This is a genomic window from Fundidesulfovibrio terrae, from assembly GCF_022808915.1.
GTDB lineage: Bacteria > Desulfobacterota > Desulfovibrionia > Desulfovibrionales > Desulfovibrionaceae > Fundidesulfovibrio > Fundidesulfovibrio terrae.
Genome location: NZ_JAKZFS010000004.1, coordinates 1 through 57,671 on the forward strand (window position 1 = coordinate 1; position 57,671 = coordinate 57,671).

The 57,671-nt window shown below is 65.9% G+C and carries 40 protein-coding genes and 2 pseudogenes; 21 read left to right on the forward strand and 21 right to left on the reverse strand.

Features of this window, described 5'->3' with window-relative positions; translation table 11 throughout:
- Window positions 1-164: 164 nt before the first annotated feature.
- Window positions 165-1,190, reverse strand: a pseudogene (locus ML540_RS12895) (IS3 family transposase); the annotation flags it as partial.
- 50 nt (window positions 1,191-1,240) lie between these two features.
- On the opposite strand from ML540_RS12895, the pseudogene ML540_RS12900 reads away from it, so the two are divergent.
- Window positions 1,241-1,987, forward strand: a pseudogene (locus tag ML540_RS12900) (IS3 family transposase); the annotation flags it as partial.
- Between the two features lie 239 nt (window positions 1,988-2,226).
- Here ML540_RS12900 and ML540_RS12905 read toward each other — a convergent pair.
- The 5 genes from ML540_RS12905 to ML540_RS12925 all read right to left on the reverse strand — a co-directional run bounded on the left by ML540_RS12905 (window position 2,227) and on the right by ML540_RS12925 (window position 10,994).
- Window positions 2,227-3,768 (reverse strand): DUF1254 domain-containing protein, encoded by a 1,542-nt coding sequence (locus ML540_RS12905; RefSeq protein ID WP_243361758.1) that lies wholly within the window; start codon window positions 3,766-3,768, stop codon window positions 2,227-2,229.
- Between the two features lie 132 nt (window positions 3,769-3,900).
- Complete coding sequence (locus tag ML540_RS12910) at window positions 3,901-6,171, reverse strand: tetratricopeptide repeat protein (RefSeq protein WP_243361760.1); 2,271 nt, start codon at window positions 6,169-6,171, stop codon at window positions 3,901-3,903.
- Window positions 6,172-6,217: 46 nt separating this feature from the next.
- Window positions 6,218-7,144 carry a hypothetical protein gene (locus ML540_RS12915; protein ID WP_243361762.1) on the reverse strand — a complete coding sequence of 309 codons (927 nt, stop codon included), beginning with the start codon at window positions 7,142-7,144 and terminating at the stop codon, window positions 6,218-6,220.
- A 357-nt stretch (window positions 7,145-7,501) separates the two neighbouring features.
- Window positions 7,502-8,299 (reverse strand): hypothetical protein, encoded by a 798-nt coding sequence (locus ML540_RS12920; RefSeq protein WP_243361764.1) that lies wholly within the window; start codon window positions 8,297-8,299, stop codon window positions 7,502-7,504.
- Between the two features lie 196 nt (window positions 8,300-8,495).
- Window positions 8,496-10,994, reverse strand: coding sequence for an arylsulfatase (locus ML540_RS12925; RefSeq protein ID WP_243361765.1), 2,499 nt, complete (start codon window positions 10,992-10,994; stop codon window positions 8,496-8,498).
- Between the two features lie 339 nt (window positions 10,995-11,333).
- Between ML540_RS12925 and ML540_RS12930 the strand changes: the two genes are divergently transcribed.
- The 10 genes from ML540_RS12930 to ML540_RS12975 all read left to right on the forward strand — a co-directional run bounded on the left by ML540_RS12930 (window position 11,334) and on the right by ML540_RS12975 (window position 26,235).
- Entirely contained in the window at window positions 11,334-12,017 is a 684-nt protein-coding gene (locus tag ML540_RS12930; protein ID WP_243361767.1) for a DUF134 domain-containing protein, read from the forward strand.
- 47 nt (window positions 12,018-12,064) lie between these two features.
- Window positions 12,065-12,442 carry a NifB/NifX family molybdenum-iron cluster-binding protein gene (locus tag ML540_RS12935; RefSeq protein WP_243361769.1) on the forward strand — a complete coding sequence of 126 codons (378 nt, stop codon included), beginning with the start codon at window positions 12,065-12,067 and terminating at the stop codon, window positions 12,440-12,442.
- Window positions 12,443-12,739: 297 nt separating this feature from the next.
- Window positions 12,740-13,600, forward strand: coding sequence for an Mrp/NBP35 family ATP-binding protein (locus ML540_RS12940; protein WP_243361771.1), 861 nt, complete (start codon window positions 12,740-12,742; stop codon window positions 13,598-13,600).
- A gap of 274 nt (window positions 13,601-13,874) precedes the next feature.
- Complete coding sequence (locus tag ML540_RS12945; protein WP_243361774.1) at window positions 13,875-14,183, forward strand: PaaI family thioesterase; 309 nt, start codon at window positions 13,875-13,877, stop codon at window positions 14,181-14,183.
- 56 nt (window positions 14,184-14,239) lie between these two features.
- The gene (locus ML540_RS12950) at window positions 14,240-15,931 is read left to right on the forward strand and encodes an FAD-dependent oxidoreductase (RefSeq protein ID WP_243361776.1); all 1,692 of its coding nucleotides are present in this window, start codon (window positions 14,240-14,242) and stop codon (window positions 15,929-15,931) included.
- A gap of 105 nt (window positions 15,932-16,036) precedes the next feature.
- Window positions 16,037-17,236, forward strand: coding sequence for an efflux RND transporter periplasmic adaptor subunit (locus tag ML540_RS12955; RefSeq protein WP_243361778.1), 1,200 nt, complete (start codon window positions 16,037-16,039; stop codon window positions 17,234-17,236).
- Window positions 17,233-20,478 (forward strand): efflux RND transporter permease subunit, encoded by a 3,246-nt coding sequence (locus ML540_RS12960; RefSeq protein ID WP_243361780.1) that lies wholly within the window; start codon window positions 17,233-17,235, stop codon window positions 20,476-20,478. The genes ML540_RS12955 and ML540_RS12960 overlap by 4 nt, the downstream gene beginning before the upstream one ends.
- 118 nt (window positions 20,479-20,596) lie before the next feature.
- The gene (locus ML540_RS12965; protein WP_243361782.1) at window positions 20,597-22,774 is read left to right on the forward strand and encodes a PAS domain S-box protein; all 2,178 of its coding nucleotides are present in this window, start codon (window positions 20,597-20,599) and stop codon (window positions 22,772-22,774) included.
- 174 nt (window positions 22,775-22,948) lie between these two features.
- The gene (locus tag ML540_RS12970) at window positions 22,949-24,592 is read left to right on the forward strand and encodes a PAS domain-containing sensor histidine kinase (RefSeq protein ID WP_243361784.1); all 1,644 of its coding nucleotides are present in this window, start codon (window positions 22,949-22,951) and stop codon (window positions 24,590-24,592) included.
- A gap of 29 nt (window positions 24,593-24,621) precedes the next feature.
- Window positions 24,622-26,235, forward strand: a complete 1,614-nt coding sequence (locus ML540_RS12975; protein ID WP_243361787.1) for a sensor histidine kinase — start codon at window positions 24,622-24,624, stop codon at window positions 26,233-26,235.
- A 10-nt stretch (window positions 26,236-26,245) separates the two neighbouring features.
- Here the strand turns inward: ML540_RS12975 and ML540_RS12980 are convergent, their stop codons facing one another.
- The 7 genes from ML540_RS12980 to ML540_RS13010 form a co-directional block, all read right to left on the reverse strand.
- On the reverse strand, window positions 26,246-26,902 hold the full coding sequence (locus tag ML540_RS12980; protein WP_243361789.1) for a carbonic anhydrase: 657 nt from the start codon (window positions 26,900-26,902) through the stop codon (window positions 26,246-26,248).
- Between the two features lie 147 nt (window positions 26,903-27,049).
- Window positions 27,050-27,874 (reverse strand): enoyl-CoA hydratase-related protein, encoded by an 825-nt coding sequence (locus ML540_RS12985; protein ID WP_243361791.1) that lies wholly within the window; start codon window positions 27,872-27,874, stop codon window positions 27,050-27,052.
- Between the two features lie 59 nt (window positions 27,875-27,933).
- Window positions 27,934-28,413, reverse strand: a complete 480-nt coding sequence (locus tag ML540_RS12990) for a universal stress protein (RefSeq protein WP_243361794.1) — start codon at window positions 28,411-28,413, stop codon at window positions 27,934-27,936.
- A 67-nt stretch (window positions 28,414-28,480) separates the two neighbouring features.
- Window positions 28,481-28,810 carry a hypothetical protein gene (locus ML540_RS12995; protein ID WP_243361796.1) on the reverse strand — a complete coding sequence of 110 codons (330 nt, stop codon included), beginning with the start codon at window positions 28,808-28,810 and terminating at the stop codon, window positions 28,481-28,483.
- A 67-nt stretch (window positions 28,811-28,877) separates the two neighbouring features.
- A complete protein-coding gene (locus ML540_RS13000; protein WP_243361797.1) occupies window positions 28,878-30,356 on the reverse strand; it encodes an efflux transporter outer membrane subunit in 1,479 nt (492 codons plus the stop codon).
- A 109-nt stretch (window positions 30,357-30,465) separates the two neighbouring features.
- Window positions 30,466-31,509, reverse strand: coding sequence for an HlyD family secretion protein (locus ML540_RS13005; protein ID WP_243361799.1), 1,044 nt, complete (start codon window positions 31,507-31,509; stop codon window positions 30,466-30,468).
- Between the two features lie 50 nt (window positions 31,510-31,559).
- The gene (locus ML540_RS13010) at window positions 31,560-32,048 is read right to left on the reverse strand and encodes a MarR family winged helix-turn-helix transcriptional regulator (RefSeq protein WP_243361801.1); all 489 of its coding nucleotides are present in this window, start codon (window positions 32,046-32,048) and stop codon (window positions 31,560-31,562) included.
- Between the two features lie 394 nt (window positions 32,049-32,442).
- Here ML540_RS13010 and kdpF point away from each other — a divergent pair, with 394 nt between their 5' ends.
- The 6 genes from kdpF to ML540_RS13035 are packed head-to-tail and all read left to right on the forward strand — an operon-like array spanning window position 32,443 to window position 40,341.
- The gene (gene kdpF / locus ML540_RS18015; protein ID WP_423747896.1) at window positions 32,443-32,520 is read left to right on the forward strand and encodes a K(+)-transporting ATPase subunit F; all 78 of its coding nucleotides are present in this window, start codon (window positions 32,443-32,445) and stop codon (window positions 32,518-32,520) included.
- The gene (gene kdpA, locus ML540_RS13015; protein ID WP_243361803.1) at window positions 32,517-34,301 is read left to right on the forward strand and encodes a potassium-transporting ATPase subunit KdpA; all 1,785 of its coding nucleotides are present in this window, start codon (window positions 32,517-32,519) and stop codon (window positions 34,299-34,301) included. Before kdpF ends, kdpA begins: the two co-directional genes overlap by 4 nt.
- Window positions 34,302-34,314: 13 nt before the next feature.
- On the forward strand, window positions 34,315-36,387 hold the full coding sequence (kdpB, locus tag ML540_RS13020; RefSeq protein WP_243361805.1) for a potassium-transporting ATPase subunit KdpB: 2,073 nt from the start codon (window positions 34,315-34,317) through the stop codon (window positions 36,385-36,387).
- 10 nt (window positions 36,388-36,397) lie between these two features.
- Window positions 36,398-36,985 (forward strand): potassium-transporting ATPase subunit KdpC, encoded by a 588-nt coding sequence (gene kdpC, locus ML540_RS13025; protein WP_243361807.1) that lies wholly within the window; start codon window positions 36,398-36,400, stop codon window positions 36,983-36,985.
- A gap of 10 nt (window positions 36,986-36,995) precedes the next feature.
- On the forward strand, window positions 36,996-39,659 hold the full coding sequence (locus ML540_RS13030) for a sensor histidine kinase (RefSeq protein ID WP_243361809.1): 2,664 nt from the start codon (window positions 36,996-36,998) through the stop codon (window positions 39,657-39,659).
- Complete coding sequence (locus ML540_RS13035) at window positions 39,649-40,341, forward strand: response regulator (protein ID WP_243361811.1); 693 nt, start codon at window positions 39,649-39,651, stop codon at window positions 40,339-40,341. The genes ML540_RS13030 and ML540_RS13035 overlap by 11 nt, the downstream gene beginning before the upstream one ends.
- Before the next feature lie 105 nt (window positions 40,342-40,446).
- Here ML540_RS13035 and ML540_RS13040 read toward each other — a convergent pair whose 3' ends face one another.
- From ML540_RS13040 to ML540_RS13075, 8 genes are all read right to left on the reverse strand, one after another.
- Window positions 40,447-42,069 (reverse strand): sensor histidine kinase, encoded by a 1,623-nt coding sequence (locus tag ML540_RS13040; RefSeq protein ID WP_243361812.1) that lies wholly within the window; start codon window positions 42,067-42,069, stop codon window positions 40,447-40,449.
- Window positions 42,070-42,094: 25 nt separating this feature from the next.
- Window positions 42,095-42,934: a transporter substrate-binding domain-containing protein gene (locus tag ML540_RS13045; protein WP_243361814.1), complete on the reverse strand. Its 840-nt coding sequence runs from the start codon at window positions 42,932-42,934 to the stop codon at window positions 42,095-42,097.
- Between the two features lie 104 nt (window positions 42,935-43,038).
- On the reverse strand, window positions 43,039-46,230 hold the full coding sequence (locus ML540_RS13050) for an efflux RND transporter permease subunit (RefSeq protein WP_279343436.1): 3,192 nt from the start codon (window positions 46,228-46,230) through the stop codon (window positions 43,039-43,041).
- Window positions 46,231-46,243: 13 nt separating this feature from the next.
- On the reverse strand, window positions 46,244-47,752 hold the full coding sequence (locus tag ML540_RS13055; RefSeq protein ID WP_243361816.1) for an efflux RND transporter periplasmic adaptor subunit: 1,509 nt from the start codon (window positions 47,750-47,752) through the stop codon (window positions 46,244-46,246).
- 45 nt (window positions 47,753-47,797) lie between these two features.
- Window positions 47,798-48,253, reverse strand: a complete 456-nt coding sequence (locus ML540_RS13060) for a hypothetical protein (RefSeq protein WP_243361818.1) — start codon at window positions 48,251-48,253, stop codon at window positions 47,798-47,800.
- 8 nt (window positions 48,254-48,261) lie between these two features.
- Window positions 48,262-49,716 carry a TolC family protein gene (locus ML540_RS13065; RefSeq protein ID WP_243361820.1) on the reverse strand — a complete coding sequence of 485 codons (1,455 nt, stop codon included), beginning with the start codon at window positions 49,714-49,716 and terminating at the stop codon, window positions 48,262-48,264.
- Window positions 49,717-49,935: 219 nt separating this feature from the next.
- The gene (locus ML540_RS13070) at window positions 49,936-50,334 is read right to left on the reverse strand and encodes a hypothetical protein (RefSeq protein ID WP_243361822.1); all 399 of its coding nucleotides are present in this window, start codon (window positions 50,332-50,334) and stop codon (window positions 49,936-49,938) included.
- Window positions 50,335-50,408: 74 nt separating this feature from the next.
- Complete coding sequence (locus ML540_RS13075) at window positions 50,409-50,663, reverse strand: hypothetical protein (RefSeq protein ID WP_243361824.1); 255 nt, start codon at window positions 50,661-50,663, stop codon at window positions 50,409-50,411.
- Between the two features lie 288 nt (window positions 50,664-50,951).
- On the opposite strand from ML540_RS13075, the gene ML540_RS13080 reads away from it, so the two are divergent.
- The 4 genes from ML540_RS13080 (at window position 50,952) to ML540_RS13095 (ending at window position 57,622) form a co-directional block, all read left to right on the forward strand.
- Window positions 50,952-52,676, forward strand: coding sequence for a sigma 54-interacting transcriptional regulator (locus ML540_RS13080; protein ID WP_243361826.1), 1,725 nt, complete (start codon window positions 50,952-50,954; stop codon window positions 52,674-52,676).
- 469 nt (window positions 52,677-53,145) lie between these two features.
- The gene (locus ML540_RS13085) at window positions 53,146-54,537 is read left to right on the forward strand and encodes a hypothetical protein (RefSeq protein ID WP_243361828.1); all 1,392 of its coding nucleotides are present in this window, start codon (window positions 53,146-53,148) and stop codon (window positions 54,535-54,537) included.
- 48 nt (window positions 54,538-54,585) lie between these two features.
- Entirely contained in the window at window positions 54,586-55,743 is a 1,158-nt protein-coding gene (locus ML540_RS13090; protein WP_243361830.1) for an iron-containing alcohol dehydrogenase, read from the forward strand.
- A gap of 115 nt (window positions 55,744-55,858) precedes the next feature.
- Window positions 55,859-57,622 (forward strand): aldehyde ferredoxin oxidoreductase family protein, encoded by a 1,764-nt coding sequence (locus ML540_RS13095; protein WP_243361832.1) that lies wholly within the window; start codon window positions 55,859-55,861, stop codon window positions 57,620-57,622.
- Window positions 57,623-57,671 lie beyond the last annotated feature (49 nt).

The window sequence follows — 57,671 nt, forward strand, 5'->3', positions numbered from 1 at the left end:
CCGTGTCGCTTGGCCACCTGCGCTACCGGATCACGATCGGCTTCCCGCAGGATGTTCACCATCTGCTCTTCTGAAAAACGTGTCTTCCGCATGGCTCCCTCTTCGTCGTCGGGAGCCACCCTCTCAAATTTCAGCTGGTCCGAAAAATACCGAGCAGGTCACTCAAGCGCACGTCGCGCCTGGCTGCCGGTTTCAAGCTCTCTCAGGTAGAGGCATTCCCATTTCACCGAGCGCCACAAGCGTTCGATGAAGACATTGTCCATCCAGCGCCCTTTGCCGTCCATGGAAATGGCCACTCCGGCGTTTTGAGGGCCTGAGTGAATTCCTGGCTGGTAAACTGCGCCCCCTGGTCGGTGTTGAAGATCTCCGGACCCCGTATCGATTCAAGGCCTCTTCCAAGGCCGCAACACAGAAGTCCGCGTCCATGGTGTTGGACTGCCGCCAGGACAGCACCTCTCGACTGTGCCAGTCCATGATCGCCACCAGGTACAAGAATCCCCGCTTCATCGGCAGATACGTGATGTCCGCACACCACACGCGATTGGGTCGATCAATCCGCAGCCCTCGCAAGAGATATGGGTAGACCCAGTGTTCGGGGTGCGGGGCGCTGGTCCTGGGCTTCTGGTAAATCGCCGTCAGGCCCATCTTGCGCATCAAACGTCGAACTCGGCCACGCCCCACCTGGATGCCCTGATTCCTGAAATGGAGCCGCATCTGCCGCGAGCCGTAAAAGGGCGTCTCCAGAAACTGGGCATCAATGAGACGCATCAGCCCCAGATTCATGGCGGTCTCTCCCTTGGGGCGATGATACCATGTCGACCGGGGCAAACCGAGCATCCGACATTGCCGGGAAATACTGAGCCTTGGATGACCTGTTTCGACCATCCCACGCCTTCGCTCCCGACTCACCGTCGAGCGAAGGCTCTCTCCAAAAAATCCTTTTCCACGGTCAGCTGGCCGATCTTCGCGTGCAAATCGCGAATCTCGGCATCACCATCCTTCTTCACGGCAGCGGCCTTTCCGGAGAATGTCGACACCATGCCGTCCTTGGCCTGGCGCTTCCAGGAGGCGATCATCGTGGGATGCACGTCGTACTTGCTCGCCAGTTCAGACAAGGTCAATTCGCCGATCAAAGCCTCCAGAGCCACCTTGGCTTTGAACTCCGCAGAAAACTTCCTTCGCTTGGACATCGTAGACCGTCCTCCTCGCTTGAGGACTCCAGCTTAGCGAACTGTCCAATTTTCCGCATCCACCTCAGGACTCCGATGACGGCTTGGTGATTGAAACGCTTGTCAGCCTGGCCGAGAAGTTCCCGCGATATGTTTTCGGCAAGCTGTTCGCCCTGATGCGAAGGCAGCAGCCGACTTGGAACCTCAAGCGGGTGTATCGGGTGTATTGCGCCTTGAAACTGAACCTGCGCCGCAAGGGAAAGAAGCGGTTGCCGTCGAGGCTCCCTGAGAAACTCGTTGTGCCCGCTGCCGCCAACGTGTGCTGGTCCGTGGATTTCATGAGCGACGTGCTGATGAACGGACAACGCTGCTTTCGCACATTCAACGTGCTCGACGATTTCAACCGTGAGGTGCTGGCCATCGAAGTGGACACGACTCTGCTCGCCGCCAGGGTCGTCCGCGTGCTGGACCGGGTGGTGGCCTGGAGAGGATGCCCTGAGAAGCTTCGCATGGACAACGGCCCGGAATTCGTGTCCGTGGCGCTGGCGGATTGGGCCGAGAAGCACGGCGTGAAATTGGAGTTCATCCAGCCAGGCAAGCCCACACAGAACTCGTATGTCGAGAGGTTCAACCGCACCTTCCGCCACGAGGCGTAGGATTTCTATGTTTTCAGCCGGTTAAGCGAAGTCAGGGAAATCGTGGAAGACTGGTTGAAGCAGTACAATGAGCAGAGGCCCCATGAGTCGCTCGGAGATCTCACCCCCTCCGAGTACCTCGCCATTAACTCACCCGAGGTCTCAACTTTCGACTGGCACTAACGATGGGAGGTTTACACTCCAACTTCAGGGGCTTTTCCTTTTGTCCGAGTCTGAGCAAGATGTTCTGCCAAAGACGCCATCCAGGGGCGCCGTGGTGCCGCGCAGGTCGAACAGGGCTTCATGGAGCGGCTTGGCCATCAGGAGCCAGTCCGGTTCGGGGTAGACGTGATTTTGCCCCGCATTTTTGAGTGGGCCGCTCGCACGAGCGGCCCGCAATTGTTTAAGTCCAGACCGGCAGGCTAACGTACCTCCTCAATCTCTCCCGGCCGCCAGGTCTTGCTGAACCAGGGCTCCAGCGGGCTGTAGAGTCGCAGTATCGTGTTCCAGCCTTTGCCGGGAACGGTCTGCACCCAGTTCTTCTCCTTGCCGGAGGGCGGCTTGGGCCCAAAGTACACGTCGACGGAACCGTCGGGGTTCACAAGCAGCCCCTTGGTCTGGCTGCCCACGCTGGGGAAGCGCTGATCCGTCTGGATCATGGAGCGGGTCTGGTTGCTGTAGAGAACCACGGACCAGAACTCCTGCACCGGAATATTCGGCGGCAGGTGCAGCGTGTAGTTCTTGGCCCCGTCGAGCAGGTTGCCCTTGGAGTCGCGCGCGGTCCAGGCGTACTGCGATCCCTTGCCGACCATCTTCTCCTCCATGGCGGGCGTGACCCCGGTGGCCATGAAGTAATAGAAGCTGTAGGCGTCGAGGTTCAGCACGCCGGGTTGCAACTGGAACTTGTAGCCGCCCATGAACGGGAGCTGCCAGTTGCTGTCGGGGTAATAATAGTCGTCCTTGTCGCGCATGTGGAACGCGGTCGCGCGCGCGGTCGCGTCACCCACCGCTGCGGCTTCGGCCAGGATCTTTTTCATGCGCTCGTCCGGAGCGAAGGGTTTGCCCTTCTGGATGCCGATCGAGGCGTAATAACCCAGGCGGATCTGGTCCAGGGACTCGCTCGGTTCCTCCTGCACGGCCTGGTTGAGCAACTCCCAGAACGAGTAATCGGCGGGCGCCACCGTATTGAAGGGCTTCTCGGACAGATTGACGTAGTTCAAAGCGGGCGCAGGCTTATTGGCGGCGCTCAACGGATAGATCTTGGTAAACTTCTTGACTAATTCGATCCCTGGATTGGGGTCGCCGTTCACGAGAAAACTTCGCCAGGGAGCCCAAATGCTGAAGGTGGGCGACTGAACGACGTAGTAGCCCTTCGGCACCGCGCCCTTATAGCCGGGCGGGAGGATCAGGTACTTCCCGCCACGCCCTTTGTCCGGTCCGGTAATGCCGAGATCGACGACCCAGCGGAACCATATATCGTTGATCGCGCCGAGCACCTTGGGCGGCACCTCCAAAACCAGCGGGCCATTGCGGAGATCAAGCCAGGCCCAACTGTAGACCGTGTTGTCGTTCGCCGTGAGGAATATCGAACGCGAGTCCACAAGCTGCTCGAAGAGAGGGATGGTCTGGTTGACCGGACCCAGCGTAAGGACGGCTTTCCGGTTGGCCACCTGGCTGACCGCCGGGAGTGCGAACAAATAGGCCTGCACGGCGCGCTGGAAGTCGAGGTTGTCGAAGAGCTTCCCGGCGGAGGCCTTGTCCGGGAAGCCGTCGAAGAAGTTCAGCGTGCCCAGCCGCGTCTCGACCTTGTCGGGCGAGACCACGCCTGGCGGCATCGGCGTGGAGTACTTGTATTGGGAGTCCGCCGGCGGACCGTTGAGAGCTTGCGCGCTGCTTGCGCCAGGCATGCTCGCGAGCATGGCGGCCAAAGCTATGCAAAAGAAGAGTAGGCAAGGTGGTTTCATTGTTCTCCGCCTGATTTTGTTTGTTGACGAAAAGTATTACGCCTCCCATTTCCCGGCTCGGCTCCACCACACCCGGCGCACTGCCGCCAGGGCCGTCGCGATTCCTTCGGAAGCCGCAGAGTGTCCTCGCGTCTACTTCGAGGGTATCCTCTTCTGGATCACGCCGAGCAAGTCGGCGGCGTCCCGATATCCCGGGAATCGATCCACGACTTGCCGCAGGACCTGGGCCGCGCTGTTCCAGTCTCCCGACCGGTCCAGGAAGAACGCGTACGTATAGGCGTACTTCGGGATGTCCGGGCGGAGCTCGGCGGCCTTGCGGGAATAGGCGAGGGCCTCGCCCAGGCGGTTCCCCGCCAGGAGTATTCCCAGGTTGAAGGCGGCTTCGGCCATATCCGGGTTATGCTGCAGAGCCGTCCGGAGATGCCGCTCCGCGGCGGCAGAGTCCTTTTGTTCGGCCTTGAGAAGCCCCAGGTTGAAGTTGGCGGGAGCATCGTTCGGGTCGAGCCGCAAGGCTGCCTGGAGGGCTTTCTCGGCCTTGGAGGCATCGCCCTGCCTGGAATAGGCGATGGAGGCGTTCACCAGGGGAGGGATGCTCGCGGGGTCGAAGCGGGAGGCGGCTTCGAAACTCGCTGCGGCCTGTTTGAGGTCGCCCTGGCCGAGATAATAGTTCCCCATGTTGTATTGCGAGGTCCACAGGTCGGGCCGGGCCGTCAAGGAGGCCAGGTACTCGCCGGTAGCCTTGTCCACCGCCGGATGGTCCGCCGGGGCGATGGCCTTGCGGGGAACGCCCGAGAGTGCCGCCGCAGCCCGGACGCGCACCAGCCGAAAATCGTCCGAGGCCGAGCGGATCAGGGCGTCCAGCGCCTGCCTGGACGGCACATCGGACAGGGCTTCGGCCGCGGCCGCGCGCACCAGGGGCGAGGACGACTTGGTCGCCTGGGCAATGGCATCCCATTTGCGCTGGTCCGGACAGCTGCGCAGCAGCCGGACCAGGGACGCCGCGTAGATTTCGTCGGGGTTCTCCATGCCGATGTACTCCAGCATGGCCTGCAGGCTGGTCCAGTCCCTGCGCCGGGCTGCGTCCACGAGTCCGGCCAGGGCGAGGACCGGAGCCTGGTGATCGCGCGCGTGCCAGCTCCGGACGGCCTTGTCCGCCCAGTCCGCGTCCTTGTCCGCGTGGCAGATGTTGCAGGCGTTGGGAGACTTGAAGGCCATGGTGGCGGCCGGGGTGGGCGGCAGCATGGAGTGGTCGCTGCGGCGCATGCGGGCGAACTCGGTCATGGGCATGTGGCAGGAGACGCACCTGTTGCCCGCGCTTCCCGCCGGATGGCGCGTGTGGGCCGGGGCGTCGGCCACGCGCAGCGCGTGGCAGGGCAGGCAGGCGTCGTTGGCCTTGGCCTCGTCCTTGAATTTGTATCGTCCGCTGGAGGTGTGGCAGTGCATGCACTCGAGCTTGCCGGACCTGGCGCACGGGCTTCTGGACCACGAGGTGAAGGTGTAGTTTTCCCCGAGATCGCGGCCGTCCGGGTAGAAGTCCGGGCTCTCGTAGCCGATGAGGTCGTAGTGGTCGAAATAGCGGTCCCCGGGCGTGAATCCGGTGGTCAGCGGCACGGTCTTGGCGTGGCAGGTGGCGCACAGGGCGTTTTTCTGCTCGTTGGTGAAGTCCTGGCCGCCCCGGATGATCTTCAAGTCCTTGGGCGGTTTCCCCTTGGGGGCCGCCTCGCACGCCCGGACGTGCTCCAGGCCGGGGCCGTGGCAGGTCTCGCAGTTGATGCCGGGCTCGACCCAGGTGGTGCGGTAGGTGTCGGACTTGGGGTCGTAATTGGTCGAAAGCTGGCTCACATGGCAGCCATAGCAGCCGGTGTTGAAAGTGTAGGGCCAGTCCTTCCAGCCGATGGCGGGGCTCGTCTCGTTGGGGAAGTGGCGCACGCCGCTTGCGGCCATGTCGAACCATTCCCTCTTGCGTACGTCATAGGCCACCGGGAGGGTCTGGAGGCGCCCCTTGTCCATGGGGGTGAGGAAGTAAAAGACGTTCTTTCCGCCGAGAACGTGGGTGATGCGGTATTGTTTCTCGTCCTTGCCGGTGGCTTCCTTCACCCACCCCTGGCCTGCGCCGGTTTCGGCGCGGAAGCGCGACTGGCCGATGACGATGTCGGCTTCCTGGGGCGTCAGGTCGGCCTTGGCGAACGAGTCCGAGTAGGGGCGCATGGCCAGGCCGTGGAAAGAGGTGGACCAGAGCCCGTGGAACTTCTTGTGGCAGCTGTGGCAGCCGGAGGAGCCCGTGATCTCACGCGTGGCGGACGGGGCGGAGCCTGTTTTCGCGGAGGCGGCAATCGTGGGGCCGGCAAGCACCCACAGGACCGAGACGACGGTGAGGCAGGCCAGGTACGTCGATCGTTTCATGGATCCTTCCGTGTTGGAGGAAAACATGCATATACGTCGCGCTTCGTCACTTCGGGAAGAGCAGCTGCAGTTGGAATCGCAGTTGCCAATCCGCTGCTTCCCTGGGGCGGGCCACGTTGTAGTACGCCGTGAGCTGCGTGTTCACGGGCAGCTTTCCGGCGTGGAAGAGCTTGCCCAGCCCCCCGCCCAGCGGGAGCACCCAGACGTCCTGCGCCTTGGAGGCGTTCCAGTTGGCGGTAATGAGCGGAGAGGAGCAGAGATACCAGCCGTCCTTGAAATTGTAATTGAAGAAGGGTTGCAGGGTCATCTGGCTCACGTTCTTCCTGTCCGGGTCCCCGGCGACGGACCAGACATTGTTGAACAGCGCCCCGGCCACGACCTTCTTGCCCGAGTACAAGGCCACGGCTGCCGGGCCGAGGCTCCATTTGCCCGTACCCAGCAGCCTGGGGTCGGTGGCCGAGGGCAGCACCACCGCCGGTCCCACGCCCCAGAGGAATCCTTCGGACTTGGCCGGCGAGAAAAAGGCCGTGAAAGTGATGTCGCCCAGGCCGAATTCGTCGCCGGCCGGGGGAGTGGACCTGAAGAGCGCGTGCCCCGGGTTGATTCCCAGGGCCTCCAGCCTGCGCGGCGAGATGCGCTGCGTTTTCCCGTTGTACAGCTTGGGCATGTAGATGAACGGGGCGATGGTGCGGGTGATCAGGTTCCAGTCGTCGGTGATCGAGAAGGGAATGACCGGTTGGAGGTTCAGGACGTACTGGGTTTGCCGCAACGGGCCGGTGTTGAAGTTGAAATTGTTCTGAAACGGCACGCTGATCAGCTTGGCCACAGGATTCTGCGCCTCCTTGGCCAACTTTTCGGTCTCGCCCGCGACGTTGGGTTTCAGGGTGGGTGCGGCCGGATTTTCCCCCTTCTCTGCGGCCTGGAGCGTGGCCGACAGGCCGAGCACCATCACGAACACAACGGATATCAGCATGATCCAAGGATTTCGTGACATGAACCACCCGCTCTAATGTTGAACTTTAAGATGCAACTTGGTGCGTGCCATGCCTCTGCGCAATCAGTATGCAGTCACTTGCCGTATTTCCTGTGGCAGTATTGTTCGCAAAGATCAGCCGCTCCACCAATGGTTGCACAGCAACCTCGTGGTTCGTGTTGGCTGTATTCCTGCAGCTGCAAACTGTTACATGCCTTGGTGCTTCGGTCGCATTGGCGTATTTACCCGTCAAAGTGCTCTGGATATCGCTGCAAATGCTCTGGTCATTGCCGCAGTTGCGCCGCCCGCTCACAGGGGGAGCATCACGTCGCACCCAGCAGCAAGGATCAACCCGGTTCAGAACGTGAACGCCACACCGAGGATCGGCCCGTTCAGCGTGGCGTCGAACTTGAAGTAGTCCCTGCCGCTCCCCTCCGAATGGTTCACGCCCACGGCCCGGTATCCCAGAAGGGCGGTGCCGTGCTCCCAGAACGAGTAGCCCAGCATGGCCATGGCGTCCCAGGTGATGGCGGAGCTTATGCCGAAACCGCCGACGCCGCCGCGTACGTCGAAGGTCCACTTGTCGGTCATGTGAAACAGCACCCGCGCGCCGACGGTGGGGTCCACCCACCCTTTCTGCTTGAACTCGGAGCGGCTGTTCAGGAAGGATTCGGTCTTGATTTTCACGCCAAGGTTCCAGATGCGCGCCCCGGCCAGCAGGTCGAGGCTGGTGGGGCAACCGCCGTCCTTGCCGAGGGAGGCGGTTCCGACCCGGTAGAACGCCGCGACGTCCGAAAGGAACAGTCCCATCTGCCCGTCGAGGGACGTCTTCTTGCCCGACGCCTGGTCGCCCAGCAGGGCGTAGTTGATTTCGCCCAGGATGCCGAAGGTGTCCCGGTAGACCATGTCCGCGTGGAGCATGGCGCCTATATTCAGGTATTTCGACAGGTCGGCGAAGCTTGCGTCGACGTGCACCTGCGCGCCGCGAACGCCCACGGTGCCGGACATGCCGATCAGCCAGGCGTAGGGAGCCAGCGTGAACTTGAAGTCCCCTTCGGAGGATGCGGTCTGGGCGGACGCCGGGCCTGCCATAAGCAGAACGAACAGGGTTAATGCGGCGGTGGATGCCGTGAGCGTATGAAACAGCGACCTCATCGAAAACCATACGCCGCATTTGCGGATTGATGCGCAGGACATCGAGAGCAGGCCCTGTGCGGGAGGAGTCCTCATGGTTTGCCTCGCGGATTGCAGTGTGGCTGTTGAACGGCTTTAGGGCCGGGGTATGCGAAACGCCGATAGGGGCCGCGCCCCGGCCGGTCCCCGTGGGAGCCGGCCGGAAGCGTGGGGCATCCTACTCGCTGGCCTTGTTGTTGCGCTGTGCCGCAGCGAGTTTCTTTTTGTCCTCCGGCGACAGCTTGGGCCTGTCGATGGTCAGGGTGATCTTGTTGATCGTGCCGGTGAACGGGAACGGCGGCTGGTAGTCCGCGTCGTTCACCCCGGTCAGGGTGTCCGAGCCGACATCCAGAGACTCGTCCCATTGCAGGATGAACGGCAGCGTGCGCTCCATCTGCTGCGTGGCCACGGCAGTGCCGTCCACCTTGAGCACGCCCGTGCCGCCGCGCCCGATGCCGGAGAAGTTGTTGAAGGCCAGAGTGCCCATGCCGAGCCCGTCATACTTGAAGTCGAATTCGAGCACGTGCTTGCCGGGCGTGAGTTCCGGGCCTTCCCACTTCACGCGCTTGAGATCGACCAGGTTCCACAGGAACACCGGCTTGTTCTTGAGCAGATAGAAGCCGTACCCCGCGAAGCGGCCGCCCTGGGTGATCAGCATGCCCTCGGCCCCGCCCTGGGGGATGTCCACCTCGGCCTTGAAGTTGTAGGAGGCGTTGAGAATGGACGGGGCGTCACCGTTGGGCGTGCCGGTCAGCGGCCTCGTCCAGGTGAACACGCTGCGTCCTTCGGTGATGCTCGGCCTAGGGGTGATCGCCCGGGTCACCATCGATGTATCCAGCGGCAGCACCTGGTACTTCTTGGCCTCCTGCATGAACAAGGCCTGCATCTGCTTCAACTTCTCGGGATACTTGGCGGCAACGTCGGTACATTGCGTCCAGTCGGTATTGAGATTGTAGAGTTCCCAGGGGAAGGTCATCGGGTCCGTCGGGACAGCGGCCACGTCCCAGGGTGGGCGCATGACCTTGGTGCTGGCCATCCAGCCCTCATGATAGAGGGCACGGTCGCCCATCATCTCGAAATACTGTGTCTTATGAGTCGAGGGGGCCTTGGCGTTCCTGGCGTCGAAGGTGTAGGCCATGCTCACGCCTTCGATGGGGCTTTGCTTGATGCCGTCCACCATCTTGGGCTGTTTGATCCGCGTCGCTTCGAGGATGGTCGGCACGATATCGATCACGTGGTGGAACTGATGGCGCAGGCCGCCCTTGTCCTTGATCACCTTGGGCCAGGAGATGGCCATGCCTTGCCGGACGCCGCCAAGGTGGGAGGCGATCTGCTTGGTCCAGGGGAAGGGCGTGTCGAAGGCCCAGGCCCAGGGCACCGCCATATGGTTGTAGGTTTTGTCAGTGCCCCAGGCCTCGTAGAAGTACTTGAGCTGGTCCGCGACCGGGACATCGACCCCGTTGAACATGGCCACTTCGTTGGGCGTTCCGCTCAGTGTGCCTTCGGAACTGGTGCCGTTGTCGCCGTTTATGTAGATGATCAGGGTGTTGTCGAGCTTGCCCAGATCCTCCACCGCCTGGATCACCCGGCCGATTTCGTGGTCGGTGTAGGCCACGTACGCGGCGAAGACATCCACCTGGCGGATGAACAGCTTCTTCTCATCGTCGGAGAGGGCGTCCCACTTCTTGAGCAGGTCGTCCGGCCAGGGCGACAGCTTGGCATTGGCCGGGATGACTCCGAGCTTCTTCTGATTCTCGAATATCTGCTCGCGCAGGGCGTTCCAGCCCTTGTCGAACAGGTGCAGCTTGCTGATCTTGTCGATCCATTCCGGGGTGGGGTGGTGCGGGGCGTGGGTGCCGCCGGGCACGTAGTAGATGAAGAAGGGCTGGTCCGGGGCCAGGGCGTTGATGCGGTTCATGTAGTCGATGGCGTCGTCGGCCATGGCCGTGGTCAGGTTCCAGCCCGGTTTGCCCTGGAACGGATAGATCTGGGTGGTGTTGCGGAACAGGTTGGGCTCCCACTGGTTGGCGTCGCCGCCCACGAACCCGTAGAAATACTCGAAGCCCATGCCGATGGGCCACTGGTCGAAGGGGCCGTCCTGGCTGGCCTGGAAGGCCGGGGTGTTGTGGTCCTTGCCGAACCAGGATGTGCGGTAGCCGTTGTCCTTGAGAATGCGGCCGATGGTGGCCTTGTCGCGCTCGATGATGCTGTCATAGCCGGGAAAGCCGGTGGCCTGCTCGGCAACCACGCCGAAACCGACCGAGTGGTGGTTGCGTCCGGTGATCAGCGCGGCGCGCGTCGGGGAGCACAGGGCCGTGGAGTGGAAATTGGTGTAGCGCAGGCCCTGGGAGGCGATGCGGTCCAGGGCGGGCGTCGGGATCACGCCGCCGAAGGTGCTGGGCACGCCGAAGCCCGAGTCGTCGGTCATGATCAGCAGCACGTTGGGCGCGCCCTTGGGGGGGACGACGCGCGGCGACCAATACGGCTTGGATTTGGGCGCGGTTTCAGCAATTTTTCCGCCGAATTTCTGCGGCGGGGCCGGAAGCTGGTCCCCCTGGATGGTCATGGTGCCGCTGGGCGATCCCGGCGTGCCGTAGACCACCTGGCCCAGCGCGGTTTTTCCGAGCGTTGGAGCAACGAGGAAAAGAGCCAGAGCGAATGCCATAAGCCGGTGCATGACGACCTCCTTTGGCGCAAACTTGGCACTACGATCGAAAAATCAGGGAGAAGGGGCGGTGAGAATATCCGGAATGAGAATTGAAGAATGCCGGAAATCCGCCTGGTTGAACGAGCCGTGCGTCAATATATGGCGCGCATTATGCGTATGCAGAATAAATAGGGCAAAGGCCAGCTAAAAATGAAAGCAGGTCGGACAGCAAATCTGACATATTGTGATCACGGGTAAAAACGTGTCCTCGCGCCGATGTTGCAGGCCTGCGCCCACGGTTGTTTCAAACCCCGTTGACAGTCCCTTGTATCGTGAATAATGCTCATTTGAGCAAAACAAGGAGCGACGATGCCCCGGCCAAGACTCTGCCGCAAGGTCTCGGCAACCCCGAAGTCCACCTACTTCAAGCCCCGTGGCGTTCCCTTGGGCGACCTGGGCGAGACGCGCCTCAGCGTGGAAGGGCTCGAAGCCCTGAAGCTTTCCGACCTGGAGAGCCTGACCACCTCCGAGGCTGCGCAGCGCATGGGCGTCTCCCGCCACACCTTCGGGCGCATCCTGGCCGAGGCCAGGCGGGCCGTGGCCGACGCCCTGGTGAACGCCCAGGCCCTGCGGATCGAGGGCGGGGAGTATGCCGTGGCCGAGCAAAGCAGGGCTCCCGAAAGGCAGAGGACGGTGAGCATGAACATCGTCGCCGTAAGCGCCGAAGGCCCCATGCTCACGGACACGGTGGACAGCCGTTTCGGGCGCGCTGCCGGGTTCGTGGTGGTGGATCTGGACACCACGGACACCCGCTACATCGACAACGGCCAGTCCCAGGCAATGGCGCACGGGGCGGGCATCCAGACGGCGGAGCGCATCGCGGACGCGGGCGCGGGGGTTCTGCTCACCGGCATCGTCGGCCCCAAGGCGTTCCGGGCCCTCGAGGCCGCCGGGATCAAGGTGGGCCTCAACCTGGAAGGCCTCACAGTGGGCGAGGCCGTGGAACGCTACAAGTCAGGCCGGGTCCCTTTCGCGGACGGCCCCAACAAGTAGGCCGGGCAGAGGCTTCCCCGTCATCAGCAACTCAAGGAGACATTCACATGGAAACGACAATCGTGGCGGTGCCTTCGGTCATGCCCGGCGGCCTGGATTCCCAGGTCGGCGAGCATTTCGGGCACTGCGAAATCTACACCCTGGTCGAGGTCGGCGTATCAGAGGTGGTGTCGGTCGCCACCTTGCCCAACGTCCCCCACGAGCACGGCGGCTGCATGGCCCCGGTGCAGCACCTGGCGGGCCGGGGCGTCAAGGCGCTCATCGCCGGGGGCATGGGCATGCGCCCGCTCATGGGGTTCAAGCAGTTGGGCATCGACGTCTACCACGGCGGCAACGCGGCCAGCGTGGCCCAGGCGGTCCAGGCCTTTCTCGACGGGAAGCTCCAGCGGTTCTCCACCGAGTTCACCTGCCGCGGCTGCTCCTGATAGCCGGCCGACCAGGACGATTCACCGGACCAACCAACCCGGCCTAAGGCGGGCGTCCGCGCGGCTCCCCACACCAGTCCGCGCGGACGTCCCGCCACCCAGGGGGCTTCATGCCGGTCCTCGAGATAAAATGCCGCGATTGCGGCTTCACGGGCGTGGTCATCACCCTCGCGACGGCGACGGCCGCCCCATCCCGGCGGAGTGGACGCCAGGGCGGCCATGGACAGGCTTCGCGGCGGGCCCTCGGCGTCCGGAAACCCTCAAACGCGCACCGGTGCGCGCGAAAAGCGTAGAGACATGAACCAATCCCCATCCGGCGACGGAGCGAACGAATCCTTGCAACCCCTGGAAATCCCCGGCGCCATCGCCCGCATCAAGAGCAAGATCGTGGTCTTGTCCGGCAAGGGCGGTGTGGGCAAGAGCACCGTGGCGGCGAACCTCGCCGCCGGGCTGGCCCTGGAAGGGCTCAGGACCGGGCTTCTCGACGTGGACGTCCACGGCCCGAGCATCCCCCGGATCATGGGCCTTGCGGGGGTGAAACCGGAGATGGCCGGGGACGCCATCCTGCCTGTGGAATGGAACTGGAACCTGAAGGTGGTCTCCATGGGCTTTTTCCTGGCGAACCCCGACGAGGCGGTGATCTGGCGCGGGCCGGTGAAGGGCGGCGTCATCAAGCAGTTCCTCACCCAGGTGGCCTGGGGCGACCTGGACTGCCTGGTGGTGGACTGCCCCCCGGGGACCGGCGACGAGCCGCTTTCCGTGCTGCAGATGCTCGGCGAGGACGCCACCGCCCTGGTGGTCACCTCTCCCCAGGACGTGGCCATCGACGACGTGCGCCGCTCCATCGGCTTCTGCAGGGAGCTGGGCAACCCCGTGCTCGGCATCGTGGAGAACCTGAGCGGATTCCACTGCCCCCAGTGCGGCACGGTGCACGACATCTTCAAATCCGGCGGAGGAGAACGGCTGGCCGAATCGGCCGGGGTGCCCTTCCTGGGGCGTATTCCCATCGATGGGGAAGTCGGCCGGGCCGCCGACCAGGGCGAAGCGTACCTGGCGGTCAAGGGGACTTCCCCGGCAGCCTCGGCGTTCAAGCGGGTGGTCGCGGCGGCGGTTCGCCATGCCGCCGGTCGCGGCCGGGAGGCCAGCGGCGACGCATGAACGCCTCCGCCAGGGGCTCGGCCCGCCCGGCAGGCGCCGAAACGGGGTGCGCCTTTGGGCGGGCCGGGTTCTCGCTACGCAAACAAACCGGCCGTCCGGAAAGAGGAGCCGCAAGCCATGCATGAGCCGCGAGCCACGGACACAACCGCGCCGAATACCTCGGTCAGTTCGGCATTCGGCCATTCGCAATGCATTATGTGCGGAGAAAACAACCCCTGGTCCCTGAAGCTGGCGTTCCCCCCTCGGCGGCGACGGGGCGGTCACGACGCGCTTTGTGGCGCGGCCCGAACTTCAGGGCTACCCGGGGCTGCTCCACGGAGGCGTCACCGCGTCCCTTCTGGACGCGGCCATGACCCATTGCCTGTTCCATCACGGGATAAAGGCTCTCACGGCCGATCTTCACGTCCGGTACACCCACGCCATACCCTGCGACGCGAGCCTGGACATCCGTGCGGCCATAACCAGAAGCAGGCGGCCCCTCTACCACCTGCGCGCCGAACTCACGCAGGACGGCCGGCGCTTGGCCTGGGCCGAAGCCAAATTTCTTGCCCGAAACGAAGGCGCGCCCTTGCCGGGCGCGTGACGACCCAACCCGACAGAACCGCCAGAACCGTGCGATAACCGACAGGGAGGCCCCATATGCCGAACATGCGAATAGTCGTCGTCGGAGGAACCGCCGCCGGACCCAAGGCCGCCGCCCGGGCCAAGAGGCTCAACCAGGGCGCCGAGGTGATCCTGATCCAGAAGGCTCCGGAGCTCTCCATGGCCTCGTGCGGATACCCGTATTACGTCTCCGGCGACGTGGCCGCCCGCGACCAGCTCTTGAGCACGCCCGCCGGCGTGGTGCGCGACCCGCTGTTCTTCGCCGGGGCCAAGGGCGTCAAGGCGTTGGTGAACGCCGAGGTGACGGGCGTGGACCCGAAGGCCAAGACAGTGACCTTCCGCAAGGCGGCGGGAGGGCCGGAAACCCTGGAATACGACAAGCTCATCCTGTGCACCGGGTCCACGCCGCGCGTCCCTCCCTTCCCCGGCGTGGGCCTGGAGGGCATATTCACACTTCATTCCATGTCGGATGCGGACGTTCTGCGCGCCGTGGGGGCAGGCGCCGCCGGGAAAAACGCGGTGGTCGCGGGCGGCGGGCTCATCGGCATGGAGACCTGCGAGGCCCTGGCCGCCTGCGGGATGAACGTAACGGTGGTGGAGAAGCTGCCCAACATCCTGGCCTTCCTCGATCCGGAGCTCTCCATGCTGGTGGAGAACCATGCCCGCGCCAAGGGCGTGCGGGTGGTCACCGGCATGGGCGTGGCCGGGTTCGAAGGCGCGGACGGCCGGGTGAGCGCCGTCCGCCTGGAGGACGGCAGCTCCCTGCCGTGCGACCTGGCCGTGGTGGCCCTGGGCGTCGCGCCCAACGTGGGGCTGGCCCGCGACGCCGGGCTGGCCATCGGGGCCACCGGGGGCATCGCCGTGGACGAGCACATGCGTACCTCCGACCCGGACATCTACGCCGCCGGCGACTGCGTGGAGGTGACCTGCCGCTTAACCGGGGGGAAGACTCTGGCCCCGTACGGCGACCTCGCCAACCTGGAGGGCCGGGTGGCGGGGGAAAACGCCGCCCTCGGGGACAAGGCCGTGTTCCCGGGCACCATCCACAGCGGCATCTGCAAGGTGTTCGACCTCGCGGCGGGGGCCACCGGGCTGTCCGAACGCAGGGCCAGGCAGGCCGGATACGACGTCGTGACCGCCGTGAACGCGAGCCCGGACAAGCCCGGGTTCATGGGAGCGAAGCTCCTGGTGTCGAAGATGATCGCCGATGCCGGAACGGGACGGATTCTCGGCTTCCAGTGCGTCGGAGCGGGCGAGGTGAACCGGCAGGTGGCCGAGGCCGCCGTGGCCGTCATGGCGGGCCTGACCGTGGAGGAAGCGGGCATGGCCGACCTGCCCTACGCCCCCCCGTTCTCGCTGGCCATCGACCATTTCATCGCCACCGCGCATGTCCTGGACAACAAGATGCGCGGGCTGTTCGCGGGCGAATCCTGCATCGAGGTCCGGCGCGGGCTGGACGAGGGCAGGGAGCAGTACTTCCTGGACGTGCGCGGCCCCAAGGAGTTCGAGGAGATGCGCCTGGGGGTGGGGGAGACGCTCATTCCCCTGGGACAGCTCCGCAACCGCCTGGACGAGCTCCCGGCGGACAAGGGCGCGCGCATCGTGGCCTACTGTAAGGTGTCCATGCGCGGCTACGAGGCCCAGCGCATCCTGGAGGGCAGGGGCTACGACAACGTGGTGGTCATGGAGGGCGGCATCATGGCCTGGCCGTTCGGACGGGAGAAATAGCGCCCGGATCGCGGATGCCGGTTGGCCAGATGCCTCGCTTTCGGCTATGTTGCCGATGATGCCCGGTCCTGGACCGGGCATCATCGGCCTGATGGAGGTTTTAGAATGCCCTCGTCCCGACTGATGCCCATGGTGCGGCTTGCCGCGCTGGCCGTGTTCGCGCTGCTGCTCGCCTGCGGTAAGGAGCCGCCCGAGGTTCCCGCCCCGCGGACCGTGCAGGCCCCGACCCGCGTGGTCCACACGGAAGAGGCGGTGGAGTGCCGCTCCTTTCCGGCCCAGGTGGAGTCGCGCAACAGCGTCACCCTGGCCAGCAAGCTCTCCGGAGCGGTGGTCGAGGTCATGGCCCAGGAGGGCGCGGCGCTGAAGGCCGGAAACCCCATCCTGCGCATCGACGACAAGGACCTGCAGAGCCGGGAGCAGGGGCTCGCCGCGTCCATGGCCCAGGCCGCCTCGGAGCGCCAGGCCCTGGAGGCCCGGGCGTCCCACGCCAAGGCCAATCTGGACCGGCTTTCGCGCCTGCTGACGCAGAAGGTCATCAGCCAGGACGACTTCGAGAAGGCCCGCACCGAATACCTGGCCCTGGCCAGGGAGGTGGAGGCCAACGCCGCCCGCGAGAACGCCGTGGCCGCCCAGAAGGCGGAACTCAAGTCCCTGAACGCCTACACGCGCATCAACGCCCCCTTCGACGGCGTGCTCACCAGGCGGTATGTCGACCAGGGGGCCTTCGTCGGCGCCGGGCAGCCCCTGGCCATGCTGGACGACGTGGCCAGCGGATTCGACCTGGTGGCCCAGGTGGACGAGAGCCTGTTGCCCGGGCTCAAGGTCGGGCAGCAGGTGGTGGGCGTCGTTCCCTCCCTGGTGCCGGACCCCGTGCCGGTCAGGGTGAGCGCCGTGGTGGGCCGGGTCGACCCCGCCACCCGGACCTTCAAGCTCAAGGCGGAACTGCCTCCCCTCGGGGCGGTCCAGCCCAAGGGCGGCATGTACGGCCGCGTGTTCCTGCCCGCCCGGATTTCCAAAAAGCTCCTGTTGCCCCTTGAATGCCTGCGCATGCGCGGCGACCTCCCGGCCGTGTTCGTGGTGGACGCCTCGGGCGCGGTGGGCTTCCGGGTGGTCAAGCCCGGCGGGCGGTTCATCAAGGTGATGCTGGAGGGAAAACCCTTCCTCACCGATTCCGAAGCCTTCGAATCCCCGGGCGCGCCGGGCTTCGTGGAGATCCTCTCCGGGCTCGGCGACGGCGACAGGGTGGTCTGCGCCAAGACGGAGACCCTGCGGGAGGGCGACCGCATCGCCGAGGCCGTTCAGTGAGCGCCCTCGATCCGCAGGGGCCGCACGGGCACGACACGCTCTCGCGCATCACCTCGTTCTTCGTGGACTCCAAGCTGGTGCCGCTGGTGGTCCTGGCGGCGCTGCTGCTCGGCGTGTTCGCCGTGACGGGTACCCCCAGCGAGGAGGAGCCTCAGATCGTGGTGCCCATGATCGACATCCACGTCTCCATGCCCGGGGCCACGCCCAAGGAGGTGGAGAACCGCGTGGTGGCCCCCATGGAAAAGCTGCTCTGGGAGATTCCCGGGGTGGAGTACGTCTACTCCACGGCCCAGGACGGCGCGGCCTTGACCGTGGTGCGTTTCAAGGTGGGCGACGACGCGGAAAAGAGCATGGTGAAGACCTACGCCAAGCTCTACCAGCATCTGGACTGGATTCCCCCGGGCTGCTCCCAGCCCATCCTCAAGCCCCGCTCCATCGACGACGTGCCGGTTGCGGCCCTGACCTTCCACGGCGGCGGCCTCAATTCGCGCCAGCTGCGCACGGTGGCCCTGCAGGTCAACGAGGACGTCCGGCGCATCCCGGGCGTGGCCGAGACCTCGGTCATCGGCGGCCGCAGGCGCGCCGTGATGGTGGAACTGGACCAGGAGCGCCTGCGCGCCAACGGCCTGGACGCTGTGGACGTGCTGACCGCCCTGCGCGGCCAGAACCAGGGCGAGACCATGGGCGAGACCGTGCAGGAGGGCCAGGCCGTCAGCATCCGCCTGGACAACTTCTTCCGCACCCCCAAGGAGCTGTCCCGGGCGGTGCTGGCCGTGCAGGGCGGCAGGCCCGTGTACCTGGGCGACGTGGCGAAGATCACCGACGGTTTCGACGAACCCGGGGACTACGTGTTTTTCCTGCGCGGACGCGCGTCGGAGGACGCGCCGGGCGGGGCCTCGGAGATGGAGCCCGCGGTCACGCTCACCGTGGCCAAGCGGGCCGGAGTGAACGCCACCCGGTTGGCCGACGCTGTGCTCGCCAAGGTGGCCGGGCTCAAGGGCTTCGTGATCCCCACAGGCGTCGCGGTGGATACCACCCGCAACTACGGCGAGACCGCCAAGGCCAAGGTGCACGAACTGCTCGAACACCTGCTGCTGGCGGCGGTCTCGGTGGGCGTCATCGTGGCCCTGTTCCTGGGCGGGCGGGCCAGCCTGGTGGTGATGGTGGCCGTACCCGTGACCCTGGCGGTGACCCTGGCCACGTACTGGCTGCTGGGCTACACGCTGAACCGGGTCACGCTCTTCGCGCTCATCTTCTGCATCGGCATCCTGGTGGACGATCCCATCGTGGACGTGGAGAACATCGTGCGCCACCTGGACCTGCCGGGAAGCTCCAGGCGCCCCTTCTCCCAGGTGATCCTCGAGGCCGTGAACGAGGTGCGCGCCCCTCTGGTGCTGGCCACCTTCACGGTCATCGCGGCCATCATGCCCATGGCCTTCGTGGGCGGGCTCATGGGCCCCTACATGCGCCCCATGCCCATCGGCGCCTCCCTGGCCATGCTGCTGTCCATGTGCGTGGCTTTCGTGATCACCCCCTGGACCTCCAAGCGCGTGCTCAAGCACGGGGCCGCGTCCGGGCACGCCCACGGGGACGACGCCGGGACGAGGCTCTACAAGCGCCTCATGGCCGGGCTCATCCGCGTGCCCAGCAAGCGCTGGGCCTTCCTGGCCCTGGTGGGCGTCCTGCTGGCGCTGGCCTGCTCCCTGTTCCCGCTCAAGATGGTGCTGGTGAAGATGCTGCCCTTCGACAACAAGAGCGAGTTCCAGGTGGTGGTGGACATGCCCCTGGGCACCACCCTGGAGCAGACCACCCGCGTGGCCGGGGAGCTGGCGGCGGAAATCCTCAAGCGGCCCGACGTGGCCGACGCCCAGATCTACGCGGGCACGTCCGGGCCGTTCTCCTTCAACGGGCTCATCCGCCACTACTACCTGCGGCGCGGGCAGAACGCGGCGGACATCGCCGTGAACCTGGCCCCGAAAAGCGCGCGTTCCAAACAGAGCCACGCCGTGGCCAAGGAGGTCCGCCAGGTTCTGCTCCCCATCGCCCAGCGGTACGGGGCCAGGATCAAGGTGGCCGAGGTGCCGCCCGGACCCCCGGTGATCCAGACCCTGGTGGCGGAGATCTACGGCCCGGACGACGCGGGGAGGCTCAATGTGGCCCGCCAGGTGAAGGACGTCTTCTCGCGCACGCAGGACGTGGTGGACGTGGATTGGTACGTGGACGACCCCCAGCCGGAGACGCTCATCCGCATCGAGCGCGACAAGGCCCTGGCGAACGGCATCGAGCCGCGCCGCGCCCTGGAGGCGGTCACGGCGGCCCTTCGCGGCGTGGAGGCCGGGCTCCTGCACGACGATGACGCCCAGGAGGACGCCCCCATCATCGTGCGCCTTCCCCTGCGCGACCGGGCCCATGCGGCCGACATCCCGTCCATACCGGTGCGGGGCGGCTCGGGGCAGCTCGTGTCCCTGGAGCAGATCGCCACCATACAGGAACGCACCGTGCCGTCGGCCATCTACCACAAGAACCTGCAGCCCGTGGTCTACGTCACGGGCGACATGGCCGGCCGGGAGGAGAGCCCGGTGTACGGCATGGGGCGCATCACCGGCGAGCTCGACCGCCTGGGCAGGGAAGGCCAGGGGGCCTGGCAGGTTCAGGGCTCGGAGCCCCTGCCCGTCCTCTATACGTCCCAGCCCGCGTCGCTGGCCGGGTATTCCATGAAGTGGGACGGCGAGTGGCAGATCACCTACGAGGTGTTCCGGGACATGGGGCTCGCCTTCGGGGTGGTGATGATCCTCATCTACATCCTGGTGGTGGGCTGGTTCGGCTCGTACACCACGCCCATAGCCATCATGTCGCCCATACCGCTCTCGCTCATCGGCATCATCCCGGCCCACGCCCTGGCCGGGGCCTTCTTCACGGCCACGTCCATGATCGGCTTCATTGCCGGGGCGGGCATCGTGGTGCGCAACTCCATCATCCTGGTGGACTTCATCGAGATGCGCAGGCGCGAGGGGGTAAGCCTGGAGGACGCCGTGGTGGAGGCCGGGGCGGTGCGCTTCCGCCCCATGCTGCTGACGGCCATCGCCGTCGTGGCCGGGGCCTTCGTCATCCTGTTCGACCCCATCTTCCAGGGGCTGGCCATATCGCTCATGGCCGGGGAGGTGGCGGCCACGGTCTTCTCGCGCATGGTGGTGCCGGTGATGTACTACCTGGACCAGCGCAGGAAGGCCACGGCGCGCTGACCGCTTGCGGCAGGGTTCCTGCGCGGCGCAGAATCCCAGTTTTATCTTCTCAAAGCGCTCTCGGAACGGTAGTGTCACCCCAAATGACGCGCCAGGTTTATCCCGGCAGGAGAGGGTGATGCTGGACGCCGAGAAGAGCAGGGAGCAACTCATCGCCGAGCTTGAGGCTGCGCGGCGGAAAGTGAGGGTTCTTGAGGCCGCTTATGGAGCGGGCGGCCGGACGGATGATGCGTTTGAAGAGAGCCACGAGATATTTCGAGCCCTCGCCGAGTCCTCGCCGCTGGCCATCTATGTGTCCGTTGGCATCGAGCAACGCTGCCAATATCTCAATCCAACGTTCGAAAGACTCTTCGGCTACAGCCTGGAGGATGTCCCGGCGGCGGAACACTGGTGGCCGAAGGCCTATCCGGACGAGAAATACCGGGCTCGGGTCGAACAGGAATGGCAGGCCAGGGTCGCACGGGCCATCGAAACAAGGTCCGAGATCGAGCCCATGGAGGCGACGGTCACCTGCAAGGACGGATCGCGGAAGACCATTTCCTGGGGCCTGGTGTCCAGCGGCAGCAGGAATATCGCATTCGGCCTGGATGTGACGAAACGCAAGCGGGCCGAGGAAGCGCTCCGCAAGACCCTGGAGGAACTGGAAGCGCGGGTGGCGGAGCGGACCTGGGAGCTCAACGAGGCCAATGGCAGGCTGTTGCGGGAGGTGGCGGAGCGCCGGCAGGCCCAGGAGCAGCTCAGGCAAAGCGAGGACAAGTTCAGGACCATCTTCGATTCGATCAGCGAGATCGTACTCGTCCACGACCCGGAAACCGGAGCGATCCTCGGCGTCAACCAGCGCGCCTGCGAAGCCTACGGCTACAGCCGGGACGAGTTCGACAGGCTCGACGTGGGGGTGCTCAGTTCGGGCCTCGAGCCGTACGATCAGGCCCACGCCGTGGCCAGGATGCGCCAGGCCAGGGGAGACGGGCCGCAACATTTCGAATGGCAGGCCAGGAAGCGCGATGGCGAGTTGTTCTGGGTGGACATGTCCGTGCGGAAGGCCCGTATCGGCGACGCCGACAGGCTGCTCGTTTCGGCCAGGGACATCACCGCCCGGAAAGCGGCCCAGGACGAAATTCTGCGCGAGAAGGCCTTCACCGACGCCGTCATGAACAGCGTGCCGGGCCTGCTGTACCTCTACGACGACCAGGGGCGGCTCGTGCGCTGGAACAAGAAGCATACGGAGCTCACCGGCTATTCTTCCGAGGAGCTCTCCAGGATGACCCTGTTCGACTGGTACAAGGACGACCCCGAGGAAATCGAGAAGATACGCAAGGCCGTCGAAAGGATAAACACTGACGGATTCTCCCACGCCGAAGGCCACCTCCGCAACAAGGATGGGAGCAGGCGCCTCTACTATTTCACGGGCGTTCCGCTGGTCCTTGAGGGAAAGCGCTATTTCACCGGCATCGGCATAGACATCACAGAGCGCAAGCGCATGCAGGAGTTCCTGGTCCAGACGGAAAAGATGATGAGCGTGGGCGGCCTGGCCGCGGGCATGGCCCACGAGATCAACAACCCCCTGAGCGGCATACTGCAGAACGTGCAGGTCATCCTGCGCCGCCTGTCCCCCGAGGGGCAGGCCAACCTCCGGGCCGCCGAGAAGGCCGGCATCGGGCTGGACCGGCTGCACGACTATCTGCAGCGGCGCGAAATCCTGGCCATGCTCGCCCACGTGCGCGAGGCCGCCGTGCGGGCTGCGCAGATCGTGTGCAACATGCTCGAATTCTGCCGCGGGGCCGAACCCAGCCGGCCCTGCGTCGAACTGTCCGCGCTTCTGGATAAAACCCTGGAACTGTGCGCCACGGATTACGACCTCAAGAGAAACTACGACTTCCGCAAGATAGAGATCGTGAAAGACTACGATCCTGCCCTTCCGCCGGTTCCCTGTACGGCCCCCCTGATCCAGCAGGTCGTCATGAACCTGCTGCTCAACGCTGCCCAGGCCATGTCCGGGCGCGGCGCCGACAGCCCCCCGCCCAGGATCGTCCTGCGCACCCGCCGGGAAAACGGCATGGCCAGGATCACGGTGGAGGACAACGGTCCGGGTATCCCCGAGGATGTCCGCCGCCGCATCTTCGAGCCGTTCTTCACGACGAAGCCCGTGGGCACGGGAACCGGACTCGGACTGTCCATCGCCTACTTCATCGTCGTCAATAGCCACAAGGGAACGATCGACGTGGAGTCGCATCCGGGCGGGGGGACGGTGTTCACCATCCGGCTGCCCCTGGTGGTCGCTCCGGACGCTTCTTGACGGCGGCGGCACACCCCGCTCCCGGCTCCGGCCAGTGAACGCCCGCTCCATTGACGCCGTCAATGTCTCGTGCCATCAAAATAGAGAGACGAGTGTGACCTGCTCGGAGTTGTTTCCCTTTCGTCCAGGATCAGTGCAGTGGCTTGAGCAAGCCGCCTGACCCGAGGGGGTGCCATGCCTAACGCCACAAAAAAAGTCACCCAGCTCAAGTCCGAGCTGGAAACCGCGCGCCAGAGGATAGCCGCGCTGGAAGCCCTGGATGCCGAGCGCATGCGGACCGAGCAGGCCCTGCGGGTGCGCGACGAGCTGATGCTCCTGTTCGTGCAATACGCCCCCGCGGCCATCGCCATGTTCGACAGGAACATGCGCTATCTGTCGGTCAGCCACCGTTGGCTGGAAGATTTCGGCCTGGCCGGGCAGGATGTCCTGGGCAGGGACCATTACCAGGTTTTTCCCAACGTCCCCGAGCGCTGGAAAGAGATCCACCGGCGTTGCCTGGCCGGGGCGGTGGAGCGCTCCGAAGAGGACGTCTTCGAGTGGCCCGACGGGAGCAGGCAATGGCTCAAATGGGAGGTCCGCCCCTGGTCCGAGGCTTCCGGCGCGATCGGCGGCATCATCATTTTCTGCGAGGACATCACCGCGCGCAAGAAGGCCGAGCTGGCCCTCAAGGAGAGCGAGGAGCGCTACCGGATACTTTTCGAGAGCAGCCATGCGATCAAGCTCCTCGTAGACCCCGACACGGGGGAGATCGTGGACGCCAATCCCGCTGCCTGCGCCTATTACGGCTACACCCTCGAAGAAATGAGGAAGATAAACGTCGAACGTGTGTGCATCCTGCCCCACGAGGAACTCCTCGCCAAGATGGTCCAGGCCCAGGACCCCACCCAGAACCGCTTCGAGAGCAGACATCGTCTGGCTTCGGGGGAGGTCCGGGACGTGGAGATAGCCAGCGACACGGTCTTCCTGAAGGGCAAGAAGCTGCTCTACGCCATCATCCAGGACATTTCCGAGCGCAAACACATGCAGGAGGTCATGATCCAGACGGAGAAGATGATGAGCATCGGAGGGCTGGCCGCGGGCATGGCCCACGAGATCAACAATCCGCTCAGCGCCATCATACAGAGCGTACAGGTGGTGCAGAGCCGCCTGACCAAGGATTCCCCGACCAACCTGGCCGCGGCCGCGGTTGCGGGGTGCCCGTTCGAGAACATCCGGGCGTTTCTGGAGCGGCGCGAGGTGTTCACGCTGCTCCAGGGCGTGCGCGACGCCAGTTCGAGGGCCGCCAGGATCGTCTCCAGCATGCTGGAGTTCAGCCGCAAGAGCGAGTCCGTCCGGGCTCCGACCGACATCAACGCCCTCCTGGACAAGGCCGTGGAACTCTGCGCGAACGACTACGATCTCAAGAAGAAGTACGATTTCAGGAATATCGTCATCACGAGGGATTTCGACGCCAGCATGCCCCCGGTCCCCTGCACGGCCACGCAGATCGAGCAGGTGGTGGTGAACCTGCTCCGCAACTCCGCCCAAGCCATGTCCGGGAATACGGAAAGGGGAGACCGGCCGGAGATCCACCTCAAGACCGCGCATGAAGAGGGTATGGCCCGCATCGAGGTGCGGGACAACGGGCCGGGAATGGACGAGGCGTCCAAGAAACGCCTCTTCGAGCCCTTCTTCACCACCAAGGGCCCCGGGGAAGGGACCGGGCTCGGCCTGTCGGTTTCCTACTTCATCATCGCCGAGAACCATAAAGGGACCATCGACGTGGATTCGGCTCCGGGAAAAGGGTCGACGTTCACCATCCGGTTGCCCTTGGCCTGAGAAATACACTGCAGCCCACCGGAGGGTTCATGGCCGAACATGCGGGAGCCGCGCATTCCTTCATGGGGTTCGAACCCCACGGACATTGCTTTCTCTGGCAGCCGGACCTCATCGCGCTGCATACCGTCTCGGATCTCGTGACGGGCCTGTCCTACTACATCATCCCTGTCATCATATTCTATTTCGTGCGCAAGCGCTCGGACGTGCCGTTCCCGGCGATGTTGCTCCTGTTCGCGCTGTTCATCATCAGCTGCGGCACCACCCACCTCATGTCCGTGTGGACCATCTGGACTCCGGACTACTGGCTCGAGGGATGGGTCAAGTCCGCCACGGCGTTTTTCTCGCTGCTGACGGTCCTTCTCCTGTTCCCGATGATCCCCAGGGCCCTGCGCATCCCGAGCCCGGCGCAGCTGGAGGCCGCCAACCGCAAGCTGGAGACCGAGGTGGACTCCCGGCGCCAGGCCGAGGCCGAACTCAAGCGGCACAAGGACCACCTGGAAGATCTGGTGGCCGAGCGCACCTCCGAGCTGGAGCTCCTGAACGAGAACCTCAAAAAGGAAATCGACGAGCGCAAGCAGGTGGAAACCGAACTCAGGACCAGCGAGGAGCGCTTCCGCGTCATGGTTGAGCAGGCCCCGGAAGCCGTGGTGGTCAGCGACGTCAAACAGGGCAAGACCGTCGACGCCAACGCCAACGCGGTGAAGCTCTTCGGCTGCTCACGCGAGGAGCTGTTCGAGAAGGGGATTCTTCGTTTCTACCTGCCGGACCAGCCCGACGGCCGTCCCGTCCTCGAGAGCACCCGGGAAAACAGCGCCCGGGCCCTGGCCGGCGAGGAGGTGGTGTTGGAAAGGTCCATCCGAAACCTCCACGGACAGGAGCGCATCTGCGAGGTGCGCCTGGTCAGGCTGCCTTCCAGCGACCACGATCTGGTGCGGGCCAGCTGGATCGACATTACCGAGCGCAAGCGCACCGAGGAGATCATGGCCGCGTCCCTGCGGGAGAAGGAGGTGCTCCTGCGCGAGATCCACCACCGGGTGAAGAACAACCTCAACATCATTTCCAGCCTTTTGAGCCTGCAGGAGGACGCGGTGGACCACCCGGCCGCCCTGGACGCCCTGGCCGAGAGCAGGGGGCGCATCACGTCCATGGCCATGATCCACGAGCAGCTGTACACGTCGGGGGATTTTTCGGGCATCGAGGTCGACGGCTATCTGCGCCAGCTCCTCGCCCGCCTAGTGGCGGCCTACAGGGCGACCGGAGACATCTCCCTGGCGTTCGACCTCTCGGCCATCACCCTGACCCTCGACCAGGCCATCCCCTTCGGCCTGATCATGAACGAGCTGGTCACCAACTCCCTCAAGCACGCTTTCAGGAACCGGGACAGGGGTACGATAACCGTCTCGACCGCCCTGGAGAACGGTTCGGTGAATCTGGTGATCGCCGACGACGGAGAAGGGCTGCCCCAGGGGTTCAGCCTGAACTCGGTTTCGTCCCTGGGCCTGCAGATCGTCACCATGCTTGTGCGGCAACTGCACGGTAAGTTGACGGTAGAGCCCGCCGGGGGAGCCAGGTTCCGGCTGTGTTTCCCCCTGCGGTACCAGGAGCCGGAGCCCGGCCTGGAGGACGCCGCCCTGGACGGGTGACGCCCCGGGGTCACTCCTCGGGCCGCCCCTCGCAGCGGGGCACCAGGGCCTCGAAGGTCCCGGTCTCGGGGAGGTAGCTCAAGAGCTCCCCTTTCTGCATGTCGAAGTACCAGCCGTGCAGGTAGAGCCTTCCCGTCATGACCCGCTCCCATATCCAGGGGAAGGTCAGCAGGTTCTCAAGCGAAACCAGCACGGAAGCCTGTTCGCAGGCGCGCTGGCGCAGGGGCTCGGATTTGTCCGGCAGCCCGCGGCCCACCTCGCGCAGGGCCGGTTCGGCGATGCGCACCCAGGGGGCGATGAACTCGCCCAGACCCTCGCGGCCCGGGTTCATGAGCGCCTGGATGCCCCCGCAGCAGGAGTGGCCGAGCACGATGACGTGGCCCACGTCGAGCACCTTCACCGCGTATTCCAGGGCGGCGCTGACGCCGTGCAGGCCGGGGGCGTTCTCGTAGGGGGGGACCAGGTTGGCGACGTTTCGCACCACAAACATGTCGCCCGGCTCGCAGCCGGTGATGATGGCCGGATCCACCCGCGAGTCGGAGCAGGCGATGACCAGGGCCCGCGGGGTCTGGCCTTTTTCCAGGCTGGCGAAATATTCGCTGTCCGCGCAGAAGTAGGTGCGCTGGAATTCCTTGAATCCTGAGAGGAAGCTGGCGATGTCCTTCATGGGGGAGGCTCCGTGGCGGCGAGGCGGGGCTTGATGACGGCCTGATTCTAAACCCACTCCCGCCCGCAGGGCAAGACGCCATTCCCGGCCCCGCGCCATATGTAAGCCCGGGGAGGACCGGCCCGCGCCGATCCTCCTCCCTGAGCCTTAACCGGCCTTGAGCAGGGTCTCCATGTCGCAGCCGAATTTCTCCCGGCAGTAGTCGGTGAAGGCCTGACGGAAGTCCGGCGACTCCAGGCGCTCCTTGATGAGCTGGTCTTCCTGGGCCAGGCTCCGCTGGAGGGCGTCCTGGTCGCACTTGAGCAGCTTGCGGATGCCCAGCAGCATGGAGGACGGCCCGGCCAGGCTCCCCTCCACGAAGCGCATGGTCTCCTCCTCCAGCCTGGCGGCCGGAACGATGCGGTCCACGATCCCGAACTGCAGGGCCTCCTCGGCGGAGAAGCCCCGCCACTGCAACACCTCGGTGGCCTTCTTGACCCCGAGCAGGCGCGGCAGGAAATAGCCGCTGCCTTTGGTGATCATGCCGATGGCGGCGTTGGGGTTCTCGAACTGGGTGTCGTCGGCGACGAGGCGGTAGTCGTAGGCCAGGGAGAGGTTGAGGTTGAAGAGCGAGACCGTCCCCCGCCCGGCGTACACGGTGACGGCGCCAAGGGTGGAGGTGGTGACGACGAGGCGGTTGACCACGTTGCCCAGCCTGTCCAGGATCTTGTTCTCCCGCCCGGCCGAGAGGGCCTTGCACAGGAACCGGCCGTGGTCGATGTGGTTGGCGGTCTCGGGCACGCCGAAGACCACCAGGGCCTTGTACGCGCGGCTTACGAGCATGGACTCCAGGTATTCGTAGAAGGAGAAGATGGCGTGGATGTCCTGGGTCATGCGCAGGATGTGCTGCTTCTGCCTGATGACCAGCACGCCGTTTTCGAGCGAGGAGGAGAACAGTTCGTTGTCGGTGGTGAGATTGGCCGTGGCTTTCATGGATCACTCCCGCGTTTGAGGGACATGCCAGGCGATGCCTGGACGGGGACCGGGCGCCGTCATCCGGCGTCCGCGCCCTCCTTCACGATCAGCACGTTGCAGGGCGCGTGTTCCAGCAGGTCGCGCCCCACCGAATTTTCGAATATCCGCTGCATCCAGCCCAGATGGCGGTGGCCGACGACGATCAGGCCCGCCCGGAGCTCCACCGCCAGGTCGACGATGCGCTCGGACACCAGCCCGCTCATGGCGTGGGTCCGGCAGGAGATTCCCTTGTCCGAGAGGCGCTGGCACGCCGCGCGCAGCACGTCGTCCACTTCCCGGCCCAGCGAGGTGAACACCCCGGTACAGGACCGGTTCAGGGCCATGCCCGCCTCGCACGAGGCGTCCGCCACGGTGACCACGTGGACGGCGGCTCCCGTGGCGATGGCCAGTTCGGCGGCCGCGTCGAGTATGGCCGCGTGTTGCGGCGACGAGTCCACGGCTACCACGATCGTTTCAAGCACCTCGGCTCCTCCTTGGCGGTCATCGGTTGCGGCCATGATACCCTGATTGCACGCGCAACGGAAAGCAAACAGTGAAGTGTTTGCGCATTTTTTGCCCGGCGCCTCAGCGTTCGGGTCCTTGTTCGGCCTGGCGTTTGTCCTGTTCGGCCTTGGCTGCCCTGGCGTGCCGGAGTTCCTTGTCCAGCGCCATGTAGGCCTCGTATGCCCGGGCCTTGGCATCCCTGAACGCCTCGGCCCGCTCCGGCGAGCCTTCCTCCAGGGCCTCGCGCTCGGCCAGGTCCAGGCGGACCCAGGCTCCGCGCCTGTTTTCGGTCCTCTCGCGCAGCCACTGCAGGTCGTCGTCGGTTATCCGCTGCCCGGCCAGGGCCGCGCCGGCCGTCAGAACGGCCAGCAGGAAGGTGCAGGCCTTGAGCAGGGCCAATGTCCGCTTCATGGTTTCCTCCCTTCTGTGCGTTATGCCCGGCGCGTTCACCGCGCCGGGCCGGAGGGTTGCCGCCGGGTCACTGGGCCGCCGGACTTGCTCCCGTGCGGGCCGCCGAGAGCCTGGGCGGCAGGGAGATGTCCATGAGCGGCGGGTCGTTCTTGGACGGCAGGGGCTTCTGGACGTAGGTCGAGCCGCCCATGGCCGACTCCAGGTCCACGATGTCGCGCACCACGGCCGCTTCCGCAGCCGTGCGGGCCTGCTGGGCGTTCAGCAGCTCGCGCTGGGCGTCCAGCACGTTCAGGAACTGCCCCAGGCCGTCCAGGTACAGCTTGCGCGAGAGCTGGAAGGTTTCCTCGGCCTTGGCCTCGGTGTCGGTCAGGTCCTTGCGGCGGTGCTCCGCGTTGCCGTAGGCGGCCAGGGCGATCTCCACCTCGGACAGGGCCGTGAGCGAGCGCTGCTTCAGGGTGGCCAATTGGGCTTCGGCCCGGGCGTCCGAAGCCCTGATCTGGGACTGGACGCGTCCGAAGTCGAGAAGCGTCTGGGCCACGGACCCGCCGAGGGTGTACGTCTGCCCGGTCATGAAGAGCAGGGTGTCGGGGCTGGCCGAGGCGGTCCCCAGAAGCGCCGACAGGCTCAGGCGCGGCAGCCAGGCCGCCCGGCTGACACCCTGGCGGGCCACGGAGGCGGCCAGCTGGCGCTCGGCCAGGGCAACGTCGGGCCGCCTGACCAGCACGCTGCCGGGCGAGGTCAGCACAAGCGAGGCCTGGGGCACGTCGATCCTGGTGGGAATCTTGTCCAGTTCGGGCAGGCTCCCCGGCGTCTGGCCGAGCAGCAGCTCCAGGCGGTGCACCGCCTGGGCGCGCAGGGTGAGCAGGGGGTGCAGCTCGGCCTGGGTGGCCGAAACCTGCCGGGAGGCCTGGGCGACCTCCAGGGCGGAGCCCAGCCCGTACTGCTGGCGCAGGGTGGTCTGGCGCAGGGTCTCCTTCTGGGTGGCGATGTTGGCCGTGAGCACCATGATCTGGGCCGCGGCGTCGCGCAGCTGCACGTAGGCGCGGGCCACCTCAACGGTCATGGCCAGGAGCGCGGCGTCCCGGTTGAGCCAGGCGGCGTCCTTTTCGGCGGTCCTGGCTTCCAGCTCGCGGCGGTTGCCGCCCAGGAGGTCGATCTCCCAGCTGATGTTCAGGTTGGCCTGCACCTGGGTCTGGGGCTTGTAGTCGTCGCGGGTGTTCTGGTCCGTCCGGACGGTGGTGAGCTGGCCGGAGCTGTTCGGCAGCAGCTGGGCCACGGCCCCGCTCTGGCCCGCCTGGGCCTCCTTGATGCGGGCCAGGGCGACCTGCACGTCCAGGTTCCCGGCCAGGGCCTTGTCCATGAGGGCGTTCAGGCGCTCGTCGCCAAGCACCAGCCACCAGGGCTGGTCGCCGGGGGAGTCGGCCTGGGACTGTCCGCCGGACTCGACCCAGTCCTTGCCCGCGGGCAGGTCGGGCTTGCGGTAGTTGGGACCGGCCATGCAGCCGGTGAGGAGCGTCAAAAGGATAACAACGGTAAGTCTTTGCATGTGCGTGTCCGTCTGCCGCCTATGCTTTCTTGAGGCTCGGGGATGTCCCGGAGTTTCCTCGCGGCGGGTAAGAATGTCGTTCGGAGTGCAGCCGGGCCTGACGTGCGAGTCAGCGCACCTTCACCTGGGGGATCACGGACATGCCCGTGGCCAGCAGATGCCAGGCGTTGCCGCCCGCCAGGTCGAACACGATTTTCACCGGCACGCGCTGCACCACCTTCACGTAGTTGCCGGTGGCGTTCTCGGCCGGGAGCAGGCTGAAGGCCGCGCCGGTGCCGGCCTGGAAGCTGTCCACGTGCCCCTGGAATTCCTCTCCCGGATAGGCGTCCACGCTTATGGACACCGGCTGGCCGGGACGCATGTCCTGAAGCTGGGTCTCCTTGAAGTTGGCCACCACCCAGACGTCGTCCTGCACCAGCCCCAGCACGGCCTGGCCGGTCTGCACGTAGTCGCCGGGCTCCACGGCCTTTTTCGTCACCCGCCCGCTCACCTGGGCCTTGGTCTCGGTGTAGGAGAGGTCCAGGAGGGCCTGGTCCAGGGCGGCGCGGCTTTTCTCGACGCCCGCCTGGGCCGTGAGGATCTGGGCCGCGGCCAACCCGGCCTGGGCTTCCGCGGCGGCCAGGTGCTTGCGCGCCCCCAGCAGGGCGGAAGAGGAGGTGTGCGCCAGGGTTTCGGCGTTGTCGTGGGCCTGCTGGGACACGGCGCCGCTGTTGACCAGGTTGTTGTAGCGCTTGAGGTCGGTGGCGGCGTTGGCGGCCTGGGCCTCGGCCGAGGCCGCGTCGGCGCGGGCCTGGGCGGCGGCGGCCAGGGCCACCTGGTGCTGCGACCTGGCTTCCTCCAGTTTCTGCCGGGACTCGTTTAAGTTGGCCCGGGCCTGGTCCGCCTTGACCGTGAAAGGGGCCTTGTCGAGACGGATGAGCACGTCGCCCGCCTCGACCTTCTGGTTGTCCTGGACCAGCACCTCGAGCACCCGGCCCCCCACCTGCGGGGAGACGGAGGTCACGTGGGCGGTGATGAAGGCGTTGTCGGTGGTCTCGAAGGCCCTGGCGTGCCACCACCAGGCCCCGCTTGCGCCGATCGCGCCCACGGCCAGGACGGCCAGCGCGGCCTTGACCACGGCGCGGGATTTGCGCGGGGAATTATCTGTCGTCATGAACAAAACCTCTCTTCTTCTCGGGTTGCCGCCTGGCCGGACAGGGCGTTTCAGGCTGGCTTGAGCCGGACCTTGGACAAAAGCTCGATCAGCGTCCTGAGCTCTTCCTTCGTGAGTTGCGACACCACCCGGGCATGGTGCTCAAACAGCACCGGCAGCACCTCATCGAGTACCTGCTGGCCTTCTTGGGTGAGCCCGATGCGCACCAGCCGCCTGTCGGCGGGGTCCAGGGTGCGTTCCACCAGCCCGTCGCGCACCATGCCCGCCAGCACCGCCGAAACCGTGGGGGTGGTCACGCCGGCCAGATCGGCCAGCTTGCCCACCGGAAGCGGCCCGTCGGCGGTGCTCAAGAGCGAGAGCAGCAGGCAGCGGCCCCGGCTCAGGCCCTGCCTGGCCAGGATGCGCTCGGCGCAGGTGTGCAGCAAGGTGCCGCTTCGAAGCGCGTGCAGGTAGGCCTCGGTGGCCAGGATATCCATGTCCGGATAGCGCTCGGCCTTTTCCAGAAGCGATGCGTAGGTGGGTATTTCCTTGATGAGCATGGCCTTCTCCGTGTCGGCGCCCAAACAGTTAGGCTTACGATCAATTTATTAGACGCCTAACAAGTTTGCTAGGCGGCTAATAAATAGGAGGCTATGGTTCGTCAAGGGGAAATTTTCCATAACCCGTCCGCCGGGTTGGGTGTGCGGTGCCCGGGGAGGACAGCTCCCGGCCTGGAGCCCGGCCTGCCCGCTGCCGGAAAAGACACGATTTTTACGCCCGCCCGCCTCATTTTAACACCGTTTTTACATCCGGCGCGGTAAAAGGGGGCCAATCGACTCTCACGCGGAGGTGCGCGATGGACGTTCTCCTGATTGTTCTTTCATTGGCCCTGATCCTGAGCCTGCTCGGGCTCATCGGGCTGGTTTCCCGCCTGGAAGGGAGGTAGCCGTGGACGTGTTGGCCCTCATCATCTCGGCTGCCCTGTTCGTCTACCTGCTGGCGGCCCTGTGCAAACCGGAGTGGTTCGAATGAACGCATACAGCTGGGCTCAATACCTTTTCTACCTCGCCGTGCTCCTGGGGGCCTCCTGGCCGCTGGGGCACTTCATGGCCCGGGTGTACCAGGGCAGGCCCTGCGGCCTGGACCGGGCGCTTAAGCCGGTGGAGGGCGTCCTCTACCGCCTGTGCGGCGTGGACTCCCGCAGGGAGATGGACTGGAAGACCTACGCCGTTGCCGTGGTGGGCTTCAACGCCGCCGGGCTTCTGGCCGTGTACGCCATCCAGCGGCTCCAGGGGGTGCTTCCCCTCAACCCGGCGGGGCTTTCCGGCGTGGACCCGCTGGTGGCCTTCAACACCGCCGTCAGCTTCGCCACCAACACCAACTGGCAGGCGTACGGCGGCGAAAGCACCATGAGCCATTTCACCCAGATGACCGCGCTCACGGTGCAGAACTTCGTGAGCGCGGCCACTGGCATGGCCGTGATGGCCGCCCTGATCCGGGGGCTCGCCCGGCGCGAGACCGACCGGCTGGGCAACTTCTGGCAGGATCTGACGCGCTCGGTGCTCTACGTGCTGCTGCCGCTGTCGGTGGTGCTGACGCTGGCCCTCATGTGGCAGGGCGTTCCCCAGACCTTCGAGGGTTCGGCGACTGCGAAGCTCATGGATCCCGCCACCTACGACAACCCCGTGGTCGATGAAGCGGGCAAGCCGGTCCTGGACGATGCCGGCAAGCCCAGGACGGAACCGGCCACGCTCACGGAGCAGGCCCTGGCGCTCGGGCCCGTGGCCTCCCAGGTGGCCATCAAGCAGCTGGGCACCAACGGCGGCGGTTTCTACAACGTCAACTCCGCCCATCCCTACGAGAACCCCACGCCGCTGACCAACCTGCTGGAGATGCTGGCCATCCTGCTTATCCCGGCGGGACTGTGCCATACCTTCGGGGTCATGGTGGGCGACCGGCGGCAGGGCATCGCGGTGCTGGCGGCCATGACCGTCCTTTTTGCGGCGTTCGCGTTCCTGACGATTCAGGCCGAGTCGGGTCCCAACCCGCTGCTGGCCGGGACCGGGGTGGAGCATGTCCCGAGCCTGGAGGGCAAGGAGGTCCGCTTCGGCGCGGCCGGGTCCGCCCTGTGGGCCGCCGCCACCACGGCGGCGTCCAACGGGTCGGTGAACGCCATGCATGACAGCTTCACGCCGCTTGGCGGCATGTGGCCCATGCTCCTCATGCAGCTGGGCGAGGTGGTCTACGGCGGCGTGGGCTCGGGGCTTTACGGCATGTTGATCTTCGCTGTGGTGGCGGTGTTCGTGGCCGGGCTCATGGTGGGCCGCACGCCGGAATACCTGGGCAAGAAGATCGAGCCCTTCGAGACCAAGATGGCCGCCCTGGTCATCCTGATCCCGCCGTTTTTGTGCCTGATGGGCACGGCGCTGGCCGCGGTGATGGGACCGCCGGACGCCCTGTCCAACCCCGGGCCCCACGGGTTCAGCCAGGTGCTCTACGCCTTCTCGTCCATGGGCAACAACAACGGCAGCGCCTTCGCGGGCCTCACCGCCACGTCGCCTTTCTGGACCGTCGCGGGCGCGGTGGCCATGTTCGGCTCGCGCTACTGGCTGATCGTGCCCGTGCTGGCCCTGGCCGGTTCACTGGCCAGGAAGAAGCGCCTCGCGGAAGGGCCGGGCACGCTGCCCACCCACGGTCCCATCTTCGTGGCCCTGCTCATGGCCGTGGTGCTGGTGGTGGGCGCGCTCACCTTCGTCCCCGCCCTGGCGCTGGGCCCCATCGCCGAACACCTTGCCCTCTTTCCGGTGAAATAACGGAGTCATAGTCATGTCGAAAGACAAGAAGAAACGCCCCTTGTTCGACGGCCCCATCGTCAGGCAGGCCCTCGTGGACTGCGTGCGCAAGCTGGCCCCGGCGCGCCAGGCCCGCAACCCGGTGATGTTCACGGTCTACGTGGGCTCCATCCTGACCACGTTCCTCGCCGCGCAGGCCTTGCTCGGCAAGGGCGAAGCCCCCTTCGGGTTCGTGGCCTCGGTGTCCGCGTGGCTGTGGGCCACGGTCATCTTCGCCAACTTCGCCGAGGCCATGGCGGAAGGGCGGGGCAAGGCCCAGGCGGCGGCCCTTCGCGGCCTGCGCCAGGACGTGATCGCGAAAAAGCTCCTGCACCCGCGCAGGGACTCCCCCTCCCAGAACGTCCAGGCCAAGACCCTGCACCGGGGCGACCTGGTGCTGGTGGAGGCGGGCGACACCATCCCCTCGGACGGCGAGATCGTGGAGGGCATCGCCTCGGTGGACGAATCAGCCATCACCGGCGAGAGCGCCCCCGTCATCCGCGAGGGCGGCGGCGACCGCAGCGCCGTCACCGGCGGCACGCGCCTGCTCTCGGACTGGCTGGTGGTGAAGGTGGCTGCGGAATCCGGCGAGACCTTCCTGGACCGCATGATCTCGCTCGTCGAGGGGGCCAAGCGCCGCAAGACCCCCAACGAGATCGCCCTGAACATCCTGCTGGCCTCGCTCACGCTCATCTTCCTGGTGGTCTGCGTGACCCTTCGGCCCATGTCCGCCTTCGCGGTGGATCTCTCCGGCCAGGGGCAGGCCGTGACCATCACCGCCCTGGCCGCGCTCTTCGTGTGCCTGGCCCCCACCACCATCGGCGGGCTGCTCTCGGCCATCGGCATCGCGGGCATGGACCGACTGATCCAGTCCAACGTCATCGCCACCTCGGGCCGGGCCGTGGAGGCCGCGGGCGACGTGGACGTGCTGCTCCTGGACAAGACCGGCACCATCACCCTGGGCAACCGCCAGGCCACGACGTTCCTGCCCGTGAAGGGCGTGGACGAGCGCGAGCTGGCCAACGCCGCGCAGCTGGCCTCCCTGGCCGACGAGACCCCGGAAGGCCGCTCCATCGTGGTCCTGGCCAAGGAGCGCTTCGGCATACGCGGACGCGACCTGCACGAGCTGGAGGCCACCTTCGTCCCCTTCACCGCCCAGACCCGGCTCTCCGGGGTGAACCTGCCCGGCCGGGCCATCCGCAAGGGCGCGCCGGACGCGGTCAAGGCCCTGGCGGAACAGGCCGGGCTGCGCGTGCCCGAGGAGATCGACCGCTTCATCCACGAGATCGCCAAGTCGGGCGGAACGCCGCTTCTTGTCTCCGACAACGGCAAACCCCTGGGCGCGGTGTGGCTCAAGGACATCGTCAAGGGCGGCATCCGGGAGCGCTTCGCCGAGCTTCGGGCCATGGGCATCAAGACCATCATGGTCACCGGCGACAACCCGCTCACGGCGGCGGCCATCGCGGCCGAGGCCGGAGTGGACGACTTCCTGGCCGAAGCCACCCCGGAAGCCAAGCTGGCGCGCATCCGCCAGTACCAGGCCGAGGGCAAGATGGTGGCCATGACCGGCGACGGCACCAACGACGCACCGGCCCTGGCCCAGGCCGACGTGGGCGTGGCCATGAACTCCGGCACCCAGGCCGCCAAGGAGGCCGGGAACATGGTGGACCTGGACTCCAACCCCACCAAGCTCCTGGAAGTCGTGGCCATCGGCAAGCAGCTGCTCATGACGCGCGGGTCGCTGACCACATTCAGCATCTCCAACGACATCGCCAAGTACTTCGCCATCATCCCGGCGGTGTTCGCGGGCATCTATCCGCAGCTGGGGGTGCTGGACGTCATGGGCCTGGCCACGCCCAAGTCGGCGGTGCTGTCCGCCGTGGTGTTCAACGCCCTGGTCATCGTGTTCCTGATCCCGCTGGCCTTGAAGGGCGTGAAGTACATTCCCGTGCCGGCGGCCCAGGCCCTCAAGCGCAACCTCTTCGTCTACGGCGTGGGCGGGCTCCTGGTCCCCTTCGCCGGGATAAAGCTCATCGACATGATCATCGCCGCCCTGGGATGGGCTTAAGGAGCCAGCCATGTTCAAGACGTTCGCCCAACAGCTCAAGCCGTCGCTCCTGATGCTCTTCTGGATGACCCTGTTGACCGGGCTGGCCTATCCCCTGGCCATGACCGGCCTGGGCAAGGCCCTGTTCCCGGCCCAGGCCGAAGGAAGCCTCATCGTGCGCGGCGGGACGGTGGTGGGGTCGGCCCTGATCGGCCAGCCCTTCCAGTCGGACCGCTACTTCTGGGGCAGGCCCTCGGCCACGTCGCCGTCTCCGGACAACGCGGCGCAGTCGTCGGGCTCCAACCTGGGGCCGTCCAACCAGGCCCTGGCCGACGGCGTGGCCGAACGCGCCGCCAAGCTCAAGGACGCACACGGGGACTCCCCCGTTCCCATGGAACTGGCCACGGCCTCGGCCAGCGGCCTGGACCCCCACATAAGCCCCGAGGCGGCGCTCTATCAGGCCGCGCGGGTGGCCAAGGCGCGGGGCCTGTCCGTACAGGCCGTGAGCGCCCTGGTGGAGAAGCATGTCGAGGGACGCCTGCTGGGATTCTGGGGCGAGCCCAGGGTGAACGTGCTGGACCTCAATCTTGCCCTGGATGCCGCGCCCGGCAAGGAGTAAGGCGTAAGGCATGAGAAACGAGGACGACCGTCCGGACCCGGACGCCCTGCTGGCCATGGTCCAGCGGGAGGAAGCCAGCAAACGCCGGGGGCGGCTGAGGATATTCCTCGGCATGGCCCCCGGCGTGGGCAAGACCTACGCCATGCTGGAGGCCGCGCGCCTCAAGATGGCCGAAGGGCTCGCCGTGCTGGCGGGCATCGTGGAGACCCACGGCCGGGAGGACACCGAGGCCCTGATGTACGAGATGCCGGTGCTTGCGCGCCGACGCGTCGACTACAAGGGGCACGTGCTTGAGGACTTCGACCTGGACGAGGCCCTGGCCCGGCGGCCGGGCCTCATCCTGGTGGACGAGCTGGCCCACGCCAACGTCCCGGGCTCGCGCCACCCCAAGCGCTGGCAGGACGTGGACGAACTCCTGGAAAACGGCCTGGACGTCTGGACCACTTTGAACGTCCAGCACCTGGAGAGCTTAAACGACATCGTGGCCCAGATCACCGGCGTACGCGTGCGCGAGACCGTGCCCGACGCGGTGCTGGAGCGGGCCGAGGCGGTCATCCTGGTGGACCTGCCGCCCGAGGACCTGCGCCAGCGCCTGAGCGAGGGCAAGGTCTACCTGCCCAGGCAGGCCGAGTGGGCCGGTGAGAACTTCTTCCGGACCGGCAACTTGAGCGCGCTTCGCGAACTGGCGCTTCGCTCCACCGCCAACCGGGTGAACACCGAGGTGCTGGTCTACCGCCAGGGCCACGCCATCCAGACCACCTGGCCCACGTCGGAGCGCATCCTGGTGTGCGTGGGGCCGTCGCCCACCTCGGCCACGCTGGTGCGCTCGGCAAAGCGCCTGGCAGACGGCCTGCGCGCCTCCTGGCACGCCTTGTACGTGCAGCATCAGCCCGGCGGAGAGGCCCAGGCCAGGGCCCTGGACAACCTGCGACTGGCCCAGGAGCTGGGAGCCGAGACCCACGTGCTGGCGGGCGGAGACGTGGCCCGGCTCATCGTGGGATTCGCGCGCCAGCGCAACATCACCAGGATCGTCATCGGCAAGCCGGTCGGGCGGCGCTTGAGCGATTTCTTCACGGGCAGCCCCGTGGACCAGCTGGTGCGCTTGAGCGAAGAGATCGACGTCCATGTGATCAAGGGGCAGGACACGGGGGAGGGCCGTGGCCGCAAAACCCAGGCCTCCCGGACGGCCAGGTGGAAGGATTACGCCGCCGCCCTGGGGGTCGTCGCCGCGTGCACGGGCGCGTGCTTCGCCATGTACCCGTACGTGGAGCTGGCCAACCTGATCATGGTGTACCTCGTGGGGGTCATGCTCGTGGCGGCATGGAAGTCGCGGGGGCCGTCCGTCATGGCCTCGGCCGTGAGCGTGCTGGCCTTCGACTTCTGCTTCGTGCCGCCCCGGTACAGTTTCGCGGTCACGGACATCTCCTATCTGGTCACCTTCGTGGTGATGTTCGCGGTGGCCCTGGTGATCAGCACCATGGCGTCGCGCATCAAGGCCCAGGCGGACAGCGCCGGGCAACTGGAGCGGCAGGCGTCCGAGCTGAGCGACCTGTCGCGCCGCCTGGCCGGAACCCGCGGCACGGCCAGCCTGCTGCAGGTGGCCCATGAGCACATCGAGGAGGTGTTCGGCTGCAAGGCCTTCGCCCTGCTGCGCGGGCCGTCGGGGCAGCTGGAGATGAGCTTCGTCCCCGGCGCGGGCGAGTTCCTGGCGGACAGGGATCTCGGCGTGGCCCAGTGGGTCGTGGACAACGCGAAACCGGCCGGGCTCACCACGCAGACGCTTTCGGAATCGGAAGTCCTGTTCCTGCCGCTGCAGGGCGCCGAGGAGGTCCTCGGGGTCATCGGGCTCAAGCCCGGCGACGAGGGCGGGCGCGACAACCTCCTGCTGCCCGACCAGCGGCGGCTGCTGGACGCCTTCGTCCATCAGGCGGCCCTGGCCCTTGAGGTGGACAAGCTGGAGGAGAAGGCCAAGACGTCGCTGGTGGAGGCCGAGCGCGAGAAGCTCCGGGCGGCGCTTCTCTCCACCGTGACGCACGATTTCAAGACCCCCCTGGCGGCCATTTCCGGGTCGGCCGAAAGCCTCATGGCCCTGGGGGAGGCCGCCGGGCCGGAGGTCCGGCGGGCGCTGGAGGAGAACATCGCGGGCGAGGCGTCCAGGCTGGAGCGGCTGGTGGACAACCTGCTGCGCATCGCGGCCCTGGAATCGGGGGCGGTGGTCCCCAACCTGGAGGCGGTGCCGCTGGAGGAGATCGTGGGAAGCTCCCTGGCCCGGCTCGAAAGCGTCCTGGCCGGGCATTCCGTCAGGCTGGACATCCCGCCTGACCTGCCGCCCGTCCCCATGGACGAACTGCTCATGGAGCAGGTGTTCCTGAACCTCCTGGACAATGCGGCCAAGCACACCCCGCCCGGGACGGAGATAGGCGTCATGGCCCGGCTGAGGGACGGCGAAGTGGAGATCGAGATCAGCGACAACGGGCCGGGGCTCGGGCCCGGCGATCCGGAGAGGCTGTTCGAGCGCTTCCAGCGGGGCGACAGGGGGGGCGTCCAGGGATACGGCCTGGGCCTGGCCATCTGCCGGGCCGTGGCCAGGGCGCACGGCGGCACCATCACCGCCCGCAACAACGCCCGGCTGGGCGCGACCTTCACCATAACCCTGCCCATCCATGAGCGCTGATTCCGTCACCATCCTGGCCGTGGACGACGAAGCGGCCATCCTGCGCTTCCTCAAACCCTTCCTGGAGGCCGAGGGATACTCCTTCGTTCCGGCGGGCTCGGGCCGGGAGGCGATCTCCCTGGCCTCCTCCCTCGACCCCGACGTGATCCTCCTGGACCTGGGGCTGCCCGACCTGGACGGCCAGGAGGTCATCAAGAGCCTGCCGCCGTGGAGCCGGGCGCGGGTGATCGTGCTTTCCGCCAGGGGCCGGGAGCAGGACAAGGTGGCCGCCTTGGACGCCGGGGCCAGCGACTACCTCACCAAGCCCTTCAGCCTGGGGGAACTGGCGGCCCGGATCCGCGCCCTGCTCAGGCGTGTGGAGCGCCAGGAGGGCGCGCAGGCGGCCACGCTCCGGTTCGGGGAGCTTTTCATCGATCTGGAGGGACACGAGGTCACCCTGGAGGGGCGGGAGGTGCACCTGACCCCCATCGAATTCAAGCTGCTGGCCGAGCTTGCGCGCCACGCGGGCAAGGTCGTCACCCACGCCCAGCTCCTGCGCGAAGTCTGGGGCAGGCACAGCCAGGACCAGGAGCACTACGTGCGCATCCACGTGCACAAGCTCCGCCAGAAGATCGAGAAGGACCCGGCCCGCCCGCGCCACCTGCAGACGGAGACCGGCGTGGGGTACCGCTTCAAGGAATGAGGAGCCCGCCGTAGTCCATGCGTCCCGGCCCCTCCGGTGAGCGGCGCCCCCTTCGGACCGGAGCCGCTTCGGGCAGGCATCGTTTCCGGGGGCGGGAGAACTCGTTTACAGCGGGAACGTCACCTCGAAGCAGGCTTTTTGTTCCTCGGGCCTTGAGACCTCCCCCTTGAGCTGGCGGGCCAGTTCCCCGATGAGCTGCATTCCCAGGGTCTGGGACGCCTCGGCGTCGAAACCCACGGGCAGGCCCGGCCCGTCGTCGCTGACCGTCAGGCGGGCGGTTCCGTCGTCCCGGTGCAGGGCAACGCGCAATACCCCTGACTTCCTTTCCGCGAAGGCGTGCTTGAAGGCGTTGGTGGCCAGTTCGTTGACCAGGAGGCCGCAGGGCACCGCCTTGTCGATGCCAAGGTGGACTTCTTCCAGGTCCGTCTCCACGCTCACGTGCCGGCCGGCGGAGAAGGCCGTGGCGATGCGCGAGAGGAGTTTGGAGATGTAGGCGGCCATGTCGATGGCAGCCAGGTCGCCCGACTGGTAGAGTTGTTCGTGGATGAGGGCCATGGAGCGCACCCGCCCCTCCAGGAGCTTGAAGCGCTCGAGTTCGCCCTGGCAGTCGATGTTCGTCTCCTGCAGGTACATGAGGCTCACGATGATCTGCAGGTTGTTCTTCACCCGGTGGTGCACTTCTTTTATCAGCAGTTCCTTTTCGCGGAGCGAGCGCATCACGTCGGCCTCGGCCTTTTTCCGCTCGGTGATGTCCCGGGCGTACACAAGCGCCCCGTTGACGTTGTCCACGTTGACCGGCACGGCGGCCACCTCCACGTCCACGAAAGAGCCGTCCAGCCGGACGAATGCCTGTTCCCGGCTTGGCTGTGTCTGTTGGAGTTCGTTGAGCTTGCGGATGCGTTCGGCCACGGCGTCCCGGTGGTCGGGGTGCACGCGCTCGAGCACGGGTTGCCCCAGCAGGTCGGCAGGCGAGGACGCCCCGAACAGGGTCACGCAAGAGGGGTTCACGTATGCGAAACGCCCTCCGCTCTGCATGAAAATGGCGTCATAGGCCGATTCTACCAGCAGGCGGAAGCGCTCCTCGCTGAGGCGCAGCCGGGCTTCGACCCGTTTCCTCCTGATTCCGGACATGCCCGCCAGCACGGAGACCAGGGCCATGAGCCCCGTCCAGCAGAGGATGAGCACGGAGTTGAACCGGTCCTGCAGGTCCGCCATTTCCTTGAATTTGCCATGGATGTCGCCGGAGACCCCGCCGTGGAGTTTTTCCGCGTCGGCCATGTCCTTGCGCAGGTCAAGGACGTTGCCCGGGCTGGGTGCATCCGCGGGTGCGGCGCAGGCCAGGAGGCGCATCGCGTCGATCTTGTCCCGGTAGGCGTTCAGGTGCTCGGCCACGCGCGGGTAGCCGTTGCGGAAGACCTTTTCCTCGCGCATGGGCTCAAGGGCGGTCAGGGCGTCCCGGACGCGCCATCCGGCTTGCTCGAAGTAGGAGCAGCGGCCGTTGCCGCCCAGGGATTCCTCGCCGCCGTACAGCCGTTCGGTGAGCAGGTATCCCCGCATAAGCTCGGTCCTGGCCAGACGCATGTTTTCGAGCACCTCCAGGTAGGCCAGGGTGTCCGCCCGCCAGTTGGCGTTGGTCCACCACAAGAGCAGGCTGGAGGCCAGGGTGGTGGCGATGGCCACGTAGAAGGACGTGCTCAACTTGGCGAAGGCGTGGCGATTGAGGGGCATCGCGATCTCTTGTGAGGTGTGCCTGTCAGTCCCGGAGGGAGGGCACGTTGGCCGGGCCGTATCCCAAGGGGGCGAGCAGTTCGAGGTGTTCCGGAGAGCCTATGAAGTCCTTGAGCGCCCGGTCGAAGGCTTCAGCCAGGGCCGTGTCGGTCTTGCGGAAGCCCAGGGCGCACGTGCCCACGGTCTTTTCCCCGCCTATGACCGGGTCCGCGAAGGGAAAGGCAGCTTCCAGCGTCCCGCCGGACTTCACGGCCAGATAGCCCACCGAAGGGGAGGACAAGGCCAGGGCGGCCACCCGCTGGTACCGCAAGGCCGACAGGGCTGTCTCCACGTCCTGGCAGGCGAAGATCCGGGATTCGGCCATGCCGAGTGCGCGCAGGTAGCCCTGCTCCACCGCTCCGTCCAGCACGGCCACTTGGACCCCCTGCCGGGCCACGGCGTCCTCGTATGAGTGCAGGCCGTAGGGGTTGCCTTCGTGCACCAGAAGGCCCTGGCCGACCATGGCCGTGGGGATTGAGAAACGGATTCGGGCCGCGCGGTCCGGCGTGACGAACATGCCCGCCGCGATGACGTCGATGTGTCCGGCCACGAGTTCGTCGATCAGGGAGTTGAAGCTCATGAGCACCCACCTGATGTTGACGAGGCCGAGTTTCTCCGCCGCGTGCTTGAGGACCACCGGGGCTTCTCCGGTGACCTCTCCGTTGTCACTGAAGGAGTAGGGCGGTTCGTTGGCGAAGCCCACGCGCAGTTCCTTCCTGTAGCGCCCGAGATAGTCAGCCCTCCCGCCGGGCGGGAGGACGAACCAGGCTCCTGCCGCGAGGGCCAGCATGACGGCCATGGTTGTCAGGACGGTTTTGCGGCTCAAGCGCACCTCAAGGCGTGGTTCTCAAGTATGGCGAACCTGATACGCCATGGGCGCCGCTTCGGCAATATGACGCGCGGAAATTCCCCGTTTCCGGGCGTGGATGTTTAGGCGGAAACGGCCCCCGGGCCCGCCTTGCGCAACTCCCGCCCCTTCCACAGGGCGAAGATGGCCGGGTAGAGGAGCAGCTCCAGGATGGTGGAGGTCACCACGCCGCCGATCATGGGGGCGGCGATGCGCTTCATCACGTCCGAGCCCGCACCGGTCGCGAACATAACCGGCAGAAGGCCCGCCAGGATTACGGCCACGGTCATGATCTTGGGCCGGATGCGCTTGACCGCGCCGTGCTCCACCGCCTCGTTCAGGTCGGCCAGGGTCTTGAGCCGCCCCTTGTCCTGCCAATCCTTGTGGGCCAGCTGCAGGTACAAAAGCATCACCACGCCGGTTTCCGCATCCAGCCCGGCCAGGGCGATGATGCCCACCCACACCGCGATGCTCAGGTTGTAGCCGAGCAGGTACAGGAGCCAGAAGGACCCCACCAGGGAGAAGGGCACGGCCAGTAGCACGATGCAGGTGGAGGCGAAGGACTTGGTGTTGAAGTACAGGAGCATGAAGATGATGAAGATGGTCAGCGGGATGACCAGTTGCAAGCGCTCCTGGGTGCTGACCAGGTTCTCGTATTCGCCGCTCCAGACCAGGCGGTATCCGGCGGGCAGCTGCACGTTTTCCGCCACGGCCTTCTTGAGGCTGTTCACGTAGCTGCCCACGTCGGTGTCCGAGAAGTCGATGTACACGTAGGCCGTGGGCATGCCCCCCTCGCTCTTGATCATGGAGGGTCCGTTGGTCACCTTGATGTTGGCCAGCTCCCCGAGGGGAATCTGCAGGAGTCTGCGCGGGCCGGACAGCCCCATCTGGGGCTTGGGTTGCTCGCCCTCGCCCCCGACCGGGACCAGCATGGCCTTGATGGTGTCCATGTCCTGGCGCAGTTCGCGGGGGTAGCGCACGTTCACGGGATAGCGCTCCCGCCCCTGGATGACGGTAGTCAGGTTGCGCCCGCCGATGGCGGATTCGATGACGTCCTCCACGTCTGCCACCGAGAGCCCGTAGCGCGCCGCCGCCTGCCGGTTCACGGAGATGTCCAGGTAATAGCCGGTGTTCACCTTGTCCGCGAACGCTGAGCGGGTGTGCGGGACCTTGTTGATCACTTCCTCAAGCCGGGTGCCGATCTTTTCGATCTCGGCCAGGTCCGGCCCCAGGATCTTTATGCCCACGGGGGTGCGGATGCCGGTGGAGAGCATGTCCACCCGAGCCTTGATGGGCATGGTGAAGGCGTTCTCCGTGCCCGGGATGTTGAGCCGCTTGTCGAGGTCGTCCTTGAGCTTCTCAACCGTCATGCCCGGGCGCCACTGGGACTCGGGCTTGAGGTTGATGACCGTCTCGAACATCTCCATGGGCGCCGGGTCCGTGGCCGTCCCGGCCCGTCCGGCCTTGCCGAAGACCTGGGCCACCTCGGGCACGGAGGCGATGATGGAATCCTGGAGCTTGAGGAGCTTTGCCGCCTCGGAGATGGCGATGCCTGGCATGGTCGAGGGCATGTAGAAGAGCGTCCCCTCGTAGAGGGGGGGCATGAACTCCGTGCCCAGGTGCATCACCGGCCAGACCGTGGCGGCCATGACGATCACCGCCAGGAAGATCAGCGTCTTCTTGAAGCGCAGGGCCAGCAGCACGAAGGGATGGTAGAGCACGCGCAGCACGTGGCTCAGGGGGTTCTTGTCCTCCGAGCGCACCTTGCCCCTGATGAAGAGCGTCATCAGCATGGGGGTCAGGGTGATGGCCAAAAAGGAGGAGAACAGCATGGCGAAGGTCTTGGTGTAGGCCAGCGGCTTGAAGAGCCGCCCGGCCTGCCCCTGGAGCGTGAACACCGGCAGAAAGCCCACGGTGATCACCAGCAGGGAGAAGAACAGCGACGGCCCTACCTCCTGGGCGGCTTCCAGCACTACCTGGGACCTGGACCCGGGCCTGCCCGCGTGTTCCCAGTCCTCCAGCTTCTTGTGGGCGTTCTCCACCATGATGATGGCCGCGTCCACCATGGCGCCGATGGCGATGGCGATGCCGGACAGGCTCATGATGTTGGAGGTCACGCCCAGGGCGTTCATGCAGATGAAGGATATGATGATGGCCAGCGGCAGGGTGAGGATGATCACCAGCGCGCTCGGCAGGTGGAAGAGGAAGACGATGCACACCGCGCTCACCGCGATGGTGAGCTTGATGATCTCTTCGGTGAGGGTGGAGATGGCCCGATGGATCAGGTCGGAGCGGTCATAGGTGACCTCGAGCGTGACGCCCGGGGGCAGGGAAGGCTCGATCTCGGCGATCTTGGCCTTGACCCGGTCGATGACCGAAAGCACGTTCTCCCCGAAACGCACCACCACGATGCCGCCCGTCACCTCGCCCTGGCCGTTCAGGTCAGCCAGTCCCCGGCGCATTTCCGGCCCCAGGCTCACCCTGGCCACGTCCTTGAGGTAGATGGGCGTTCCCCGGTTGTCCGTGCCCACGGCGATGTTTTCCAGGTCGGCGAGCCCGTGCACGTAGCCTCGCCCGCGGACCATGTATTCCGCGCCCGACATTTCGATGACCCGGCCTTCCACGTCGTTGTTGCTCTGGCGCACCGCCTCCAGCACCTTTTGCAGGGGGAGGCCATAGGTGAACAGCCGCCTGGGGTCCACAGTGATCTGGAACTGCTTCACGAAGCCGCCGAGCGAGGCCACCTCGGACACTCCGGGCACGCTCTCCAGGGCCAGCTTCACGTTCCAGTCCTGCAGGGAGCGCAACTGGGCCAGGTCGAGCTTCCCGGACTTGTCCACCAGGGCGTAGGAGAAACCCCAGCCCAGGCTGGTGGCGTCCGGGCCGAGCACGGGGTTCACGTCGGCGGGGATCTTGCTGCGCACGGACTGCAGGTATTCCAGCACGCGCGAGCGCGCCCAGTAGATGTCTGTGCCTTCCTTGAAGATGACGTAGATGAAGGACGACCCCAGGAAGGAGAAGCCGCGCACGGACTGGACGCCCGGAGCGGCCAGGAGCGAGGTGACGATGGGGTAGGTGACCTGGTCCTCCACCAGGTCGGGGCTGCGGCCCTGCCACTCCGTGTAGATGATGACCTGGGGGTCCGAGAGGTCCGGGATGGCGTCCAGGGGGGCGTTCTTCATGGCCCACGTTCCCCAGGCGCCCAGCACCAGGCACATGAGGGCGATGACGAGCTTGTTGCGGCCGGAGAAACCGATGATGTCCTGGATGATCATGGTGGTGCGCCGCTTACTTCTTGTTGTCGGACTGGCCCATGTCCATGCCGGCCATCGAACCCCCGCCGCTCTTCAGGCGGGTTTCCGCATCCAGGAGGAAGGCGGCCGACGAGGCCACTTTGTCGCCCCGGGACAGGCCCCCTTCGATGGCCACGAAGCCGCCGCCTCGCACGCCGGTGGTCACGTCGCGGGGCTCGAAGTTGTTGGGGCTGGACTCGAAATAGACCACCTTCCGGACGCCGGTGTCGATGATTGCCGACTCCGGCACGGCCAGCCGGGCGCCCAGGTCCGATCCCATCAGGACCTCAGCGTACATTTCCGGCTTGAGCAATCCGTCGGGATTTTGCAGCACGAAGCGTATTCTGGCCGTCCGGGTATCCCCGGCGACCACCGGATAGATCTGGGCCACCTTGGCGGTCAGGGGCTTGCCTCCCACTCCCGTCAGGGTGATCAGGGCCGTCTGGCCTTCGCGGAAGTAGGGCAGGTTCTCCTCGTACACGTCGGCCAGGACCCACACCGTACTCAGGTCAGCCAGGTCGTAGAGCTTCTCTCCGGGCATGACCCGCATGCCCAGGGTAGCCTGGCGGGCGGTCACGTAGCCGTTCACCGGGCTGACCAGGGTGAAGGTCCTGGAAGGCTTGCCGGTCTTCTCCACCTGGGAGGCTAGGCCACCTGCGTCCAGGAGCGACAGGCGCTGCCTGGCGGCCGCCAGCAGGGCCTGGCTGTCCGATGCGACCATGGCGCTGTACTCGCCGGGAGAGGCGTCGGAGGTTTTCGGGGCGGAGTTCTTCCAGCGCAGCAGGTTCAGGTATTCGAGCTGCACGGCAAAGGCCTCGGGGCTGTAAAGGGCCAGGAGCGGCTCGCCCTTCCTGACCGCCTGCCCCGTATGGTCCACCATCAGGCGCTCGATGAAGCCTTCCGTTTTGGTGGTCACGGTAGCCAGTTTGGTTTCATCCACAGCCACGCGGCCAGTGGCCCGGATGATCACTTTGAAGGGGCGCATCTCGGCCTGGGCGACCGTGACGCCGATCAGCTTGGCTTGCTCCGGGGTGATCATGGCCATGGGGGGCATGGAGTCGGCCGGCGCGGCTTGCTGCGCGGGGGCTGCCATCTGGTGGCCTTCATGTCCCGAGGGGGCGGGCGCCGCCTGGTGGGCGGAGTGGTCCGCCGCGGCCGGCGGCGTCTGGGGTTTGCCCCCCTGCCCCATGTCCATGCCGGGCATGGACTGGCTCGGCTGCTTGGCCGGAGCCTGAGCCGGCTTGCCCATATCCATGCCGGGCATGGAGTCCATGGACTGGCCTTTCTGCTGGGGAGCCGGAGTCGGGGCGGGCTTGCTCATGTCCATGCCGGGCATGGATTGGCCATGCTGCTGCGGTGGCGACGGTGCGGGCTTGCCCATGTCCATGCCTTCCATGCCGCCCTGCGCGCCGGATTGGGCCAGAGCCTCATGGTGCGGCAGGATCATGGCGGCGAGCAAACATGCCGCCAGCCCCCAGGCCGTCAACGCCGATTTCGCGGTCATGGCCAAAGCCTGCATGACATCTCTCCGTGCTTGGTTGTTTCGGGACTACTGCTGGCCCTGGTTCATCTGCTGCATCTGTTCGGGCGTCATTTCCTTCATCTGGCCGGGAGGCGTCTGCTTCTGCTCGGGCGCCATGTCCATCTTCATCCCGCCATGCTCGGACGGCATGGCCTTCATCTGTTCAGGGGACATCATCTTCATCTGCTCGGGCGTCATCATCTTCATCTGTTCCGGCGACATCTGGCGGATCTGGTCGGGAGTCAGCTGGCGCATCTGTTCGGGGGGCATCTGATGGATCTGCTCGGGCGTCATCTGGCGGATGTCCGTGGGCGACATCTGCTTCATTTGTTCGGGCGTCATCTGGTGCATCTGCCCGGAGCCGGACTGGCCGCCGTGCTGCATCTGGGCCTGGGCCGCGCCGGGACCGGACAGCCCGGTCATTCCGCCGAGGACGAGGAGGGACGCGGCCGTAATGGAAAGAACCTTCATTTTGCTTTTCATGATGAACCTCATTTCATGTCGGAGTTGGCGTGTTGCCCACCGGCCATGGCGTCCTTGCCCGCGCCGTTGCCGGTGTCGAGAGATTTGGGGAGGGTGATGCCGTCGGTGATGCCGGCCAGGCTTTCCAGGCGCGCCACGGCCTTCTGCTTTTCGGCCAGCTGCGCCCAGTACTGCACTTCGTAATCCAGGACGCTCTTAAGCCTCGAGACCACCGCGTAGATGTCTCCCTTGCCCGCCGCGTACCCGGCCATGGCCAGCTGGAAATCTTGGCGGCTCTTGGGAAGGGTGCCCGAGGCGAACAGTTCGCTCAGGCGTTCGGCGGACTGGAGCATGGAGTAGTTTTCCCGGATGGAGGAGGCGATCATGTTCTTGCCCGCCTCCAGGTCGTACTTCGATTCCGCCAGGTCCGACCTGGACTCCTTCAACCCCTCGGCCTGCTTGACGAAAAAGAAGATGGGCACGGTCATGGAAACGCTGGCGCTCCACATGTCCGTCCACTTCTGCTTGTTTCCCGCCGGGGTGGACGCGTCCGAGCCGGAGCTGTCCGCGCCGGTGACCACCTGCGGGCTCTGGCTGACCTTGTACCCTTTCTGGGAATACCCGGCGGACAGGGTCACGTCGGGCACGAATTCAGCCTTGGCCTGGGACACCTTGGCCTCGGCCTTCTCCACTTTCTTCATCCGGGCCTTGGTTTCGGGCGAATCGAAGGACGCCTTCACCAGGAGGTCGTCGAGGCTTCTCTTGTAGGGGGCTTTCGAGGGCTCGGCGGGCGTGCCCAGGGGAGACTTCACGTCCCTGCCCAGGAGGGAGTTGAGCATGCCCTCCAGGGTGGAAAGCCGCTGGCGGACCATCTCCGCCTTTTCCAGCAGCATGTATTTTTCGGTCTGGGCCATGACCGCATCGCGCTGGTCGCCCATGCCCGAGGCGTACCGGGCCAGGGCCGACTTCTCGACCTGGTCGAGGAGCTTGGCCTTTTCCTGAAGAATGTCGATGGTCCGGTGGGCGGTGAACAGGTCGTAATAGAGTTCCTTGACCCGGGCCACCGTGGCCAGGCGCAGGGCGGTGTACTGAAGGCCCAGGGTCTCCATTTCCTTCTCGGCCACCTTGCCCTTCTGCACCAGCTTGCCCGGGAAGGGCACGGTCTGGGACACGCCGAAGGCCCACACGGAATCGTAGGAGTTGCCGAAGGTGTACTGGCTGAGCCCCTCGTTGGTGTACCCGGCCGAGACCATGGGGTCGGGCAGGGCCTTGGCCTGCGGGATGCGGTGCCTGGCCGACTCCACCCGAGACTGCCCTGCGGCGATCTCGGGATTGTTCTTGAGGGCTTCGCCGACCAGGGATTGCAGATCCATGTCCTGAGCCCGGGCATTGGCGGCGACGGCCAGGACGATGCAGGCCACGGCGGCGATACGGCGGAACGGACACCGGCGCGCGCGGCGCGGACGAAGAGGTTGAGTGGTCATGGCGCATCCCGCGTTGTGGTGAAAATCGAAAGGACCCAGCACTTAGCGTAGCTCCTTTCCAGGTTTATGGCAACGGTCTGGGCGTTTACGGCCGGTTATCCTGGGGTCTCCCGGGCTGTCAGGTGCCGAAGCGCCTCTCCCGCACGTCCCGCTCTCCCCCACAGGCCCCGGCCACGCTGGCGGCCAGGACCGGAAAGGGGCGGAGAGCTCGCGGCGTCCCTATTTCGGGGGATTTAGCGTCTGGCCCTGCGCGGCGCTGCCGGACTGGCCGTTCATGCCGGTGTTCGGGCTGGTCGTCGCCTTCCAGCTGGTCATGCCGGCCGGATTGGACATGAGGCCGTTCGATCCGCTCATGTCGCCGCTTCCCGACATGCCGGAACTGCTCATGCCTCCGGAAGAACTCATCCCCCCGGAACTGCCCATGCCGCCGTTGCCGCCGCCCATGCCGCCGGAAGAACCACCCGAGGAACCACCCGAGGAGCCGTGGCCGCCCCCGCCGCCTCCGCCATTTCCTCCCCCGCCGTTGCCGCCGCCCATGCCCATTCCAAAGGCGAGCGAACTCATGAGCAGCATGGAGACGCACAGGACCGCGATGTATTTCAGCGAACGTCTGGTCATTGTTTTCTTCCTGATCCCGGTCCGCGCGGAGCGGAGGGGGTTATATTGTTCGAGGGGCCGGAACGCGGCCGAAATCAGCGCGAGAAGTTGAAGAAGCTGAACATGGGCATGAGCGACCAGAGCTCCTGCAGGGCGGACGTGTTGGTGGTCGCGGTCGCCTGGGCATGGGTGGTGGTCGTGCCGATGGTGGGCGTGGTGGCCTGGGTCCCCCAGAAGGAGAACATGGGCGACCAGGCGTAGGGGTTCTGGGTCGTGACGGTCTGGGCCGAAGCCAGGGAGGCACTGGAGAGCAGCGCGAACAAAAGGGCGGTGGTGGCGAGCTTTCTCATGGTCATATACTCCTATTTTACTCCACTTTTGAGCATGACCTCCCTAAGCAAATGGTGTTCCATGGATAAAAATAAATTATTTCCAAGTGTTGACGATTTTCCGGTTCTCACGATTCGTGCAGCCGGCTGCACATCGACCGTGCACATGTGCAGCCGTTCTCCCGGACGTGCACCCGGCGGCCCGCGCTCCCGGCTGGACTCCGGCCATGGGCTGGACTAGGACGGGAGCGCCATCCCCCGTGGGCCCGCCCGCGCGGACCCGGTGGCCATCAGGGAGGACCGTCGGCCATGCAGGACATTTTCCGGCACACCATGGAAGACTTCCATGGCATCCTCGATTCCTCGCCCATCGGCCTGCTGGCGGTGGACAGGGACGGGGCGATCACCCTCGCCAGCAGCGGGGTGGAGTCCTTCCTGGGCCTGGCCAGGTCCGAGATGATCGGCAGGAACGTGGCCGAGGTGGTCCCGCACTCCCTGCTCCCCCAGGCCCTGGATCAGAGAAAGCCCGTGTTCGGGCAGATGATCGCCCTCAACAACGTGGTGCTCATGGCCAGCCATTCGCCCATCCTGCGCGGGGACGAGCTGGTGGGCGGCGTGAGCGTCTTCCAGGACGTGTCCATCCTGGAGCACACCTCCTGCGAGCTGCACTACGTCAAGGACCACATCAAGGAGCTGGGCGCCATCATCAACTCCTCCTACGACGGCATCTTCATCACCGACGGGGGGGGCAAGGTGCTGCTGGTCAACGACGCCTACCAGCGCATGACCGGCATCACCGCCGAGGAGGTGGTAGGCAAGACCATGGCGCAGCTGGTGGAGGAGAAGTACTACGACCAGTCGGTGACGCTCTTGGTGATGGAGACCGAGCGGGCCGCCACCCTCAACCAGACCATCAGGGGCGAGCGGCGCATGCTGGTGACGGGCAGCCCGGTGTTCGACGACGCGGGCAAGCTCTACCGGGTGGTGACCAACGTCCGCGACATCACCGACCTGATCAACCTGCGCGACCAGCTCATCAAGACGCAGGAAAAGACCCTGCAGTACGAGAGCGAGATCTCCTACCTGCGCTCCCTGCAGATCGAGGCGGGCGACATCATCTTCCGCAGCCGGGCCATGGCCCAGGCGCTGGTGACCGCCACCAAGGTGGCCTACGTGGACTCCACGGTGCTCATCACCGGCGACTCCGGCACCGGCAAGGAACTCATCGCCAAATTGATCCACAAGAAGGGCAAGGGCGCGCTCCAGCCGTTCATCGCCATCAACTGCGCGGCCCTGCCCGAGCAGCTGCTGGAGACGGAGCTGTTCGGCTACGAGGGCGGGGCCTTCACCGGGGCGCGCAAGGAGGGCAAGCCGGGGCTCTTCGAGCTGGCCAACAACGGCACCCTGTTCCTGGACGAGGTCGGGGACATGCCCATGGTGCTCCAGGCCAAGCTCCTGCGGGCCATCCAGGAGAAGCAGATCATGCGTCTGGGCGGCTCCAAGTACGTCAACGTCAACGTGCGGCTCATCGGCGCGACCCACCGCGACATCCAGAAGATGGTGGAGCGCCGGGAATTCCGCCGCGACCTGTACTACCGCCTCATGGTGGTGCCCATCCACCTGCCGCTCCTGCGCGAGCGCACGGAGGACATCCCGCTTCTCGCCATGCACTTCCTGGACAAGTTCAACCGGCGCTTCGGATACCGCAAGGCGCTCAGCCCCGGCGCCGTGGACGCCCTGGTGCAGTACCCCTGGCCGGGCAACGTGCGCGAGCTGGAGAACCTGATCGAGCGGCTGCTGGTGACGGTCACGGACGACGAGATCACCATGGAGGAGCTCCCCGGCCATATCCGGCGGTCCGCGTACATCCCCAGGCGGGGATCGAAGATGAGCGAGGCCGTGGCCGAGGTGGAGTCATACCTGCTTGAGGAATCCTGCCGCAGGCTGGGGAGCTGGCAGAAGGCCGCCGTGGAGCTCGGCATCGACAAGGCCACCGCCTACCGCAAGGCCGCCAAGTACGGCCTGTTGAAGTGACGGGGCGGCAGGTCAAGGCGTTTGTCGCATAGCTGCGACTGTCGCGTTTGAGAGAATTTCAATAATTCCGTTTGAATAAATGAATATGTGCATTCTTGTTCGCATTACCGCAACTCCCCTTGAGACGCTTCCAGACCGTATCCGTCCGTAATCATAGCCCTTATCAATCCAAGCACAATAGTTGCTCAGGGATATGCATGTTCAATGCGTGTCCCATGGCCTGGCCTGCATCGTGACATTCCGAAGCATTATGTCACGTCTGGCATAATAAGCCGAAAACTGCATCAGGGGCGCTTTTGCCGCCAGTGTTGCAATCTGGATGCGCCCACCCGCCGCGCGGCGGACGCGATGTGCGCCGGGACAGGCCTGTCCCGGCCGAACCTTCAACCCGCATTACGTAGAGGTGTCTTCAGGAAGAATCGTCTCACATTCACGAAAGGGGGGTATTATGGGTCTTTTGGGTCCTGCCTTGAAGCGAGAGTTTGGGAAACAGCAACCTTTCATCCCGCTCGGGCCATTCCAGCTCCGGCTCCCGTTCATCCATTACCGGTTCGAGCCCCCCGATTTCATCCAGGGCCTGCTCATGTGCGCCGTGTGCCTGGGCGTCATTCCGCTCCTGCAGGAATACCTGGGCATGCCTTTCGAGATCGCCATCACCATCGTCATCCTGAACGGCTTCTTCTACCTCTGGCACGCCCACCTCGGCGACCCCGTGGTGCCCGGCTGGATCACTCCCGCCATCCCGCTTCTGCTCCTGTGGCTCAAGACCTTCCCGGAAGGCGTGCCCAGAATCCACGCCCTCATCGCCTTCGAGTTCGAACTGGGCCTGTTCTCCTTCCTGCTGGGCGCCACGGGCATGGCCAAGCGCTTCGTGGACCTGGTGCCGGACGCACTGAAATCGGGCATTCTGCTCGGGGCGGGCATCGCGGCCGTGCGCCTGGTGTTCCAGTCCGGGGGCCGTTTCGACTCCTATCCCTGGACCATCACCATCTCCATCGGCTTCGCCTTCTACATTCTCTTCTCCAACCATTTCAAAACGCTGCGTTCCAAAAGCACGCTCCTCAAGCACATATCCGACCTGGGCCTCATGCCGGCCCTGGTGCTGGCCATCATCGTGGCCCCGCTGGTGAAGGAGCTTCCGCTCCCGGACATCAAATGGGGATTCACGGTGCCCCAGTTCACGGAGCTCTTCACCCAATGGACGCCCTTCGCCGAGCGCATCGGCTGGCCGCCCATCAGCATGTATCTTGACGCCGCTCCCCTGGTCTTCGCGGTGTACATCGTGCTCTTCGGCGAGCTGATCCAGGCCGAGGCGCTTATCGACGAAGCCCGCGAGCACCGCCACGGCGACGAGGACATCCACTTCAACGCCAACCGCAACAACCAGATCGTGGGCCTGCGCAACATGGGCATGTCCATGCTCGGCCCGGACATCTCCATGTGCGGCCCCATGTGGGCGGCCATGCAGGTGGTGGAGTGCGAACGCTACAAGCACGGCCCCGAAGCCATGGACAGCCTCTACGGCGGCGTGGGCTCCTTCCGCTGGGGGACGTTCGCGGGGTATTTCTTCTCCCCCATCGTCACCCTGGTGAAGCCCATCCTACCCATCGCCCTGTCCCTGACCATGCTGGTGCAGGGCTACGTGGCGGTGCGCGTGGGCATCCTCAAGGCCAAGACCTTCAACGACCTGGGCGTGGCCGGAATCATCGCGGCCGTGCTCATCACCCGCGAGGCGGCCGCGGCCTTCGGCGTGGGCATCGTCCTGTGCCTGCTCATCTACGGCAAGGACTTCTTCCGCAAGTGGGAGCGCTACGACAAGCACAAGGACCCCGTCTTCAACAAGAAGATCGGGCAGGAGTAGGCGCCGGACGTATCGGGATCCACGAACGAACATCCATGAGGTGAGCACATGAACAGGATCACCACGTTCCAGACCACGGCCAGGATCGTCATGGGGCCGGGGGCGCTGGAGAGCATCGGAGCGGAGATCACGCGGCTGGGCGCGGGCAAGGTCATGGTCGTCACCGACCCCGGGCTGGTCAAGACCGGGCTGGTGGCCAAGCTGGAGGAGCTCCTGGCGGCCGCCGGGATAGCGGCCACGCGCTTCGACGAGGTGGAGGCCGACCCCTCCTACGAGACGGCCATCAAGGCGGCCGAGCACGTCAAGCAGGCCGGGGCGGAACTCATCGTGGGCATCGGCGGCGGCTCGGCCCAGGACGTGGCCAAGGTGTCTTCCATCCTGGCCACCAACGCCGGGCCGGTTTCGCAGTACTTCGGCATCGACCTGGTGCCGCGTCCGGGGCTCAAGCTGATCCTGGTGCCCACCACGGCGGGCACGGGCAGCGAGGTCACGCCCATCGCCATCCTCTCCGACCACCACGAGAAGCTCAAGAAGGGCATCGTCAGCGCCCATCTCTTCCCGTCCACGGCCATACTGGATCCGCTCCTGACCCTGGGCCTGCCGTCCCACGTCACTGCGGCCACCGGCATGGACGCCCTGATCCACGCCGTGGAGGCCTTCACCTCCAAGAACGCCACCGCCATGACCGACATGCTGGCCCTCCAGGCCATCAAGCTGGTGTACGGCAGCATCCGCACCGCGTTCTCCAACGGCTCGGACGTGGACGCCCGCGCCAGGATGCTGGAGGGCAGCATGCTGGCGGGCATGGCCTTCGCCAACGCGGGGGTCACGGCGGTGCACGCCTTCGCCTACCCCATCGGGGCCGAGTACCACATCCCCCACGGCGTGGCCAACAGCATCATGCTGGTGCCCGTCATGGAGTTCAACATGCTGGGGAACATCCCCAAGTTCGCCATCCTGGCCGAGGTGCTTGGCGAGAACGTGGCCGGGCTCTCCCAGCGGGACGCGGCCCTCAAGGCGGTGGCCGCCATGCGCGTGCTCTCCGCCGACCTCCAGGTGCCCGCCAGGCTGAGCGCCTTCGGGGTCAAGGACGAGAACATCCCGGATCTGGCCAAGGGGGTCATGAAGGTGACGCGCCTGTTGGCCAACAACCCGCGCCTGCTCAAGGTCGAGGACGCCGAGGCCATATACAGGTGCGTGCTCTGACGCGGCGCTCCCCGCTCCCCGGGACCGCAATCGGCCCCGGGGAGTGAAACGGCGCGCCCGTGCCGCCTGCGCGCGGGCGCGCCAAAACACAACAAGACAACAACAAGGAACGCCCATGTTCGGATTCTACGGCAGGATACTCACGGTGGACCTCACCAACCGGAAGTACTCGATCGACGCCCTCGCGCCCGAGCTTCTGGAGTCGGTGCTGGGCGGCAAGGGCCTGGGAACGAGCCTGCTCCTATCGCGCAACCCGGCCGGCGCGGACCCCCTGGGCCCCGACAACCGGCTGATCTTCGCCACGGGCCCCTTCTGCGGTGGCCCGGTCTGGGGCGGGAGCCGCTACGGTGTGTTCACCAAGTCCCCCCTGACCGGATTTTACGCCGAATCCTACTCGGGGGGCAAAGTGCCCGAGGCCATCGACCGGGCCGGATTCGACGCCGTGGTCATCGAGGGGGCTTCGGACCGTCCGGTGGCCCTGGCTATCCATCCCGAGGGCTGCGCGTTCCACGACGCCTCGTCCCTGTGGGGCATGGAAACCTACGACGCCGAGCGGGCGGCCAGGGACTCCCTGGGCGTGGACAAACCGGGCTTCGGGGCGCCGGGCGCGGTGGTCATCGGCCCGGCCGGGGAGCGGCTGGTGCGCTATGCGCTCATCGCCAACGATTTCTGGCGCTGCGCGGGCCGGGCCGGGGTGGGCGCGGTCATGGGCTCCAAGCGGCTCAAGGCCGTGGTCTTCCAGGGTGACCGCAAGCGCGGGCTGGCCGACCCCAGGGGCGTGCGGGCCTACGCCTCGGAGTTCGCCAAGGCGGGCAAGGAAAACAAGGGCGTGAAGGCCTACAAAGCCTACGGCACCACCATGATGGTGGCGCTCATGAACACCGCCGGGGCCTTCCCCGCCAAGTACTGGAGCCAGGGCAGCTGCGACCACTGGCAGAAGATCAGCGGGGAGACCTTCCACAAGGAGCACGACGTCACCCCACACGCCTGCCTGAAATGTTTCATGGCCTGCGGGCGCATGGCCAGGCTGACCAAGGGCCGCCACCAGGGCCTGCAGCTGGAGGGGCCGGAATACGAGACCATCTACGCCTTCGGCGGCCTGTGCATGATCGAGGAGATGGACGAGATCGTCTGGCTGAACGACCTGTGCGACCGCCTGGGCCTGGACACCATCACCGCCGGCAACCTCTGCGCCCTGGCCATCGAGGCCTGCCGCCGGGGCAAGCTGGACCTGGGCCTGGACTACGGCGATTTCGAGGGCGTGGGCAGGCTCATCCAGGACATCGCCGCCCGGAGCGGCCACGGCGCGCTCATGGCCGAGGGCATCATCCCCACGGCCGAGGCCTGGGGGCTTTCGGACCTGGCCATCCACGTCAAGGGCATGGAGCCGCCGGGATACGACCCGCGCGCGCTCAAGGGCATGGGCCTGGCCTACGGCACGTCGCCCAGGGGGGCCTGCCACCTGCGCACCACGTTCTACAAGCCGGAGCTGGCCGGGTTCATCCCCGCCGACGCCATCGAGGGCAAGGCCGAGATGCTCACCGACTACGAGGACCGCCTGACCATCTTCGACACCCTCATCCTCTGCCGCTTCTACCGGGACATGTACACCTGGGAGGAGCTGGAAAAGGCCGTGGGCCTGGTCACGGGCCTGGACGCCTCCAGGGAGGAGCTCAGGCGCAAGGCCGCGCGCGTCCTTAACCTCACCCGGGAGTTCAACCTGCGCGAGGGGCTCACGGCCAAGGACGACCGCCTGCCCGGGCGCCTGCACCGGGAGGCCCTGCCCGACGGCCGGAGCCTGACCGCGGCCGAGATGGAGACCCTGCTGGCCGACTACTACCGCCTGCGCGGCTGGAAAGCCGACGGCACGATGGCATAGGCCGGGCAGGCCTTGGGCCATGACCTTGCGGGGACCGCCGGACAGGCCA

Bases quoted from the DNA above. Each gene is read 5' to 3' on its own strand.
- ML540_RS12905 (WP_243361758.1), bottom strand. From the start codon at position 3,768: ATGAAACCACCTTGCCTACTCTTCTTTTGCATAGCTTTGGCCGCCATG.
- ML540_RS12910 (WP_243361760.1), bottom strand. From the start codon at position 6,171: ATGAAACGATCGACGTACCTGGCCTGCCTCACCGTCGTCTCGGTCCTG.
- ML540_RS12915 (WP_243361762.1), bottom strand. From the start codon at position 7,144: ATGCTGATATCCGTTGTGTTCGTGATGGTGCTCGGCCTGTCGGCCACG.
- ML540_RS12920 (WP_243361764.1), bottom strand. From the start codon at position 8,299: ATGAGGTCGCTGTTTCATACGCTCACGGCATCCACCGCCGCATTAACC.
- ML540_RS12925 (WP_243361765.1), bottom strand. From the start codon at position 10,994: ATGCACCGGCTTATGGCATTCGCTCTGGCTCTTTTCCTCGTTGCTCCA.
- ML540_RS12930 (WP_243361767.1), top strand. From the start codon at position 11,334: ATGCCCCGGCCAAGACTCTGCCGCAAGGTCTCGGCAACCCCGAAGTCC.
- ML540_RS12935 (WP_243361769.1), top strand. From the start codon at position 12,065: ATGGAAACGACAATCGTGGCGGTGCCTTCGGTCATGCCCGGCGGCCTG.
- ML540_RS12940 (WP_243361771.1), top strand. From the start codon at position 12,740: ATGAACCAATCCCCATCCGGCGACGGAGCGAACGAATCCTTGCAACCC.
- ML540_RS12950 (WP_243361776.1), top strand. From the start codon at position 14,240: ATGCCGAACATGCGAATAGTCGTCGTCGGAGGAACCGCCGCCGGACCC.
- ML540_RS12955 (WP_243361778.1), top strand. From the start codon at position 16,037: ATGCCCTCGTCCCGACTGATGCCCATGGTGCGGCTTGCCGCGCTGGCC.
- ML540_RS12965 (WP_243361782.1), top strand. From the start codon at position 20,597: ATGCTGGACGCCGAGAAGAGCAGGGAGCAACTCATCGCCGAGCTTGAG.
- ML540_RS12970 (WP_243361784.1), top strand. From the start codon at position 22,949: ATGCCTAACGCCACAAAAAAAGTCACCCAGCTCAAGTCCGAGCTGGAA.
- ML540_RS12975 (WP_243361787.1), top strand. From the start codon at position 24,622: ATGGCCGAACATGCGGGAGCCGCGCATTCCTTCATGGGGTTCGAACCC.
- ML540_RS12980 (WP_243361789.1), bottom strand. From the start codon at position 26,902: ATGAAGGACATCGCCAGCTTCCTCTCAGGATTCAAGGAATTCCAGCGC.
- ML540_RS12985 (WP_243361791.1), bottom strand. From the start codon at position 27,874: ATGAAAGCCACGGCCAATCTCACCACCGACAACGAACTGTTCTCCTCC.
- ML540_RS12990 (WP_243361794.1), bottom strand. From the start codon at position 28,413: ATGGCCGCAACCGATGACCGCCAAGGAGGAGCCGAGGTGCTTGAAACG.
- ML540_RS12995 (WP_243361796.1), bottom strand. From the start codon at position 28,810: ATGAAGCGGACATTGGCCCTGCTCAAGGCCTGCACCTTCCTGCTGGCC.
- ML540_RS13000 (WP_243361797.1), bottom strand. From the start codon at position 30,356: ATGCAAAGACTTACCGTTGTTATCCTTTTGACGCTCCTCACCGGCTGC.
- ML540_RS13005 (WP_243361799.1), bottom strand. From the start codon at position 31,509: ATGACGACAGATAATTCCCCGCGCAAATCCCGCGCCGTGGTCAAGGCC.
- ML540_RS13010 (WP_243361801.1), bottom strand. From the start codon at position 32,048: ATGCTCATCAAGGAAATACCCACCTACGCATCGCTTCTGGAAAAGGCC.
- kdpA (WP_243361803.1), top strand. From the start codon at position 32,517: ATGAACGCATACAGCTGGGCTCAATACCTTTTCTACCTCGCCGTGCTC.
- kdpB (WP_243361805.1), top strand. From the start codon at position 34,315: ATGTCGAAAGACAAGAAGAAACGCCCCTTGTTCGACGGCCCCATCGTC.
- kdpC (WP_243361807.1), top strand. From the start codon at position 36,398: ATGTTCAAGACGTTCGCCCAACAGCTCAAGCCGTCGCTCCTGATGCTC.
- ML540_RS13030 (WP_243361809.1), top strand. From the start codon at position 36,996: ATGAGAAACGAGGACGACCGTCCGGACCCGGACGCCCTGCTGGCCATG.
- ML540_RS13035 (WP_243361811.1), top strand. From the start codon at position 39,649: ATGAGCGCTGATTCCGTCACCATCCTGGCCGTGGACGACGAAGCGGCC.
- ML540_RS13040 (WP_243361812.1), bottom strand. From the start codon at position 42,069: ATGCCCCTCAATCGCCACGCCTTCGCCAAGTTGAGCACGTCCTTCTAC.
- ML540_RS13050 (WP_279343436.1), bottom strand. From the start codon at position 46,230: ATGATCATCCAGGACATCATCGGTTTCTCCGGCCGCAACAAGCTCGTC.
- ML540_RS13055 (WP_243361816.1), bottom strand. From the start codon at position 47,752: ATGACCGCGAAATCGGCGTTGACGGCCTGGGGGCTGGCGGCATGTTTG.
- ML540_RS13060 (WP_243361818.1), bottom strand. From the start codon at position 48,253: ATGAAAAGCAAAATGAAGGTTCTTTCCATTACGGCCGCGTCCCTCCTC.
- ML540_RS13065 (WP_243361820.1), bottom strand. From the start codon at position 49,716: ATGACCACTCAACCTCTTCGTCCGCGCCGCGCGCGCCGGTGTCCGTTC.
- ML540_RS13070 (WP_243361822.1), bottom strand. From the start codon at position 50,334: ATGACCAGACGTTCGCTGAAATACATCGCGGTCCTGTGCGTCTCCATG.
- ML540_RS13075 (WP_243361824.1), bottom strand. From the start codon at position 50,663: ATGAGAAAGCTCGCCACCACCGCCCTTTTGTTCGCGCTGCTCTCCAGT.
- ML540_RS13080 (WP_243361826.1), top strand. From the start codon at position 50,952: ATGCAGGACATTTTCCGGCACACCATGGAAGACTTCCATGGCATCCTC.
- ML540_RS13090 (WP_243361830.1), top strand. From the start codon at position 54,586: ATGAACAGGATCACCACGTTCCAGACCACGGCCAGGATCGTCATGGGG.
- ML540_RS13095 (WP_243361832.1), top strand. From the start codon at position 55,859: ATGTTCGGATTCTACGGCAGGATACTCACGGTGGACCTCACCAACCGG.